At 61.1% G+C, this 40,535-nt stretch carries 34 protein-coding genes and 3 pseudogenes; 18 read left to right on the top strand and 19 right to left on the bottom strand.

All coding sequences use genetic code 11. The features are described 5' to 3' along the window. A partial coding sequence (locus tag B3F77_RS00285; protein ID WP_293603036.1) for an IclR family transcriptional regulator occupies positions 1-659 on the bottom strand: 659 nt, incomplete at its 3' end. 179 nt (positions 660-838) lie between these two features. Here B3F77_RS00285 and B3F77_RS00280 point away from each other — a divergent pair. After that, positions 839-1,822 carry a fumarylacetoacetate hydrolase family protein gene (locus tag B3F77_RS00280; protein WP_293603021.1) on the top strand — a complete coding sequence of 328 codons (984 nt, stop codon included), beginning with the start codon at positions 839-841 and terminating at the stop codon, positions 1,820-1,822. Between the two features lie 34 nt (positions 1,823-1,856). On the opposite strand, the gene B3F77_RS00275 is transcribed toward B3F77_RS00280, so the two are convergent. Both B3F77_RS00275 and B3F77_RS00270 read right to left on the bottom strand, forming a co-directional pair. Beyond that, complete coding sequence (locus tag B3F77_RS00275; RefSeq protein ID WP_293603020.1) at positions 1,857-2,462, bottom strand: MarC family protein; 606 nt, start codon at positions 2,460-2,462, stop codon at positions 1,857-1,859. Positions 2,463-2,503: 41 nt separating this feature from the next. Then, the gene (locus B3F77_RS00270) at positions 2,504-2,917 is read right to left on the bottom strand and encodes a VOC family protein (RefSeq protein WP_293603019.1); all 414 of its coding nucleotides are present in this window, start codon (positions 2,915-2,917) and stop codon (positions 2,504-2,506) included. A gap of 356 nt (positions 2,918-3,273) precedes the next feature. Here B3F77_RS00270 and B3F77_RS00265 point away from each other — a divergent pair, with 356 nt between their 5' ends. Next, positions 3,274-4,158, top strand: a complete 885-nt coding sequence (locus B3F77_RS00265) for a PhaM family polyhydroxyalkanoate granule multifunctional regulatory protein (RefSeq protein WP_293603018.1) — start codon at positions 3,274-3,276, stop codon at positions 4,156-4,158. 34 nt (positions 4,159-4,192) lie between these two features. Next, a complete protein-coding gene (locus B3F77_RS00260) occupies positions 4,193-5,485 on the top strand; it encodes an FIST signal transduction protein (protein WP_293603017.1) in 1,293 nt (430 codons plus the stop codon). Here the strand turns inward: B3F77_RS00260 and B3F77_RS00255 are convergent. Next, the gene (locus tag B3F77_RS00255) at positions 5,446-6,789 is read right to left on the bottom strand and encodes a D-amino acid dehydrogenase (protein ID WP_293603016.1); all 1,344 of its coding nucleotides are present in this window, start codon (positions 6,787-6,789) and stop codon (positions 5,446-5,448) included. The genes B3F77_RS00260 and B3F77_RS00255 overlap by 40 nt on opposite strands. Before the next feature lie 300 nt (positions 6,790-7,089). Between B3F77_RS00255 and B3F77_RS00250 the strand changes: the two are divergent. Further along, a pseudogene (locus B3F77_RS00250) lies at positions 7,090-8,460 on the top strand (MFS transporter); the annotation flags it as partial. A gap of 194 nt (positions 8,461-8,654) precedes the next feature. Here B3F77_RS00250 and B3F77_RS00245 read toward each other — a convergent pair. From B3F77_RS00245 to B3F77_RS00210, 8 genes and pseudogenes are all read right to left on the bottom strand, one after another. Continuing rightward, on the bottom strand, positions 8,655-9,656 hold the full coding sequence (locus B3F77_RS00245; RefSeq protein WP_293603015.1) for an aldo/keto reductase: 1,002 nt from the start codon (positions 9,654-9,656) through the stop codon (positions 8,655-8,657). A 40-nt stretch (positions 9,657-9,696) separates the two neighbouring features. Continuing rightward, positions 9,697-11,493: an ArnT family glycosyltransferase gene (locus B3F77_RS00240; RefSeq protein WP_293603014.1), complete on the bottom strand. Its 1,797-nt coding sequence runs from the start codon at positions 11,491-11,493 to the stop codon at positions 9,697-9,699. Beyond that, the gene (locus tag B3F77_RS00235; RefSeq protein WP_293603013.1) at positions 11,480-12,022 is read right to left on the bottom strand and encodes a GtrA family protein; all 543 of its coding nucleotides are present in this window, start codon (positions 12,020-12,022) and stop codon (positions 11,480-11,482) included. Before B3F77_RS00235 ends, B3F77_RS00240 begins: the two co-directional genes overlap by 14 nt. A gap of 13 nt (positions 12,023-12,035) precedes the next feature. Then, positions 12,036-13,265 (bottom strand): glycosyltransferase family 9 protein, encoded by a 1,230-nt coding sequence (locus B3F77_RS00230; protein WP_293603012.1) that lies wholly within the window; start codon positions 13,263-13,265, stop codon positions 12,036-12,038. Positions 13,266-13,268: 3 nt separating this feature from the next. After that, on the bottom strand, positions 13,269-14,420 hold the full coding sequence (gene tgt, locus B3F77_RS00225) for a tRNA guanosine(34) transglycosylase Tgt (protein ID WP_293603011.1): 1,152 nt from the start codon (positions 14,418-14,420) through the stop codon (positions 13,269-13,271). Between the two features lie 22 nt (positions 14,421-14,442). Beyond that, positions 14,443-15,525, bottom strand: a complete 1,083-nt coding sequence (queA, locus tag B3F77_RS00220; RefSeq protein WP_293603010.1) for a tRNA preQ1(34) S-adenosylmethionine ribosyltransferase-isomerase QueA — start codon at positions 15,523-15,525, stop codon at positions 14,443-14,445. A 114-nt stretch (positions 15,526-15,639) separates the two neighbouring features. Beyond that, positions 15,640-16,101 carry a 6-carboxytetrahydropterin synthase QueD gene (gene queD, locus B3F77_RS00215; protein ID WP_293603009.1) on the bottom strand — a complete coding sequence of 154 codons (462 nt, stop codon included), beginning with the start codon at positions 16,099-16,101 and terminating at the stop codon, positions 15,640-15,642. 26 nt (positions 16,102-16,127) lie between these two features. After that, positions 16,128-16,214, bottom strand: a pseudogene (locus B3F77_RS00210) (7-carboxy-7-deazaguanine synthase); the annotation flags it as partial. 122 nt (positions 16,215-16,336) lie between these two features. On the opposite strand from B3F77_RS00210, the gene B3F77_RS00205 reads away from it, so the two are divergent. Then, positions 16,337-16,576, top strand: coding sequence for a CopG family transcriptional regulator (locus B3F77_RS00205; protein WP_293603008.1), 240 nt, complete (start codon positions 16,337-16,339; stop codon positions 16,574-16,576). Continuing rightward, on the top strand, positions 16,573-17,001 hold the full coding sequence (locus B3F77_RS00200; RefSeq protein ID WP_293603007.1) for a putative toxin-antitoxin system toxin component, PIN family: 429 nt from the start codon (positions 16,573-16,575) through the stop codon (positions 16,999-17,001). Before B3F77_RS00205 ends, B3F77_RS00200 begins: the two co-directional genes overlap by 4 nt. A 323-nt stretch (positions 17,002-17,324) precedes the next feature. On the opposite strand, the gene B3F77_RS00195 is transcribed toward B3F77_RS00200, so the two are convergent. Together B3F77_RS00195 and B3F77_RS00190 are read right to left on the bottom strand one after the other, a co-directional pair. Next, positions 17,325-18,173, bottom strand: coding sequence for a hypothetical protein (locus tag B3F77_RS00195; RefSeq protein ID WP_293603006.1), 849 nt, complete (start codon positions 18,171-18,173; stop codon positions 17,325-17,327). Further along, positions 18,170-19,183 carry a hypothetical protein gene (locus tag B3F77_RS00190; protein ID WP_293603005.1) on the bottom strand — a complete coding sequence of 338 codons (1,014 nt, stop codon included), beginning with the start codon at positions 19,181-19,183 and terminating at the stop codon, positions 18,170-18,172. The genes B3F77_RS00195 and B3F77_RS00190 overlap by 4 nt, the downstream gene beginning before the upstream one ends. An 810-nt stretch (positions 19,184-19,993) precedes the next feature. Here B3F77_RS00190 and recG point away from each other — a divergent pair. Beyond that, a complete protein-coding gene (gene recG / locus B3F77_RS00185) occupies positions 19,994-22,075 on the top strand; it encodes an ATP-dependent DNA helicase RecG (RefSeq protein WP_293603004.1) in 2,082 nt (693 codons plus the stop codon). A gap of 109 nt (positions 22,076-22,184) precedes the next feature. Here recG and B3F77_RS00180 read toward each other — a convergent pair whose 3' ends face one another. The 5 genes from B3F77_RS00180 to B3F77_RS00160 all read right to left on the bottom strand — a co-directional run bounded on the left by B3F77_RS00180 (position 22,185) and on the right by B3F77_RS00160 (position 24,719). Further along, complete coding sequence (locus tag B3F77_RS00180; protein WP_293603003.1) at positions 22,185-22,493, bottom strand: addiction module antidote protein; 309 nt, start codon at positions 22,491-22,493, stop codon at positions 22,185-22,187. 3 nt (positions 22,494-22,496) lie between these two features. Next, complete coding sequence (locus tag B3F77_RS00175; protein WP_293603002.1) at positions 22,497-22,799, bottom strand: type II toxin-antitoxin system RelE/ParE family toxin; 303 nt, start codon at positions 22,797-22,799, stop codon at positions 22,497-22,499. Between the two features lie 191 nt (positions 22,800-22,990). Beyond that, the gene (locus tag B3F77_RS00170) at positions 22,991-23,485 is read right to left on the bottom strand and encodes an SHOCT domain-containing protein (RefSeq protein ID WP_293603001.1); all 495 of its coding nucleotides are present in this window, start codon (positions 23,483-23,485) and stop codon (positions 22,991-22,993) included. Between the two features lie 141 nt (positions 23,486-23,626). Beyond that, positions 23,627-23,902 (bottom strand): hypothetical protein, encoded by a 276-nt coding sequence (locus B3F77_RS00165; RefSeq protein WP_293603000.1) that lies wholly within the window; start codon positions 23,900-23,902, stop codon positions 23,627-23,629. Between the two features lie 121 nt (positions 23,903-24,023). Further along, positions 24,024-24,719, bottom strand: coding sequence for a hypothetical protein (locus tag B3F77_RS00160; protein ID WP_293602999.1), 696 nt, complete (start codon positions 24,717-24,719; stop codon positions 24,024-24,026). Positions 24,720-25,764: 1,045 nt separating this feature from the next. Here B3F77_RS00160 and B3F77_RS00155 point away from each other — a divergent pair. The 11 genes and pseudogenes from B3F77_RS00155 to B3F77_RS00105 form a co-directional block, all read left to right on the top strand. Further along, positions 25,765-26,139 (top strand): annotated as a pseudogene (locus tag B3F77_RS00155) (GMC oxidoreductase); the annotation flags it as partial. 27 nt (positions 26,140-26,166) lie between these two features. Next, positions 26,167-27,075, top strand: coding sequence for an esterase/lipase family protein (locus B3F77_RS00150; protein WP_293602998.1), 909 nt, complete (start codon positions 26,167-26,169; stop codon positions 27,073-27,075). 411 nt (positions 27,076-27,486) lie between these two features. Then, positions 27,487-28,599 carry a response regulator gene (locus B3F77_RS00145; RefSeq protein ID WP_293602997.1) on the top strand — a complete coding sequence of 371 codons (1,113 nt, stop codon included), beginning with the start codon at positions 27,487-27,489 and terminating at the stop codon, positions 28,597-28,599. Then, positions 28,599-32,243 (top strand): response regulator, encoded by a 3,645-nt coding sequence (locus tag B3F77_RS00140; RefSeq protein ID WP_293602996.1) that lies wholly within the window; start codon positions 28,599-28,601, stop codon positions 32,241-32,243. The genes B3F77_RS00145 and B3F77_RS00140 overlap by 1 nt, the downstream gene beginning before the upstream one ends. Before the next feature lie 182 nt (positions 32,244-32,425). Beyond that, entirely contained in the window at positions 32,426-32,899 is a 474-nt protein-coding gene (locus tag B3F77_RS00135; RefSeq protein WP_293602995.1) for an Lrp/AsnC family transcriptional regulator, read from the top strand. Positions 32,900-33,146: 247 nt separating this feature from the next. Continuing rightward, positions 33,147-33,863, top strand: coding sequence for a GNAT family N-acetyltransferase (locus B3F77_RS00130; RefSeq protein ID WP_293602994.1), 717 nt, complete (start codon positions 33,147-33,149; stop codon positions 33,861-33,863). A gap of 162 nt (positions 33,864-34,025) precedes the next feature. Beyond that, positions 34,026-34,880: an HlyC/CorC family transporter gene (locus B3F77_RS00125; protein WP_293602993.1), complete on the top strand. Its 855-nt coding sequence runs from the start codon at positions 34,026-34,028 to the stop codon at positions 34,878-34,880. A 6-nt stretch (positions 34,881-34,886) separates the two neighbouring features. After that, positions 34,887-36,551 (top strand): apolipoprotein N-acyltransferase, encoded by a 1,665-nt coding sequence (gene lnt, locus B3F77_RS00120; protein WP_414702928.1) that lies wholly within the window; start codon positions 34,887-34,889, stop codon positions 36,549-36,551. Positions 36,552-36,675: 124 nt separating this feature from the next. Further along, positions 36,676-37,590 (top strand): glycine--tRNA ligase subunit alpha, encoded by a 915-nt coding sequence (gene glyQ / locus B3F77_RS00115; protein ID WP_293602992.1) that lies wholly within the window; start codon positions 36,676-36,678, stop codon positions 37,588-37,590. 2 nt (positions 37,591-37,592) lie between these two features. After that, complete coding sequence (glyS, locus tag B3F77_RS00110) at positions 37,593-39,833, top strand: glycine--tRNA ligase subunit beta (RefSeq protein ID WP_293602991.1); 2,241 nt, start codon at positions 37,593-37,595, stop codon at positions 39,831-39,833. Positions 39,834-39,882: 49 nt separating this feature from the next. Then, positions 39,883-40,535 (top strand): hypothetical protein (locus tag B3F77_RS00105; RefSeq protein ID WP_293602990.1); only part of this gene is annotated, 653 nt, incomplete at its 3' end.

Here is a 40,535-nt window from a genome sequence, read left to right as displayed (position 1 = left end):
CCGCAAAACCCGGCCCCCCCCGGCAGCAGGGTGCCGACGACGCGCGCCAGGCCACGCTGGCGCACCTCTTCAAGCAGCGTGCTCACTTCGGCCATGCAGGTGGGTACATCCTTGCGTGCCAGCATCCGGGTGCGTGCCAGTTCGTCCTTGAGCAGCCGGGCCAGCCGATTTTGTGGCGCATGGTTCAGTGGCGCATGGCGCTGCGCCAGGAAGGCCGAAAAGCACAGGCCCGTGGCCGATGAGAGCAGCGGCATGACGTCGCCCAGGCGCAGGTTGACGGTGACGGACTGGGGAGGTTCCTCCCAGTGAACAAGGGTCGGGCCCTGGTTGCCCCACACGGCCAACGCCAGCGTCTGGCCGATTTTTTCCATCAGGGGCTGCAGGCGTTGCCGCGCCAGTTTCACGCTGTCAAGCCTTGACAGGGAAGCGAGCCCTAACTTGAGCGCTGCCGGCCCGAGGTCGTAGCGGGTCGTGGCAAGGTCCTGCATGACCAACGCCAGCCGTTGAAAGCTGACCAGGTAGCGGTGGGCCTTGGCGGCGCTCATGCCTGCCGCGGCGGCCAGGTCGCGCAACATCAGCGGACCGGCCGACGTGGCCAGCACTTCAAGCAGACTGAAGCCGACCTCCACCGACTGGATGCCTGCGCGCTGCGGCGGCAGGCCGGTGAGCACGGCTTTGGGCACGGTGGTGGGTAAGCCTGGAGCTACATTCATGGCATTGAATTAAAATTTGAAATTACATTTAGGTGAATTGATTTCACTTATCGTAACTCCTCACCCCTTGCGTTCCTTGGTGTGAAACCGAAGTAACACTGCTCAGCCACCCGATCAGGATACCGATGAAACTCGCCACTTACAAAGACGGCTCACGCGACGGCCAGCTCGTTGTGGTGTCGCGCGATCTCTCCATGGCGCATTATGCGACGGGCATCGCCAACAAACTGCAGCAGGTGCTGGACGACTGGAACTTCATGTCACCGCAATTGCAGGACCTGTACGAGACGCTGAACAACGGCAAGGCGCGCCATGCTTTCCCGTTTGAGCCAGCCCGGTGCATGGCCCCGCTGCCGCGCGCCTACCAGTGGGCTGATGGCTCGGCCTTCATCAACCACGTGGAACTGGTGCGCAAGGCGCGTCATGCGGAAGTGCCCGCTTCCTGTTACATCGACCCGCTGATGCACCAGGGCGGCAGTGACGCCTTCATCGGGCCGTGTGACGACGTGGTGGTCGCCAGCGAAGCGTTTGGCATCGACTTTGAGGCGGAAGTCGCCGTGATCACGGCTGACGTGCCCATGGGCGCCACGCCCGCGCAGGCGCTCGAAGGCATACGCTTGGCTTTGCTGGCCAACGACGTGTCCCTGCGCAACCTGATTCCTGATGAACTGGCCAAAGGGTTTGGCTTGGTCCAGAGCAAACCGGCCACGGCCTTCAGTCCGGTCGCCGTCACGCTCGATGAAGTCGGCGATGCCTGGGACAAGGGCCGCTTGCACCTGACGCTGCAAAGCACCTGGAACGGCCGCAAGGTCGGCATGTGCGAGGCCGGTCCCGAGATGACCTTTCATTTTGGCCAGCTGATTGCCCACCTCTGCAAAACCCGCAACGTACGCGCCGGCAGCATTGTCGGCTCAGGCACCGTGAGCAACAAGGACTGGAGTCATGGCTACAGCTGCATCGCCGAAAAACGCGCGATTGAAACCATTGAAGACGGCCAGCCCAAGACAGGGTTCATGAAGTTTGGCGACACCCTACGCATCGAAGCGAAGGGCAAGGACGGGCAGTCGGTGTTCGGTGCCATCGACCAGAAGGTCGTCGCCGCGGACTAGCCCAACCGGCAGCGCGGCCAGGCGCTGCGGCAGCTCAGGCGGCGCTTGCGATCTGGGTCACAAAAAGCCGTATGCCCCGCAGCAGCATCTCGACCGAGATGGCCACCAGAATCAGGCCCATCAGCCGTTCAAAGGCCATCATGACCCGGTCGCCCGCCACCCGCTGAATCCGCTCGGAGAGCACCAGCACCACCGCACAGACCGCCATGGTCACGCACAGCGCGGCGACCCATTCCAGCCGCCGGGCCGGGGCTTGCGAGACCAGCAGCATGACCGTGGCCAGGGCCGATGGGCCCGCCAGCGCCGGAATGGCCAGCGGCACCATCAGCGGCTCGCCCTGCAGGGGGGCGGCATCAGGTTGTAGCGACGGAAAAATCATGCGCAGCGCGATCAGGAACATGACCACTGCCCCGGCGATCTGAAGCGACAAGTCACTCAGGTTCATCAGGCGCATGAAGCCATCGCCTGCAAACATGAAAGCCAGCAGCAGCAAAAAGGCAATCAGCACCTCCCGCAGGATGACCCGCATGCGCCTTTCGGGCGCCACGCCGCGCAGGGCGCTTACAAAGATGGGGATGTTGCCAAACGGGTCCGTGATCAGCAGCAGCAAAACAGTGGCCGAAGCAAAGGTGTAAGCCATGGAATCAAGTGCTTGTTAAGGGGTGGCATCAGGCGGCTTCGTCAGCTTGTGTACAGCGTGTCGAGTGACCTGAAGCCCTTGATTTCGATGGGGTTGCCAAACGGATCGCAAAAAAACATCGTCCACTGCTCGCCGGGCTGGCCTTCAAAGCGCGCCTGCGGCTCCAGCACAAACTCGGTGTGGGCCGACTGCAGGCGCTGGGCCATGGCCTGCCAGTCCGGCAGACCCAAGACCAGCCCGAAGTGCGGCATGGGCACCAGCTTGTCACCCACATGGCCGGTGCGTTCCGTCTTGAACGGCTCACCCAGGTGCAGCGACAGCTGATGACCGAAGAAATCAAAATCGACCCAGGTCGCGGTAGACCGGCCCTCGGTGCAGCCCAGTACGCCGCCATAAAACCGGCGCGCAAGGTCCAGGTCCCGGACATTGAAGGCAAGGTGAAACAGGCTTTTCATCGCGCAAGCTTAGCAGTACCGCCCGGCCTTGAGAGGGTGCCGGTCTGCGCGAACCCCTGCGCTCACACACCCGCACAGCCCAAAGCACCCGGTGGCCTTTGAGTTGCTATTACATTAATAGCATACAGTGACCGCTGTATAAGGGCTATGTATATATTTTATTAATAAAAGAGGCAAAAATCATCTTTACCAGGAGCTCGACCCAGTCTGGACGGAACTGGATAAAAACCGGTTGACGTGCCGCCATGGCGTTGCACAATGAAGGCGCGTGCTGGGAGCTCCAATGTCCCATGCCAACATGGTGAAGCAGACCATCCGTTCCGATGCCATCGGGCACAACCCGCCAGGAGACTTTCATGAGTAACGCAGACCAGCCTACTTTTCCCGATTTCGGCAAGTTGGTGCCCGGCTTCGACTTTTTGCAAAACCTGGCCAAGCAGGCGGCAGGCAGCACGACGCAGAACACACCGCAGTTGCCCAACCTCGGAGGCTGGGTGGCGCCCACGCTCAATGTAGAAGAGCTGGACAAGCGCATCCAGGAGCTCAAGGCGGTCCAGTTCTGGCTCGACCAAAACGCCACCGCGCTCAAGGCCACTGTCCAGGCGCTGGAACTGCAGAAGATGACCCTGGCCACACTCAAAGGCATGAACTTCAACATGGCCGACGTCGCCAACGCCTTCAAGCTCAAGGTGCCCGACAGCGAGCCCGACAAAGCCAGGACTTTTTCCGGGCTGGAGATTCCGCCTTCGGCGTTTCAGGCCGCTAAAGCCAGCGCTGAACCGGTTGCCGAACCCAGTGCCAGCGCCACAGCCAGACCCGCCAAAGCCAAAACCAACAAGGCGCCCTCGGCTGCGGGCGGCATGGTGGACCCGATGCAATGGTGGGGCGCGCTGACCCAGCAGTTTCAGACGATTGCGGCGGACGCGATGAAAGACGCCGCCAAAAAAACCGCCATGGACACCCGCACCAGTGTTGCCAGCGGGATGGCCAAAGAGGCTGTGAAAACAGCCACCGACATGGCCACGGGTCTCGCCCAAGACATGGCTGAAACCGCCAGCAATACCGTGGCAGGCGGCGCGCGCGCGGCCATGAACACCGCGCTGCGCAGCAGCCAGGCCTGGCCCACGCCGGCCGCCGCAAAAACCTCATCGCGGGCAACGCCCAAGGCACCACCGAAGGCAGAACCCAAGTCAAAGCCAAAAGCGCCAGCGCGCAAGCTTGCCCGCAAAACCACGACTTAAATGGTCCACCGAGTAAATGGCCCACCGAGATCCCATGAAGCTTTTCCCCTACGGCCACGCCACCCATCCGCAATGGCAGATGGCGGCCGGTCTTGTGCTGGCGCAGCTGCGCGCCCACCTCGCTTCGCCCGGCTATGCCCATGCGCCTACGCTGGCGCTGCTCTACATCACGGATTACTACGCCGCCCATGCGCAGGACATCCTCGATCACCTGAGCGCCGAGCTGCCCGACATCACCGACTGGAGCGGCACGGTGGGCGTGGGCATTGCCTCCAACAACGTCGAGTATTTTGACGAGCCCGCAATGGCTGTGATGTTGTGCGAACTGCCGCACGACCAGTACCGCGTGTTTTCCGGCGTGTCGCCCCTGCCGCCCGCCAGCAGTGGCCGCTTCAAGGCGCATACCGCGCTGGTGCATGCGGATGCTTCAACGCCTGATGTGGCCGAGCTGATTGACGAAATGGCCCAGCGTACCGACAGCGGCTACGTCTTTGGCGGCCTGGCGTCAAGCCGCACCAGCACCGTGCAATTTGCGCTGAGCGGCCATGGCAATGTCAAGGGGCAGGGCGCGGCCGGGGGGGTCTTCAGCGGCGGCCTGAGCGGTGTGGCTTTTGCGCGTGATCCTTCTGGGGGCATGGCGCTGATGTCGCGTGTCACGCAAGGCTGCCGGCCGGTCTCCGTTGATCACGAAATTACGGCATGCGAAGCCAATGTGGTGACCGAGCTGGACGGCCAGCCCGCGCTGGACGTGATGCTGGCGGACTTGGGCGTATCGCTGGAGCAGTCGCGCGAGGCGCTGGTCAAAGTGCGCGCGACGCTGGTTGGCTTGAGCCACTCCGCAGACAGCCTGAATGATGCCCGCTCCCAGCGTGCCGGCCAGTTCGGCTCCGAGGTGGTGGTGCGCCACATCATCGGGCTGGACCCGGCGCGCAAGGGCATTGCCATTGCCGAAGTGCCCAGCGTGGGCATGAAGCTGGCTTTTTGCGAACGCAACGCCGAGGCGGCGCGTGCCGACCTGATCCGGATTTGCGCCGAAATCCGTGAAGAGCTGGAGCCGGAAGAGCTCACGCTGGAGGTCGCCAATGCCCTGAGCGCACCGGAAGCCGAATCAGCTCCGCATGCGGCCAGGCGCATCGCCGGTGCTATTTATGTCAGCTGCTCGGGGCGGGGCGGGCCGCACTTTGGCGCACCCAGCGCCGAGCTGCAGATTGTGCGGCGCGCCTTGGGCGACGTGCCGCTGGTAGGCTTTTTTGCAGGCGGTGAAATTGCGCGCCACCAGCTCTATGGCTATACCGGCGTCTTGACGGTGTTCACCGCGGGCGACTGACGGCGGGCAGGCGTTCCCGGCCCAGCGCCCAGGAACGCAAAGTCCACCTCGGGCAGGTGACCGCTCACAATGTCTGCCAGCGCCTTGCCCGAGCCACACGAGTGGGTCCAGCCCAGCGTGCCGTGGCCGGTGTTGAGGAACAGGTTGCTCACGCGGCTTCTGCCGATCAGCGGCACGTTGCTGGGCGTGGAGGGTCGCAGGCCGCTCCAGAATTGCCCGCGGCTCAGGTCCGCCGCCCCGGGAAAGAGCTCTTGCGTGCGGCGCAGCAAGCCCTGGCAGCGGGTTTCGTTGAGCTGGCGCTCGTAGCCGCCCAGTTCGGCCGTGCCGGCAATCCGCAGGCGGTCTTCCGTGGTGCCATTGCTGTCCTGGGTGGTGTAGCGGCTGAACACCAGCTTGTATTCGTCGTCGGTCAGCGACACCTCATAGGCGCGCGAAGGGTCGATCACCGGCGCCGTGAGCGAGTAACCCTTGGCCGGGTAGATGGGCAGCCTCAAGCCCAGCGGCGCGGCCAGGGCTGGGCTGAAGCTGCCGGCGGCCAGCACGTAGCTGTCGGCGCTCAGTTGCACATAGCGGCCCGAGGGGTCGGTCGCCTCCACATGGGTGATGCTGTCGCCCGCAGGCACCAGGCGCGTGATATGGTGGCTCATCAGGAAGCGCACGCCTCGCGCCTCGCACAGCCGTGCCAACTCAAGAGTGAACTTGTGCGCGTCGCCCGACTCATCTTCGGCCGTGTAGGTGGCGCCCGCCAGTTGCGGGCGGATGGCAGCCAGCGCAGGCTCGATCGTCACCGCCGCGTCGGGCGAGATCACGTGGCGCTCGCAGCCGAGCTCACGCATCTGGCGCGCCGGTTTCAGCGCGCCATCGAACTCCTTTTGCGACGTGTAAAAGTGCAGGATGCCCTGCATGCGCTGGTCGTACTGGATGCCCGTGTCGCGCCTCAGCTGCTGCAGCATGGTGCGGCTGTAGGTGCCTAGCCGCACGAGCTGCCCGATGTTGTGGCGCGCGCGCGCGGGCGTGCATTCGCGCAGGAACTGCAGGCCCCAGGCCCACTGGCGTGGATCGGCCTGCAGCCGGAACAGCAGTGGCGCATCTTCCTTGGCTAGCCACTTGAGCACCTTGAGCGGGGCGCTCGGGTTGGCCCAGGGCTCGGCGTGGCACACCGAAATCTGCCCGCCATTGGCGTGGCTGGTTTCAGCGGCTGGCGAGGCTTGCCGGTCAATCACAGTCACTTCATGACCGAGCTGGGAGAGGTACCAGGCCGAGGTGACGCCGAGCAGTCCGCTGCCGAGAACGAGAACGCGCATTTGTGTAACCTTTTCGATAGATAGACCATGCGGGACGGGCACAAGTAGCTATTATAAATATAGCAAACTGGGGCTTGATGCGGCTAAAAAAATAACCGAAACTGCGTTCCGCTGCTTGCCGCTGTGGTGGGACGGCTAGGCCATTCGCTCTCCAGTCTATCAAACCGTTGATGGCTTTCGTGGTGCTGCCTTGGGCATCTGGAAAATCAGGGCAGAATTCAGTACAGGCTTCAAAAACAGAGCAGCCCAAGCCGCCGCAAGAGCTTGCTGCGCAACAACTTGAAAAAAAAGGCGTCAGGCATGCGTGTTGATACAGCCACACCGGACACAGCCGCACCGGTGTATCCGGCGCCAGCCCACGAGCACCCGAATCAATTCGCGCTCCTGATGCAGCGTCGCTTTGCGCCATATTTCTGGACCCAGTTTTCGGGCGCGGCCAATGACAATCTTTTCAAGTTTGCCTTTACCGTGATGGTGACTTACCAGCTCAGCGTGAGCTGGCTCCCGCCTGCTCTGGCGGGGCTGGTGATTGGGGCCTTGTTCATCCTGCCCTTTCTGCTGTTCTCGGCGACCAGCGGGCAACTCACCGACAAGTTTGAAAAAACCCGCGTGATCCGCTTCGTCAAAAACCTCGAAGTGGCGATCATGCTGTTGGCCGCCGTGGGTTTTCTCGGCAGCGATGTCAGTGTCCGGGTGCCGGTGCTGCTGGGCTGTACCTTTTTGATGGGGCTTCACTCCACGCTGTTTGGTCCGGTCAAGTTTGCCTACCTGCCGCAGGCGCTGAACGAGCGTGAGCTGACTGGCGGCAACGGCATGGTCGAGATGGGTACTTTTGTGGCCATTCTGCTCGGCAACATGGTGGGCGGTCTCATGGTGGCGGTGCCCGGCGTGGGCCCGCTCTATGTGGCGATTTCCTGCGTGCTGCTGGCGCTCGCGGGCCGGGCTGTGGCGCAATTCATTCCGCTGGCACCGGCCACCGATCCCGGCCTCAAAATCAACTGGAACCCGCTCACCGAGACCTGGCGCAACCTCAAGCTGGCCAACGACAACCCGGTGGTTTTCCGCTCCCTGCTGGGCATCAGCTGGATGTGGTTTTTTGGCGCAGTGTTCCTGAGCCAGTTCCCGAGTTTTGCCAAAGAGGTGATGCACGGCAATGAGCAGGTGGCGTCCTTGCTGCTGGTGGTTTTTTCGCTAGGCATTGGCACCGGCTCGCTGCTGTGCGAGGTGCTGAGCCGCCGCCATGTCGAGATCGGTCTGGTGCCATTCGGCGCGATGGGAATGAGCGTGTTTGCGGTGGACCTTTACTTTGCCTCGCGCGGCTTGCCGTTTGCGCCTATCATGGGCGTGGCCAGCTTCGTGTCTCACCCCGCGCATTGGCGCGTGATGATCGACCTGGCGCTGCTCAGCCTGTTTGCCGGGGTGTACAGCGTGCCGATGTACGCACTGATCCAGTTGCGCAGCCAGCCCACGCACCGTGCCCGCATCATCGCAGCCAACAATATTCTCAATGCGCTGTTCATGATCGTCAGCGCGATTCTGGCGGGTGCTCTGCTGAAGGCGGGGTTCAGCATTCCGCAGATTTTTCTGTTTGTGGGTCTGGCCAATGCAGTGGTGGCGTTTTACATCTTTATGCGGGTGCCTGAGTACCTGCAGCGCTTTGTGGCGCTGGTGGCGCCACATTAAGCCCATGCCGATGGCTTTAGCGCTAAGGCTGTTTCAGCATAAGGCCGACCAGACGGCCGAGTCGAAGCCGGTGCTGTTCCAAAAACCGGGATAAGCGCCTGAATATTTGAAAAATAAGCCTGCAGCCATTATTCCACGTGCGCCAGGCGCTATTTATTCAATAGCAGCCTGAGGCGCAGGGATCAGACTGGGCGGCCAAAGAAGGGATAGGCCGGGTCGTTGTAGCCGGGGCTGGAGGCATGGCCCGGCACCACCAGCGCATTGATGAAGGCCTCGTCATCCTGGTCGAGCACCAGGTCCACTGCGCCATACACTTCTTCCAGATGCGACAGCAGGCGGGGTCCGACGATCACCGAGCTGACCAGCGGATTGGCGAGTACCCAGGCGGCGGCAAACTGCCCGGGCACCAGCCCTTTGGCGTCGCAGCGGGCCTTGATTTTTTGTGCAATCAGCAGCGACTCTTCGCGGAACTCGGTTTCCAGAATGCGCTTGTCGCCGCTACCGGCGCGCGAGCCCTCGGCCGGCGGCTGGCCGGGCGGGTATTTGCCCGTCAAGACACCGCGCGCCAGCGGGCTGTAGGGAACCACGCCCAGCCCGTAGTGAGCACAGGCTGGCAAAATTTCAATTTCCGGTCCGCGGTTGAGCAGGTTGTAATACGGCTGGCACACGACTGGCGGCGGCACGCCGGCCTTCTCGCACAGGCGATGCACCTCGGCGATGCGCCAGCCGCGAAAGTTGGACAGGCCAAAGCTGCGGATTTTTCCTAGACGGATCAGGTCGCCCAGCGCACGCACCGCTTCTTCAAGGTTTTCCTCGTGGTAGTCGAGGTGCAGATAAAGAATGTCGAGGTAGTCGGTTTGCAGCCGGGCCAACATGGTGTCGGTTTCCTGCATCAGCCAGCGGCGCGAGTAGTGGCTCTGGTTGGGGGCCTCGCTCACCGGGTTGCCCAGCTTGCTGGCCAGCACCCAGTGGTGGCGCTGGCCAACGAGCAGTTTCCCGACATCTATCTCCGATTGCCCATGGTTGTAAACGTCGGCGGTGTCGATGAAGTTGAGCCCATGCTCGCGTGCCGAAGCCACGATGCGTGCCGCCTCGTCGAAAGGGGTCTGCCGACCGAACATCATGGTGCCCAGGCACAGGGTTGAAACCTTCAGATTGCTGTTTCCGAGGCGACGGTATTGCATGGCGATTCCTTGTTGAAAAGAGGTTTTGGTTGGCTGGCGCTCAGGGTGTCAGCCGCTCGACCAGGTACTCTTTGGCGTACCAGAATGTCTCGGGTGTTTTGAAGGCAGCCAGGGTGCCTTCTTTTTCGTCCTGCCGCGACCGCAGGTCCCAGCGCACGTCGAGCACGCGGCATTGCGCGCAAGGCGGCTGCCCAACGCGCCGCTGCACCAGCGCATAGCGACTGGTCTTGAACAGCTCATTCACATCCGTGTAGTCCACCGGCTGTTCCGCAATGTAAGGAATAATTTTGGCACCCTTGATGATGAACTGGTAGCGTTCAAACTGGCCGTTGAAGTTGGTGGGGACTGAAACGGCCTGGCCTTGCAGTCTGGCGATGGTGTCTGCACGGAAGCGGCCCAGCTGCCCATTGAAGGGCGCCGTAACCCACGCGAGCGACAACAACACGGCGAAGCTGGCCACAGCGGTAATCGGGCGGGTAAGCTCTTTTTTGACCATGCCGATCACGCAGCAGACGGCAATAGCCACCAGGAAAAGCCAGAACATCGACGAATAAAGCCAGGTGTTTTGGGTGGCGCGAACAGCGCCGAATCCAATCAGGCCCATGGCGAGTGCACCGATCAGGCAAAGCGCCAGGGTAAGGCTGAACCAGATGCGCGGGATGCGGTGCCAGTACAGCGCAATCAAAATGGCGACGGCCGGCATGGCGGGAACCAGGTAGCGGGCAGACCGCTGGTTGGGCACCATGAACACCAGCGCCAACGCCAGCAGCCAGAGCCACAGTACTTTTTCTGCGTCACTCACCGACTGCCCGGAGGCTGCGCGCTGGCGAGAGCTGCGCCACGCGGCCCAGGCACAGCCGATCGAGACGGGCAGCAGCAAACCGGCATTTGAAAAGTAGCCCGTGACATTTGTCAAAAACCCGCTGCTCCCGCTGAAAGCGACCTTGAAGTAGCCCGCCGATGACTTGAATTTGCCGGCGTTTTCGCCGACCACAAACTCTCGCCACACCTCGCCTGGCTGCGGGTCGATGGCGAACCACAAGCCAAACACCGCCAGGGCGATGGCGCAGAGGGTGGCGACCTTGAGGCCGTCGATGACGATACCGCGCCTGAAAATGCGCCAGGGGGCCAGCCGGGCTCCGATCGCCTGGTAGCACAGCGCCAGGCCGAAGCCGACGGGCACCACCATGGCGAAGGATTTGTACAGGCAGCCGATGCCGAGGGCCAGGCCTGCGATGAGTGGAAACTTCCAGCGAGAAGCCAACAACGGCACGGGCGACCAGGCGATCGCAAAGAACACGCCAAACAGCCAGAAGGTCTCGGCCGCGCTGGTGAGGTAGGGCCGGCCATAACGGTAGCTGCTGAAGAACGAGAGGTAAATGATCGCTGCGATGGCCGCCATGGTGATGGCATGCCGATTCCGGCCCTCGGCTGTGCTTGCACCAGGTGCCAGGCCGACGGGCGTAGCTGCATCGCTGCGAACCATCTTCCAGGTCAGCAGGCCGACCATGAGCGCAACCGCCCAGGAATACACCACGCTGGGCAAGCGCAGATTTAGCAGCGTCCAATGCTCGCCCCAGCCGCCAGCCACCATGGCCTGCCAGAACAACAGCGGCGGCTTGGTGTTGCGCATGAAGTCATATGCGCTCACCAGCGGCAACCAGTGACCGCTCTCCGCGGTCAGGCGCGCGATGTTGGCATACACCAGTTCATCACCATTCCGGGGAATATGGTCACCGCCCAGTCCAAACAGATAGCCCAGGGCTACCGCGATGCTGAGGCCCAGCCAGAGGTAATGAGCGCGTATGCCGGGCTTCAGTTTTTCAGGGCTTGTCATGGACATCGCTGGGTGGAGTTGTTGTAGCGCTGGGGGCGCTGGGTGCCTGAATTATCGCGCGACGGCGGCGAAACGTCAGGCGGTCATTGGCGATGAAATTGGACAGGCTGGCCACGCCAATCGCCACCAGATTGGCCACGAGGTAGTGCAAGTACAGGGCCAGCCATTTGGTCAGCAAGGACTGAATCACAATCGACAAGCCCGCCGCCATCACATAGTTGAAGAACAGTAACAGCGCTGAATGATGGGCTTCGTGCTGGCGGTCGCGCCAGGTCAGGCGCCGGTTCCAGTAAAAGTTGCTGATCGTGGCAAGGGTAATCGCCAGCGCAATCGAGTAATTGAGCCGCGAATGGAAGTCTTCGATGCGGCGTAGCAGAAACTCCTGCGCTAGATAGAGCACGGCGATATTGATCACCGTGCCGCTGGCGCCGACCGCGCCAAACTTGATGAAGCGCCAGTGCGCCATGACCTGAAGTCGTGGTGGCAGGCGGCTGATCAGCCTCTCCGCAAGGGATCGAAGTGTTGACATCGGGCGTTTGATATCAGGCGCTTGCCAGGCATTCCCGCGCCTTGGCCAATACCCCGGCGGGTTCAATGACCTTGAGGCACTGGTTGTCGCCGTCGCAATACGATGACCGGTGGTTGTAAGCGGTCAGGCATGGCGAGCAGGGCCACTGGCTGTAAAACGAATGGCAGCGCGGCGTGAGCGGCGCGTACAGGCCGGGGGTTTCCGGACCAAACAGCATCAGCGTCCAGATCGGCGTCAGTGCGGCGAATTGCCCGGGCCCGCCATCGTTGGTCACCAGCAGGCGCGCCACATGAAACAGCGCCAGCAACTCGGAAATCGAGCGGGTGTAACCGGTCAGGTCAATCACCGGGCCGGCCGGCAACGCCAGCGTCACACTGGCGACCAGCTGCTGCGCCAGCGCCTGGTCGTCCTTCAGTCCAATCACGGCCACGGCGCAACCGTCCGCCACCAAGCCTTCGCACAGCCCGATGTACGACGCCAGGGGCCAGGCGCGGATCGGCAAAATACCGCCACCCGGATACACCAGTACCAGCGGTTTTCCGGCAATGCCGGGGAAGTCCTGCGCCAGTCGGCTCTGGATGACTTGTATCAGTGCGCTATCGAGCTGCACATGCGGCGGCGGTTTGCCGGCACCCATCACCGGCAATTTGGATTTAGGCACTGCTGTTGAATCAATCGCACGCGCCAATGTTAAAAACTGTGCGCTGATGTGGTGGTAAGGGTTGTAGGGCACGCGCCGGTTGATGTGCGAGCCGCGGTAAAGGCCTTCCTGCGTATGGCGGTGAAAACCGACGCGAACCGAGGCGCCACTGGCAAACGACAGCAGGCTGCTGATGCGCGAGAACAGTTCGCAGTCAATCGCCACGTCCACGTTGGCGCGGCGCAGTTCCCGGATGGCGCGCCACAGGCTGGCCAGCAGGGAGGACAAGGAGCGGTCATCGACCGTGTGCACATGGGCTGGGGTCATCACCTGCATCAGGTCGAGTATTTCGCGGTTCTTTTTGAACAGCAGGGCATGCAACTCAGCGCCGGGGTAACGTTGCTTCAGGCGCGCAAACATGTCGTGCGCCAGCACCAGGCTGCCCATTTCGGAAAGCAGAATCACCACGATGGCGCGCGGCGCTGTGTCGGCGCGGGAGGAGGGTGGCTTGAACCGGTTGATGACGGCATCCAGCCCCGACACCGCCGCACACAGCGGTATGCCGACCCAGCGGTCAATCCATCGTTGCAGCTTGATGTTCATGGCTCAGACTCCGCGCAACCGGTCGGTGCGGAACTGAACAGCGAATTCTCCAAATCGGCCTGAGTCCAGCGCATCGCGGATTTCCTGCATGAGGAACAGGTAGTAGTGCAGGTTATGGATGCTGGCCAGCATGGGGCCCAGCATTTCACCGCAGCGGTCCAGGTGGTGCAGGTAGGCACGGCTGAAGTTTTGGCAGGCGTAGCAGCTGCAGGTGGCATCCAGCGGCTGCTCCTCGGTCTTGTAGCGGGCGTTGCGGATTTTCAGGTCGCCAAAGCGCGTGAATAGATGGCCGTTGCGCGCATTGCGGGTCGGCATGACGCAGTCAAACATGTCCACGCCGGCAGCGACGCCCTCCACCAGATCTTCGGGCGTGCCCACGCCCATCAGGTAGCGCGGCTTGTGCTCCGGCAGGCGATGCGGCGTGTGCGCCATGATGCGCTGCATTTCTTCCTTGGGCTCACCCACGCTCACACCGCCCACGGCGTAGCCGGGAAGATCCAGTTCCACCAAGGCATCCAATGATTCCTGGCGCAGGTTCTCAAACATGCCGCCTTGCACAATGCCAAACAGGGCATTGGAGTTTTCAAGTTGTTCAAATTCGACCACGCAGCGGCGGGCCCAGCGCAGGCTGAGCTCCATGGAACTGCGCGCCTCACCTTCCGTGGTGATGTGGCCTTGGGTGTCGTAAGGCGTGCACTCGTCAAACTGCATCACGATGTCGCTGTTGAGCACCGTCTGGATTTGCATCGAAATTTCGGGCGTCAGAAACAGCTTGTCGCCATTCACGGGTGACGCAAACTTCACGCCTTCCTCGGAAATCTTGCGCATCTCTCCTAGCGACCAGACCTGAAAGCCGCCGCTGTCTGTGAGTATGGGTTTGTGCCAGCTCTCAAACTTGTGCAGCCCGCCAAACTGCTTGATCACGTCCAGCCCCGGTCGCATCCACAAGTGAAAGGTGTTGCCCAGAATGATCTGTGCGCCCATCTCAATCAGCGATTGCGGCATCACGCCCTTGACGGTGCCATAGGTGCCCACCGGCATGAAGATGGGCGTTTGCACCACGCCGTGGTTCAGCGTCATGCGGCCGCGCCGGGCATGCGAGCCGAGGCAGGAACCAGCCGCCCCGTCGGTTTTCAGAACTTCAAATTCGAGCATTTTGTGATTGTCGCAGGTGTATTCAGGGGGCCGGCTGAGGGGCCTGGCGGGCCAGCAACATGGCGTCGCCATAGCTGAAAAAGCGGTAGCGCTGCGCCATCGCGTGTTGGTACAGCGCCATGATGTGCGCATGACCCGAAAACGCGCTGACCAGCATCATCAAGGTGCTTTTGGGCAGGTGAAAGTTGGTCAGCAGCAGATCGACCACGGCAAATTCAAAGCCCGGCGTGATGAAGATGTTGGTGTCGCTGCAATCGGGGCCGAAACTGGCGGCTGATTCGAGCGCCCGCACGGTCGTGGTGCCGACGGCCACCACGCGCCCGCCGCGCGCCTTGCAGGCGGCAATCGCCTGGCTGGTAGCGAGGGGCACTTCAAAGCGCTCGAAATGCATGGTGTGCTCGGCGATCTTGTCGGTTTTTACAGGCTGAAACGTGCCTGCGCCTACATGCAGTGTCACGCTGGCGCGCTGGATGCCGCGCGCCTCCAGTTGCGCGAGCACGGCTTCGTCAAAATGCAGTGCGGCGGTGGGCGCGGCCACTGCGCCCGGATTTTTTGCGAACACCGTCTGGTAGCGCTGCTCGTCTTCCGCCGAGTCCTGGTGCGTGATGTAAGGCGGCAAGGGCACATGGCCATGCTGGGCCATCAGCGCATAGGGATCGCTGCTGAGCCTGAAGCGGTACAGTGGCCCGCTTTCCTCAGGCCAGCGGCCCAACAGCGTGGCGTTGAACCCGCCGTCCATCTGCAGCACCGCGCCCGGCAAGGGCTTTTTACTCACTTTCATGTGCGCGGCGACTTCATGGCCTGAGTCTGTGTGCGGTGAGAGCACCCGCTCAATCAGCAGCTCCAGCTTGCCGCCGCTGGATTTCTGGCCGAAGAGTCGCGCCTTGACCACTTTGGTGTCATTGAATACCAGCAGGTCGCCCTGGCGCAGCAGGGACGGCAGGTCGCGAAAAATGCGGTCAGTCGGTGTAGCGTCAGTGCCGTCCAGCAGCCGCGAGCCGCTGCGCTCAGGGGCGGGATGCTGGGCGATGAGCGCTTCGGGCAACACGAAGTCGAAGTCGCTCAGGGTGAATGCGCGCGTGGCGACAGGTAAAGAGGTAGGCATAGTGCTTGAGGGTTGGACAAACCCGTACCAAGAGTAGAGTAAAAGGCTGAGATTGTCGCAGCCCAAAAAAGAGGGTCCCGCTAACCCGCTAGCGCCAGACGCACGAAAAAAACGTCATCCGTGCCGGTTGCCGTTGGCGTCCACCTCCGCCCAGCAATTGGGCGTTTCATACAGGGTGATTTTGCTCAAGGACAAGCCGGTGCCATATCTGTCCTGATAGACATTTTTCAGAATATCGAAGGCGGCGCCGGCCAGATTCTCGACCGTGGGTATGCGGTCCAGCACGACGGTCTTGTGATCCGGCAGGCTGTCCAGGAATTGCCGGACCACGGTATCGTTGCGGTAGACCAGAAAAGCATGGTCCCAGAGATCGACCAAATGGGTTTTGGCCAGCGTCTTGATGTCGGAAAAATCCATGATCATGCCGTTATCCGATTGACCCTCTTTTTCAATCACCGCGCCGACCAGCGTGATGAGCAGGGTATAGCGGTGTCCGTGCAGGTTGCGGCACTGGCTGTTGTGGTCCGGGATGCGATGGCCGGCATCGAATTCCAGCTTGCGGGTAATCGTCAACATGGTGTGGATTTCATCTTCCGTTTCAATCAGGGAATCTGTAACAGTTTATGGGTCTGCAGGATGAGCTTCCACTGCGGATTGCGCTTGCAGGTTTCAATCGCCAGCCGGGTGTGCGCGCCCTCGCCTTGTAGGGTGATGCGGGTTGCTGGGCAAACAGGGCAAGGGCCAAGTCGCCGTCATTGTATCGCTGGCGTGCTAACATATTGGTGCTTTAACACCAATGAAAGACTTGCACATGAGCCGTCTGACCATCACCCTCTCCGAGCCGCGCTACCGGGCGCTGAAAGAAGCTGCGGCCCAGCGCAACAAAACCATTGGTCAATTGATCGACGAAAGTCTCGACTTTTACGGCATCAAGTCGCGCGAGCAGGCGCTCGACCTGGTGCGTCGGGCACGGGCGCGTAGCGTGTTGAGCGAAGAGCAGGCGCTCACCCTTGCGCAGGAAGAAGTGCGTGCAGTGCGCCACGCATCGTGAGTACCTTCTTCATCATTGATACCAACGTCATCGTTGCCGGCCTGCTCACGGCCCACGCCGATTCACCGGTGGCGCGCATCATTGACGGCATGCTGTCTGCCGCATTTCCGTTTGTGGTGTCTGAAGCGCTGCTGGCCGAATACCGCGCAGTGCTGGTGCGGCCCAGGCTGTGCAAACTCCATGGGCTGTCAGAACCAGAGATCGACGCCATCCTGACGGACCTTGCCCGTCACGCCATCGTGCTGACCGCTGTCAGCACCGCGGCACCCCGCGCCCCGGACGCGGGAGATCAGTTTTTGTGGGATTTGCTCGCCACCCGGACCGATTTGATGTTGGTCACCGGCGATAAATTATTGCTGCAAGACGAGACCATGCAGCAGCGGGTCATCTTGCCGCAAACTTTCATCGCCCAGGTACAGCACTGATCGGCGGCCAGCCCCCGAGGGTTAGTCGCCTCAAAACCCAAAATCAGTCTCGGGCGGCCACATTGAGGTGTTGATTGATAACCGGGATGCTATTACTGAATCGCTTGTCAGCAACGATCTGGCGTCCGTAGAAATAATTCCTGGTTGATTGTTTTATCAGCGGCACGTGCAGTGTTAAAGATGCTCTTAAAATAATAGCTTCTTGCGCATTCTGAACGGGGACTAGAGCCTGATTGGTTATAAATAAAGCGGCTCGGAGGCCGCTTTATTTGGTTCAGGGCTGGAGGTGTGGTGTCTGCATCCAGGCGAATATTTGCGAGTGCCTAAAGGCCAAGCTCGTCGAGCCAAGCCCTGACTTGGCGAAAGGCATCGAGCTCTACTTGGTCCGTTGTCATCTCGCCAAGGGCCGCAGATTCCGTCATGAACTCTCGCACCGTGACTGGTCCGAAGCCACCCTCCCTGGAAAATTTCTCCGCGATGCATTGGTAGCCTTGGAGCGCCACCGGGTCCCCCAGCAGCGGTCGACAGGCTTGTGCCAGCGCAAGCGGGCCGCCATCGAACTGACGAACCGAGAAATAGATATCGTAGGCGTCCTTGCGCTTGTCACGCCCACGCAGCGCATACCCCTTCATCACCAGAAACGCAGGAATGCTCGCCACGCGCAGATCGACGGTGTTTGGGCGGCCATCTGGCATACGGCCATCGAGTTTATGCACGATGAAGTCGCGCATCGCCACAGCGGCACCGTCAGCTTTTTGCACCGCAAAGTTCGCCAGCAGGGATGGCTTGTTTCGATCAAACTTGGCTTCTCGCGGCATCAGCAAGTCGATGATGACGGCGACAGGGTCCCCTGCGTCAATCTGCACGACCCGGCGCAGTTGAAACACCTTCATGTTTTCAGCCGCGCGTTGGTAGCCAGCGTCTTCCAGCATCTCTACCAAACCCTTGTATTCCCCGTCACCAAGCGCCTCGGCGTCAAGGCTCAAGTCGATGTCAAGCGTGCCAATATGGGGTGGCTGCGCCTGTGGAAAAAGGAGCCACGGTACTGATCCGCCGATGACGACGAAACGGTCCCGGTACGCACCGATCACCTGGCCGATTTCCAGCAAGACCGAATAGACCGCGCGTGCGCCCCGGTCATCGTAGTCATTGGCTGACTGGGGTTCCATCATGGCGCCTCCGTCAAAATTGGCGTGATTTTCTCGGCACGCCAATGCTCAGCCGCCTCCCGCCCGCGCTCACCGCTTGCCAACAAATCCAGGTAGGTCTGGATCAGCCCCGTGCCCTTGATTTCACTTTGCAGGTTGATGGGTTCCATCCACAGACCGTCGTCTTTTGCTCGGTAAATGGTGGCGTTTTCGCCCTTGTCGGTTGGTACGAGCTGCAGATGATTTTCAAGTAATTGCAGGCCTGCTGCGTCGGCGTAGAAGAACTCACCGGAGACGCGCGCAAACGGCGCAACCCGGCGCGCCACCGAATGGGACGCAAGGCGCAACTTTGCCCCCGAGGCCGCAGCGACCGCGAAGGCCTGATCAATGGCCGAATCAAGCCCCGCGCCATGTTGGAGGGTATAGGCCCGCTTCAAAAGGGTAGGGGCCTGCACGCCGTCGTCGCGCCAGGCATCGAGTAGCGCGTTCGGTTTCGTGAGGTGAAAGCCTTCTCCGGCTTCGGTCTGCGCCCACTCTCTGTCAATAAGGGCTTTACGCACATTGCTGACCTGACCGACGCTCACACCAGCTTCGGTGGCCAGGTCGACCACCTTCCACGCCTGTGGCCGCAGTAGCAGTAGTTGAAGAAGGCGGGCAGACTTCGGCGAAAAAAGAGACCGATGCGCTCGTTTCGTCGCGAACGGGTCTCGATTGGCCATGCTGATTTCCAAAAAAAAGCGCGGGAACACGATGCGGGCGTTGCCCGCCAGGTCCAGCCAACCCATGCCCGACTCGGCCAGCAGGGCACGTGAGGCCAGGGAGAGGAACGGCGCGACCACCAGGCCACGCGTCAGTTCGTGGGAGCGAGTAATCTCGCGGCCCAACTGGCTCATGGCATCGCGCACATGGCGCGGTTGGCCGGAAGACTTGCACTCGATCACGAGGCGATGGCTCTCGTCAGCAATACGGAAGTGGACTTCACCGTCGGCACGGAACCCACCGGGTTCGCCCGCTGGTTCGGTGGCGATAACCACGTCCTGCACAATAGGCGATGCCGCCAGCAGTTCGCGCAGTCGGTTGGGCCACTGGGTCTCTATGTCTGGCGGGGTTGGCATGATTTCACTTGAAATGAGAGTTTCAACAGATGCTGAATATGCCATTTCAAGTGAAATAATGCAAGAGTTTCATTGCATACATTGATTTCAGCGACTGTTGAAACACCTGCATTGACTGAATTTGAGCGTTTAAGCTGGGTGCGATTCGATGTGCGGAGATCGTCACCCGTGACGCAGATTTCCAGGAGTTGTCGCTGGTTTGGGGTAGCCGCCGAAGGTCATTCGCCTCAAGACACTGAATCGCTTGTGGGCAACGATCTGGCATCGGTGGAAATTGTTCCTGCTTGATCCGTTGCTAACGGCATCTCATATGGCAAGAACGCTATAAAAATAATAGCTGTATGCGCATGCTGATCGGGGGCTATAGCCTGATTTGTTATAAATAAAGCGGCTCGGAGGCCGCTTTATTTGATTCACAACTGGGCTTCTAGATTCAGACTCAGAGCAATTGGAATCTGACCCTAATTCCTCTGCCGCAAACTTTCATCGCCCAGTTACAGCACTGATTTGCTATATTTTTAATAGCTGCTTACGCATACTGCACAGGGGATATAGCCTCGGGTCGCTTGACCTGCTGATTGCTACGCACGCTCACGGCATAGGCGCGGTACTGGTGACAAACGACCGTGCATTTGCGCAGTTAAGCGACCTGCAGGTCGAAGACTGGACAGTTTGATCGCCTCTCTCGCAATGGCTTGGCAAGTCTGAAGTAGCGGGCAAAATCGGCGTATGACCCCGTCGCCTGCCAAATCACCGAACAAATCACCGGCACAAAAAGCCCTCGAAAAACTGGGGCTGCGTCGCGACATTGACCTGGCACTGCATTTGCCCCTGCGTTACGAGGACGAAACCCGCATCGTGCGGCTCAGCGATGCGCAGGGCGGCGATGTGGTGCAGATTGAAGGGCAGGTGACCCACAGCGAAATAACGCTCGGGCCGCGCCGCCAGTTGCGGGTGACGCTGGACGACGGCAGCGACACCTGTGTGCTGCGTTTCCTCAATTTTTACCCCTCGCACCAGAAAACCCTCAGCGTGGGCGCCCAGGTCCGGGTGCGTGGCGAGATTCGCGGCGGTTTTATGGGCCGCGAGATGGTGCATCCCAGCTTCAAACTGGCCGGCGGCGAATTGCCCGGTGCGCTGACGCCTGTCTACCCCACAGCAGCCAGCTTGCCCCAGGTCTACCTGCGCAAGGCGGTGTTGAGCGGCCTTGCCCGTGCCGACCTCAGAGAAACGATTCCTGCGAATTTTTTAAGCGAAAACATGCCACAGCCCTTGTGGAGCCTACGCGAAGCGCTACAGTTTTTGCATCACCCGACGCCCGACGTGGCGCTGGCCACCCTGGAAGACCGCAGCCATCCGGCCTGGCAGCGCCTCAAAGCCGAGGAGTTGCTGGCCCAGCAGCTGTCGCAGTTGCAGGCCCGGCGCGTGCGTGCCGCGATGCGCGCGCCCGCGCTAAGCGGCCCGGCGATGGACGGCGTCCATTGCACCTTGCACGAGCAACTCTTGGAGCGCCTGCCGTTCCGGCTGACGGCAGCGCAGCAGCGCGTCTGCGCGGAAATTGAAGCCGACCTGAAAAAACGCATTCCCATGCACCGCCTGCTGCAGGGCGATGTCGGCGCTGGCAAGACCGTGGTGGCGGCGCTGGCTGCGGCGCGCTGCATTGACGCGGGCTGGCAGTGCGCCTTGATGGCGCCCACCGAAATTCTGGCCGAGCAGCATTTTCGCAAACTGATCAGCTGGCTGGAGCCTTTGGGCATCACGACCGCCTGGCTCACCGGCAGCCAGAAGGCCAAGGAGCGGCGCGAGATGCTGGCACTGATCGAAAGCGGCCAGGCGGGTCTGGTCATCGGCACGCACGCGGTGATTCAGGACAAGGTGAAATTCAATAATCTGGCGCTCGCCATCATTGATGAGCAGCACCGCTTTGGCGTGGCCCAGCGCCTGGCGCTGCGCAGCAAAATGACCGATGACGGCCAGGAGCCGCATTTGCTGATGATGACCGCCACGCCGATTCCGCGGACGCTGGCCATGAGTTACTACGCCGACCTCGATGTTTCCACCATCGACGAGTTGCCGCCCGGGCGCACGCCCATCGTCACCAAAGTGGTGAACGAAGCGCGGCGAGACGAAGTGATTGAGCGCATACGCGGGCAAATTGACGAAGGCCGGCAGATTTACTGGGTCTGTCCACTGATTGAAGAAAGCGAGTCGATCGACCTCGTCAACGCCACCCAGACGCATGAGGCCTTGAGTGCCGCCTTGCCCGGCGTGATGGTCGGCCTGCTGCACTCGCGCATGCCGGTGGCCGAGAAAAGGGCCGTGATGAGCCTCTTTACCAGCGGGCAGATGGGCGTGCTGGTAAGTACCACCGTGATTGAAGTGGGCGTGGATGTGCCCAATGCCTCGCTGATGGTGATTGAACATGCCGAGCGTTTCGGCTTGAGCCAGCTGCACCAGCTGCGCGGCCGGGTGGGGCGCGGCGCGGCGGCTTCGGCTTGCGTGCTGCTGTATTCCACGGGCGACGCGCCGCGTCTGGGTGAAACGGCACGGGCGCGCCTCAAAGCGATGGTGGAAACCAATGACGGTTTTGAAATTGCCCAGCGCGACCTGGAGATACGCGGGCCGGGCGAGTTTTTGGGGGCGCGGCAGTCCGGTGCGCCGCTGTTGCGCTTTGCGGATCTGGCGACCGATAGGGAGCTGCTGGCCTGGGCACGGGAGCTGGCGCCGGTGATGCTCGATCAGCATGCGGAGCTGGCGCAGCGGCATGTTTTGCGGTGGTTGGGGGGGAAGGCGGAGTTTTTGAAGGCTTGAGTTGTGGCGAGTAACGTAGAAATCAGCGGCGCGCGCAGCGCATCCGATGCAGTGCGCAGCTAGGTTTTACGCATGAACACCAGCCAAATTCCAATCTTTGAGGGCTGCATCAAGCATGAACTTTCACCTGCGTGGTGAGCTTCAGCCCCAAGGCGCGGCAGACACGGGCAATGGTGTCAAAACGCGGTTGGGAGTTGGGACGCAGCGCCTTGTAAAGCGCCTCGCGCGTCAGGCCCGCCGCACGGGCCACATCCGCCATGCCGCGTGCTCGGGCCACCACGCCCAAGGCGTGCAGCAGCTCGGACGGATCGTCGTCCTCAAGCACCACGCTCAGATACGTGGCAATATCCTCGTCGGTTTTAAGGTGCTCGGCCAAATCGAACTCGGGCAGGTCTTCGACATTGATTTTTTTACTCATGGTTTACTCCTTGAAAACGAGGCTGGCAGCGAGTTTTTTGGCCGCTGCAATGTCGCTGGTTTGGCTGGACTTGTCGCCGCCGCCCAGCATGACGATCAACATCGCGCCGTGCTGCACGTAGTACATGCGCCAGCCGGGGCCAAAGAACTCGCGCATCTCAAACACGCCATCGCCCACGGGCGTGACATCGTCCAAGATGCCGCGCTGCACCTTGTCCAGGCGCACCCCAAGGCGAATGCTTGTCGTGCGGTCGCGCAGCCCTTCAAACCATGCGTCGAATTCGGGCAGGCGTTTGATGGTGAACATGGTTTATTGTAATCACTTGTTCACGTATTGGCAAGCACGTTACAAGCCCATGGTTGACGACAACGAAGAGGGGTTGCAGGAGGGTCACAAAGTGAAATATGGGAAATGGGAGACCTGACCCCTCACCCGCCTCACCCGCGGCTACCCGATCAGGCGTCTTCGTCACGGGAGCGAACTTCTGTCTTGACACTTCAGTTTCCACTCAGGAGTTTCTTCTTCTGCGTTTCAAACTCGGCATCGGTCAGGATACCTTTCTTCCGCAGATAGTCCAACTTGATCAACTCTGTGTAGACATCTTTTGGCTTGGCAGATTCGTCCTTGGTTCGAACGTCGGCAGAAATATTCTCTGTCTTTTCGATCACTATGTCGGCCCGTGGAACGAGGGCTGTCCGACGCACTTCTGGATCGTTTTTGTCGACCACCCGAAACTGGTATTCAAACTTCGCCCACTTTCCCATGACGCCCACTGGTGTTTCATGTGCGGAGATGGGAATCGCAACTTTCCCTTGATCGGCAGCGAACGCGTTTGCGTCGGCAATTACGCCAGCCTTCAATGAACTCGCACTCCCAAATATGCCGCCATGATCCTCTCTGGACAACAGGTAGGTCTCTGGCGAAATCTGGACGATGCCAGGATTGGCGCAGCCAGCCAAGACGATACTCAGTGCTGCAAGTGCTCGTTTCATAGAAGTTTCCTTATGGTGATTGTGACCGCCGCGATGGGTCAGAGAGGTCTAACGTTTTACTTGAGCGGAGGACGTCCGCTCGATGGAAAGGGTTTGCCCCGCCGATGAAAGGCATGAATTGCTCGCTCGAATGACTGCGCGCTACTTTGACACGCAACGAAACTGAAGCGAAGCGCTTGCTGGTTTGGCGAAGCCAGAGTCTGTCATGTTGAGTGTTACCGTTTCAACCGTCTTGTTGTCCTTTGCGCAGAACGCATTGGCTTCGACATAAACATCAGCTTTTGCACCATCCGCCGGTCCGAAGCCAACCTGTGCGCTTCGTTTGGAGACCATATATGTGCCCTTGTCCATCGGGACGACGCCAGTGGTCGAGCACGCGGTCAGTACGAGAAGAAGAAGCGCGATACGAGGGTTCATTGGTACTCCGATAATGGGCTAACGAATGAAAGGGACTTCCCCGTCCCAGGCGAGCCGCGATCCGTCAGGATTGACCTCTCCATCTTGGCACTCAGTTGCCGTAAACCGCAAGGGTTGGGCGTCATCGCTCAGACGCAGCGCGCTTCAAGCTGCGAACCTCACCCAAGAGCTTGCCGAGGCCGCGTGGCCCAAAGGCCTGCATTCTCTCAATTTCGGCATCCGTGAAGGCCGGTTCTTCGCCGAGCGGATCGCGGACCGTTTCGGGCCAACGGATAAAGCGATACAGAAATGCCACCGACTTCTCGGACAGCGGATCGCGAACTCTGCCGGAGTAGGCGATCATGTGCTCTGGCTTCTCGGCGTAGAACGAACTGGGCAAACCGTCAGGAGGCGACGGGAAGATTAGCTCGTACAAGCGGGTTCTCCAATATTCCTTCTTCTCTCTATATACGAGTAGATGGCTGTTCTCGGTTATGGCCTTCTCAAGCCTCTCAGCCGTGGCGATAAGCCTGGCGGCAGAAAGCCACGAGAGACGCCGATTCGTCGGTTCGCTGGAGTCATCCTTCGGCATCAACGTTTCATACGCCTTCTCGAGCAAGTCTGTTGCGGTTTTCAGAATATCGTCTGAACGGGCACGACGCAAATTGACGAGGAACGCTATGAGCGCTGTCAAGACACCAGCAGCTACGAGCAATGGACCAATATCAAGGACCGATGCTGCCGTGAACGGCATTCCAAGGTGCCTCGTCAGAAGCGCGGCGATCAGCCCAGCGTCAAGCGCCAACAGTGTGACTACGAACCAGAGTGCTGCATTCATGTGAACCTATGACGCCCAACGAATAGCGTTTATCTGCCGCGCTGCGATGTTTGCAAAAAGCGAAGGACTCATACGCGGCAGATAAATCTTGTTGGATTGAATCGCCATCCGGTGTTGGCGAGGGTGATTGCATAGGGGTTTGCAAGCTTATGCCCCGTCTGCTTGATCAAATTATGACCTGACTTTTGGCCCTGGTTCCCGCAGCCCAGACCCAATGCACGCAAATTGACGCCGCCCAAGATGGCGAACTGATGTCGTCACCTGTGCGAGCAGGCCGGGAGTCGCCCCGGCAGGCGAGTTACTTTTCTTTGCTTCGCCAAAGAAACCTAACGAAAAGAAAGGCGACCCGCAGTCTGGGTCCCTGCGCTGCGCTTCGGGCAACTTGCGGTGCTCGGAGGGGACGGAAATTTTAGAAACTTGTCGGCTTCGCCGCCTTCGGACATCTAAAATTTTTATCCGTCCCCTCCTGCGCTCCTCAGCCCAGCCAGGACGGGTTTAGGAGAAAAACCAAATTCGGGTATCAATACAAACAAGTACGCGCCGTTGACGCGTACTTGTTGCGTTTGGCTGTTGGTGTCGCTCTCTTCCCCGCCCCACCCCCCCTTCTGTATGCGCTGAGGAGCGGAGGGTCAGACGGATCAGGGCTCGTGCTTGTTTGAGCCGCAGGCGAGTTTGCACGAGACCCCGGCTGGACCGAGCACCGCAGGGTAGGTTATTGGGGTCAGACACCAATTTCGCTGCATTGCGTCGCAACGCGCCCTTCGGGCGAGCCAAAGGCTCGGCGAATTTGGGCTCTGACCCCAATAACCCGCAGACAGTAGGGTCGCCTTTTCTTTGCTTACTTTCTTTTGGCGAAGCAAAAGCAAAGTGAGTAGCCGCCGGGCTACCCCCGGCCTCGTAGTAAGGGGCAATACCGCCAATTCAGAAACGACCTCAACAAACGTGGCCTGCATCACTTGAAGTGAAAAGCATCACAATCACACCATGACGCTGATCGAACTCAAATACATCGTCGCCGTGGCCCGCGAAAAGCACTTTGGCAGGAGCGCTGCTGTCGATAATGGAAATCCAGTTCGCTGCGGGGGCTAGGCAGGTGCTGCCCTTGCATGAGATGGTCGAGCCCTATACCTCGTGGGCGCAGGCGCGTGTTGCGGTGAATGCGCTGCCCATGAAGCCGAGGCTGGTCAAGGTGGTCAGCTCCCACGTCATGGGTGGTTGCGGCCTTGCCGGCGCCGAGCGGCTGGGCGTGACCCGCCCCGACGGCGTCCACTGGCAAGTGGAAAACCTCTCGATTCATGACGGCTCGCTCTTTCCGACCAGCATTGGAGCCAATCCGCAACTGTCCGTCTACGGCGTGGCCAACTTTCTGGCGCAAGGGCTGGTTAAAAGGCTGGCGGGCCGGGATGCCACACTGGCCTGACCTCCTGCAGGCTTGGCGCTTCGTTCCATGCTGGCACATCTACAAAAACTCATCACCGCGCTGGTGGTCGCTGCGGCCTGTGGGTGGCTGCTCTACTTCGGCAGCAGCGCCCCCATGCTGGCCGTTGCGGGTTTTCTGTTGATTGCGCTGGGCTACTCGGGTTTCCTTGCTATCGAATTCATGCTCCTGAGGGTTGTCAACAAGGGAGATCCAGCGCCGCAGCCGACCTGGAAGGAATTGCTCGGCGCCTGGATGGGTGAAACATATGCAGCGCCGCAGGTGTTTTGCTGGCGCCAACCCTTCCGCGCGAATGCCATCCCGGATCATCTTTCACCGCAGGCCGCAGTTCAGGGGCGCCGCGGCGTGGTGTTTGTGCATGGTTTCTTTTGCAACCGGGGCTTCTGGGCCCCATGGCTGAATCGTTTGCAGGGCAGTGGGCACGCCTTCATCGCCCTCAATCTTGAGCCACTGTTCGGCTCCATTGACAACTACGCGCCGCAAATCGATGACGCGGTTCAGCAGATCACACTCACCACCGGGCTGCCGCCGCTGCTGGTGTGTCACAGCATGGGCGGGCTGGCCGCCAGGGCCTGGCTCAAGCGCATGAAAGCCGAGGCGCGTGTGCACCATGTGGTGACGATAGCAACGCCGCACCGCGGCACCTGGCTGGCGCGCTTTGGCCACGGTCACAACAGCCGCCAGATGCGTTGGCTGTCCGATTGGCAGGCACAACTGGACCATGAAATGCCCGTGGATCGCCACGCGATGTTCACCTGCTGGTATTCCAACTGCGACAACATCGTGTTTCCGACCTCCACCGCGACCTTGCCTGGCGCCGACAACCGGCTGGTTCGTGGCGCGGCCCATGTGCAGCTGGCGTTCCTGCCACCCGTCATGAATGCCACGCTGGCATTGCTGGACGGCACATTGCCTTGAGCGCTGCCGACGGGTCGAACCCAAAGTGTTTCAGCCCTGATAGTGGTCGCGGTGATGACCGTGCACCTTTGCAGCGCCGTGCACGGTGGTATCAATGCTAAATTACCGCGTCATCGGGTAAAACTGTTGCGGCAGAGGGTCGGACTGGTCGCGAAACAGCTTGGGCTCGACGAGGCCTGCGGCAAAAAGAGATAACAGCGCGTCAAATGACGTGGTCCCTCGGCAATGGTGACAATAGCGGTCCGCCGCTTTCTTCTGCAACGCCGGATAGCGTGGATAGCTGCCGTGCGGCCGGTCGTGCCGGTGTCGATAGGGTTTTGAACCCGCAGTGCAGACAGCGTGATGGAACGAGCCGCAGCGGTTGCCGACGGAATAAGAACTTCAAAACTTCAGAAATGGTGAGAGTTTGTTATGCCCTTGATCGTGGTAATTGATGATGACGCAGGCACCCGCATGCTGGTCGGTCAGGTGCTCAAAAAAGAAGGCCATGAGGTCATGGTCGCAGAAGACGGCGCCAAAGGCCTGGCGCTTGTTCGTCAACACAAGCCCGACCTGGTGGTCAGCGACGTTCAGATGCCGCTGCTTGATGGTTTTGAGGTGCTGGACCGGGTGCGTAACGATGAGGCCCTGGCGACCACGCCCGTGATTTTGCTGACATCGCTGCAAGACCGCAGCCATATGCGCCAGGGCATGACCACCGGTGCTGATGACTATTTGACCAAACCCTTTGCCCCGCAGGAGCTGCGTGAGGCCGTCAGTGCGCAGCTCAACAAGCGCATCCGCGCAGACGCCATGCGGGTACAGGTGGTGGACAAAGCCGTGCAGCTCGCATTGGAGGATCAACGCCAAAAAGTCGGCGATCTCTACGAAATGCGCATGGCCCGGTCGCTGAGCGAGCAGTGGCCTGACAGCGGCCCGGTGCAGGACAACGAAAAGTTCACCAGCGCGACGGTGCTGTTTGCCGACATGCGCGACTATGGGCTGTGGACGCAACACCTGACCAGCGCCGAACTCAGCGACATCGTGCAGCAGTTCTACAGCAGTGTGGGCGATACCGTGTATCTGTTTGGCGCGCACACCATGCAGTTTGTGGGCGACGGCATGCTGTGTGTGTTTGTGGACGCCAGCGATACCCTTTCAGTCAACCACGGTCTGCGCGCGGTACGTGCCGCACTGGGGCTGGCCGATGCCACCAAACGCATTGATGCCTATGTGCGGCAACGCTTTGCTGAGCGCGGCTTGCCCAGATTCTCCATGGGCGTGGCATTGCACAGCGGCCCGGTGGCCTTTGCCAGTCTGGATGGCCTGATAGGCCGCGCCGGCCAAACCACGCCCGTGGGCGAGACCGTCGCCGTCGCCTTGAAGCTGTTCCAGGGCCAGCCCCCACTGGACTGGACCATCGCCGCCAGCGTGCAGGCCGTGCGCTTGGTGACGGGCGCGGTGCGCACGGGCCGACGCGCCCTGGTGCAGGTGGCGGGGCGTAACCAGCCGATGGATACGGTAGAAATTGTGGGGCTGGCATGATGCTGCGCTGGGTAATGCCTGCGATAAGGCGACTTCACCGGCGTGCATGGTCGCTGCGCGTTGTGCTGGTGACCAGTCTGCTGCTGTTCTCCATTGTTCCTGCCGCCACGGTGGCTTGGCTTTTGTACCGCAGCAATCTGCAAAGCGTGGAAACACTGTCCGACAAAATTGTCGACGACCTGGTCAAGCGCGTGCAGAGCAGCACGGAAGAGCACCTCTCGCAGGCGCATACCGTGCTCAACGGGCTGACCGAGGAGCAAACGACTGAGTCGGGCGTGGCGCGGGCACGCCAGCTCATGCAAGAGCCGGCGCTGTTTGAGCAAACCGCGTTTGCCATGACACGCATGACGCCCAGCGTGCCGCATATGGTTCTGGCAAGCTATCGGGGCGAGTATTTGGGGGTGGAGACCGTCTCTGAAAACGCCAACAGCCTCATGCGCGTGGGACTGCGCCAACAAGGCGACGCGGGTCGGCGTTATTTTTCAGCCGGCTACCCGGGCGACCGCAGCAAAATAGAGGCGACCGAGGCGCAAAATTATGAGCCCCGCAACCGACCCTGGTACCAGGCGGCCATGGAACACAAAGGGCGTGTCTTCACGCCCGTGGTTCCGTCAGCGGCACAAAACCAATTGCTGCTCACGCTGGCGCAGCCCGTTTACGGCGCAGATGGCGGCGCTTTGGGCGTGTTCGCGGTGGATTTGCACCTGAAGCGTCTGAGCGAGTTGTTGCAGACCATGATACTCAGCGCACACGGCACCGCCATTTTGGTCGATGAGCAGGGGTTGTTGGTGGCCAGCTCGACCAGCGATCCACTTTTTTCCGATATTGACGGCAAGCTGGAGCGCCGCAGGCCCCTGCAAAGCCGTAACGCTATTATTCGCAGCGCCTACAACGAGGCCGCGTCAAGCATCGGCAAAACACGGGAGTCCAGCGTGCAGCGGGTGGCTTTTTTGCGCCGGGTGGCCATGGGCGACGACACGCTGGTGGTGGCGCTCCAGCCTTTCGGCGAAAACCTGGGCTTGCGCTGGAGCCTTGTGGTTGCCGCCCCGGAGAGTGACTTTACGGCCACCACTCAAGCCGCCTTGCGAAAGACCTGGGCCGCTATGGGCCTGGCCTTGCTGCTCGGAGCTCTGCTGGCTACCTGGCTGGCCTACCGGCTGAGCCGTCGCTTCAAGCACTTGAGCGCCGCCGCCGCGCAACTGGCGCGCGTCGAGGTGCCGCCGCTGGAGCAAGACGCCCGTATTGCCGAAGTTCGCCAGCTTTCGCAAGCCATGCACGACAGCGCTGAAGAAATTGTGCGCAACCGCGCGGCCATTGATGCGCAGACCATTGCCCTGCGTGAAGCCAACGAAACACTGGAAGCGCGGGTCGCCAGCCGCACGGCCGAGCTGGCCGCTTCGCGTGAAGAGGCGCTGGGGGCAGCGCGCGCCAAGGCAGCGTTTCTGGCCACCATGAGCCACGAAATCCGCACCCCGCTCAACGGCGTGGTGGGCATGACCACACTGCTGGCCGACACGCCGCTCGACCCGGAGCAGCGCGACTATGTGCACACCATGCGCGTCTCAAGCGACCAGCTGCTGGGTGTGATCAACGACATCCTGGATTTTTCCAAGATCGAATCGGGCAAGCTCGCCCTCGAAGACGAGCCGCTGAACCTGCTGGCCACAATTGAGGAGGCCTGCGATATTGGCGCACCGCGTGCGCGCGAGAAAGGCCTGGAGCTGCTGGTGGACTTGGGCGACGAGCTGCCCATCTGGGTGCGCGGTGATGTGACGCGCCTGCGCCAGGTGCTGCTCAATTTTGTCAATAATGCCGTCAAGTTCACTGAACAAGGCACCGTCATTGTGTCGGCCCATGTACTGGAGGACTTTACGCCGCAGCAGGGGGCGCTGATTGAGTTCCGCGTCAAGGACTCCGGTATTGGCATACCCCAAGACCGGCAAGCCGCGCTGTTCCAGTCGTTCACCCAGGTGGACGCCGGCACCACCCGCAAATACGGCGGCACCGGGCTGGGCCTGGCCATCAGCAAGCGTCTGGCCACGCTGATGGGCGGCAGTGTGGGGCTGGAATCCGGCCCGGGCGAGGGCTCCACGTTCTGGTTCACCGCGCGGCTGGGCCATATGGATGCGCCAGAGGTCTCGCAGCTGGCTTCTTTATACCTGGTCAGTTTGTCCGGCAAGCAGGTCGCGGTGGTGGACGACACCCCCGTCAATTTGAGCATTCTCGACAAGCAGCTCAGGCGCTGGGGCATGCACCCCACCCTGTTTGAGCGCGCCGCCGAGGCACTGGCGTGGTTGCAAAGCCATCCTGTGGATGTGGTCGTGACCGACATGCACATGCCCGAGATGGACGGCCAGACCTTGGCGCAGACGCTGCGCGAGCGCAGCCCGGAGACGCCTATCGTGCTGCTGACATCGGGCACCATGCCGACCGGCGAGCCCGCCCGGGTGTTTGATGCGCGTCTGCTCAAGCCCTATCGCCAGTCACAGCTTTTTGAGGCCATAGCGCGCGTCACCTCTGCGCAGCAGGCTATTAAAACAGTAGCGAAAGTCGAGCGGCCGGAGGCTAAAAATCAATTCATTCTGGTGGCCGACGACAACGCGGTCAACCTGAAGGTAGCGCTGGCCATGCTGACCAAGCTGGGCTACGAGGCCGCCACCTGCATCAACGGGCGCGAAGCGGTGGACCTGGTGGCCGCATCGCTGCGCAGCGGCACGGGCGCCACTACCCGCGAAGGACCGCGCCAGTATGCCGCCGTGCTGATGGATGCCAACATGCCGGTGATGGACGGCTTTGCCGCCTCGCGCCAGATCATCAGCACCCATGGCACCGCAGCGCCCCCTGTCATCGCGCTGACCGCCTCGGTATTTGAAGAGGACCGCCAGCGCTGTCTGGAGGCCGGGATGGTGGGCTTTTTACCCAAGCCACTGCATATTGATGAATTGTCAGAGGCGCTGGCGCGCTACGCCAGAAAACCGGGCAGTGAAAACGCCATCAAAATAATAGCTGGTAACGGAGTGTCCACGGGGGAGAAACCGCAAATTGGCACTGAAGCATCGCTGGCGCGAATGGACAGGAGTCGCCTGGAGCAGTTCAAGGCATTTGACGACGACGAACGCGCCATGACGCGCGAAGTGAAGACGCTGTTTGCCAGTGATGCGCCCAACCGTATGGACGATATCCGCGCTGCGCTGGCGCGCTACGCCAGACTGCCTGGCAGTGAAAATGCTATCAAAGTAATAGCTGGTTACGCAGTGCTAACGGGGGGAAATAAGAAAAATAGCGCTGAAGCATCGCTGGTGCTGATGGACTGGAATCGCCTGGAGCAGTTCAAGGAGTTTGACGACGACGAACGCAGCATGACGCGCGAGGTGATTGCGCTGTTTGCCAGCGATGCGCCCCACCGCATGGACGACATCCGCGCTGCACTGGCGACTTTTGACAGCGGAGCGCTCTCGCGCGCCGCGCATGCACTCAAGGGCGCGGCCTCCAACGTCGGGGCGCAAGCGCTGAGTGACGCCTGCTTCACCCTGGAGCAGTCCTGCCTGCAAGGCCAGTGGCCCGCGGATGCCGCGCCGCAGGTGACCCTGGTTGCCGAGCTGACCGACCAGACTTGCCGCGCGCTTCACGATTGGGCGGTCTAAGCGAATTAAGCGGGGCAGGAGGCGTGGGTGGCGTTCCTGTGGCGTTTACCGGCCCGCCGCGCGCATGGTCGCCACATGGTGGGCGCTCAGACTGGCCCTGCACCGCGGGAGTGACGGCCATTTAGTGCTGCCTTGGGGCGTTGAAATTGCCGATGGCGCAATAGACCTGCAAAATAGAGCCCATGGAAACACTTGACAAGCTCGACCGGCAGATTTTGCGCAGCCTGCAGCTTGAGGGCCGCTCCACCTACGAGCAACTGGCCGAGCAGATCGGTCTGTCGCCCAGCGCGGTGCTGCGGCGCGTGAAAAGGCTGGAGGAAAGCGGCGTGATTGACCGTTATGTCGCCCTGGTCAAGCCAGAGGCGGTCGGGCTGGGGCTCACCGCCTACATCAATGTCCGGCTGGAAAAGAACACCGAAAGTCACAAACGCAACCCCATGGATTTGTTTCGCGCCAGTGTGCAGACTTGGCCTGAGGTGGCTGAGTGCGCGGCTTTAACCGGCGAGATGGACTACCTGCTGCGGGTGGTGGTGCAGGACATGGCGCATTACCGCCGCTTCATCATGGACACCCTGCTCAAGCACCCGAGCGTGCAGGATTGCAAAACCAGTTTTGTGCTGGATCGGGTCAAGGCGACGACGGCGGTGCCTCTGTGAATGACTCCCCATGCAGCCCAGTTTCGGGCTGCTTGAGTCGTGAACAGCTAAAAATGACCCGCCCAGATGTTGCTGCACCGCAACAATTTACCTGAAAATATTCCATATGCTCTTTAAATAAGAGCGCGGTATTCCCGTATTTATTGGGCTTCAGGCTACTTTGTTAAATTTTTGACAAACCTCTCTATTCAAGCCATTTCCAGAAGTTCAGGTGGGAATTCTAGGTGAAAACCCTTATATTGGAGTCATGGTTACACCCGGCACACTATTAATAGCATCCTTCAACGCGGGCAGGGAGTTCCTTCGCGCGCCCACGGAGGACTACGCGCAGCGCGGCCCCGCAATGCCTTACGTCACACCCGTCTTGGTGCCCATCCGCTCCATCGGCCCCAGGCACGGCGAGCGCATCGCCAGGCACCTGCTGGCGCTCGATGAGAATGACCGTTATCTGCGCTTTGGCTATGCGGCCAACGACGAGCAGATTCGCCGTTATGTGGACGGGCTCAATTTTGAGCGTGACGAGATTTTCGGCATCTACAACCGCAAGCTTGAGTTGATTGCGATGGCGCACTTGGCGTTTTCAACCGACCCTGAACTCAAGAGCTGCGCCGAATTTGGCGTCTCGGTGCTGGCCAAAGCGCGCGGCCGGGGCTATGGCACACGCCTGTATGACCGCGCTGTGACGCATGCCCGTAACGACGGCGTCGACATGATGTTCATCCATGCGCTGAGCGAAAACACCGCCATGCTCAAGATTGCCCGCAAAGCCGGTGCCAGGATTGAGCGCGACGGCTCCGAGAGCGAGGCCTACCTCAAGCTGCCACCGGCAGACCTGGATTCGCGCATGACCGAAATGGTCGAAGAGCAGCTCGCCCAGACCGACTACCGCCTCAAAGTCCAGGCCAAGAAATTCTGGGACTTTTTGACCGCCCTGCAGAAAGCGCGCCATGGCGTGCGCGAATAACATAGCCCCCACGTTCGCCCACTGCGTGGTGCTCCCTGCCCCCCGAGGGGGCTGAACTTGCTTGGGGCGGCCCGGCGGAAAATTGCTTGGGTCGCCTCCCGGTTGGCCGGGTTCTGGGAAATTACGTTATCCTAGTCGGCTTACTCACTACCGACCGCACCCGTGTCCGACGTTCCTCCCAGTCGATCTTCCAAGGCAGAAGACAAACGCGGCTTTTTGCAAAAGCTCGCTGAAATGCTCCACCCCGGTCCCGACTCCAAAGACGAGTTGATTGAAACCCTGGTGGACGCCCAGGACAACGACGTCATTGGCGCCCAGAGCCGCGAAATGCTCGAGGGTGTGATCCGCATGGCCGACATGACGGCCGGTGACGTGATGGTGGCCGCCCCGCGCATGGATGAGATCAACATCGATGCGCCGTTTGACGAGCTGCTGCATCTGGTGATCGACACCGCCCACTCGCGCTTCCCGGTTTACGAAGGCAAAAAGGAAAACATACTGGGCATCCTGATGGCCAAGGATTTGCTCAAGCTGCAGCGCGCACCCGAGCTCAACATCAGGGCCCTGCTGCGTCCCGCTGTGTTTGTGCCCGAAAGCAAGGGGCTCAATGAGTTGCTGCGCGACTTCCGCGACAACCACAGTCATCTGGCTATCGTTATCGACGAGTTCGGCCGCGTGGCGGGCCTCGTGACCATTGAAGACGTGCTCGAACAGATCGTCGGCGAAATTGAAGACGAGTTCGACATCGCCGAGGACGAAGGCGACATCTTCGGCCTGACCGACCACACCTACCGGGTCAGCGGCGATACCTCCATCGAGCGCGTCAACGGCGCGTTTTCCGTGACGCTGCCCGAAACCGACTTTGAAACCATAGGTGGCCTGGTGGCCCACGAGATGGGCCATGTGCCCAAGCGCGGCGAACACTACGCGCTGGCCGGCCTGCAGTTCACCGTGCTGCACACCAAAGGCGGTGCCGTGCGCTGGTTCAAGGTCTCGCCTGTCGCGACCAGCGACTGAACCGTCATGAAAGAGGGGGAGCAGATGATCCACAGCATGGTGTCTTCGATGCTCACCCTGCCGGCCTTGCTGGAGCGTGCCGGTCACCCGCGGCGCAATCGCCTCTCGCTGCTTCAGATAGCTATTGTTTTTATAGCTGGTGGCGCCCATGCTGCCAGCATGGCATGGCCTTTTCCCTTTGGTTCCGGGCTGGGTATGGTGCAGGGTCAGCCTGTGTGGTGGTTGCAGGTACTGGCGCTGGTTTTGCTGGTCGCGCAACTCGACGGGTGTCGGTCCTGGAAGCGCGCCGCCTGGCTGGGTGGGCTGTTTGCCACGGCGATGCTGTGTGCCACCTTCTGGTGGCTGTATATTTCCATGCATGTCTACGGCGGCCTGGCCGCGCCGCTCACGGTACTGGCCATCGTCTTGCTCGCGGCCTTTCTGGCGCTGTACTACGCCGCTGCAAGTGGCCTGTTTGTGGTGCTGGCCCCCGTCCAGCGGGCGCCGCGTGTACTTGTTTTTGCGGCGCTCTGGCTGCTGGCCGAGCTGGCCCGGGTCAAGCTGTTCACCGGTTTTCCCTGGGGCGAGGGCGGCTACGCCCATGTGGACGGCTGGGCCAGGCCGCTGGCGGCATGGGTGGGCGTGCATGGGCTGAGCTTTGTGGCGGCGCTGGTCGCCGCCTGGCTGGCCATGTCCTTGCGACCGCCCAGGACGCGCTGGCTGACGGTGCTGAGCCTTGTCCTGTTGAGTGTGGCGGTGGCCTGGCTGCCGGTGCTGAACACCGTTCACATCGAAGACACTCCGGCACCGTCCGAGGCCCTGTCGGTCACCCTGCTGCAAGGCAACATTCCCCAAGACGAAAAATTCCAGAGTGGCACGGGTGTGGCTACGGCGCTGCGCTGGTATGGTGAACAACTGCGTGACGCTAAAACCCAGTTGGTGGTCGCGCCCGAAACCGCCATTCCCCTGCTGCCGCAGCAATTGCCCAAGGACTACTGGCAGGCGCTGCAGTCCCGCTTTGCCACCGGGCAGCAGGCCGCACTGATTGGCCTGCCGCTGGGCAGTTTCCAGGCGGGTTACACCAACTCGGTGATCGGTTTAAAACCCAATGAGCCCAACCTGCTTGAGCCGCCCAGACCCTACGGCTATGACAAAAATCATCTGGTGCCGTTTGGCGAGTTCATTCCGACTGGTTTCAGATGGTTTACCGAGCGGATGCAGATACCGCTGGGAGACTTCAACCGCGGCGCGGTGGGGCAAGCGTCATTTGACTGGAAGGGCCAGCGGCTGGCGCCCAACATCTGCTACGAAGACCTGTTTGGCGAAGAACTGGGTGCCCGCTTTACGGATGCAGCGCTGGCGCCAACGATCTTTGTCAACCTCAGCAACATTGCCTGGTTTGGCAACACCATCGCGATTGACCAGCATCTGCAGATCTCGCGCATGCGGGCGCTGGAATTTGACCGACCCATGATTCGCGCCACCAACACAGGCGCCACCGTCATCATTGACCACCGCGGCCAGGTGACGCACTCCTTGCCGCGCTACACGCGCGGTGCGCTGGTCGGTGAGGTAGAGGGCCGCAGCGGCATCACGCCCTACGCCTGGTGGGTGTCGCGCTATGGGCTGTGGCCGCTATGGGCGCTGGGCCTGGCCGTGGCGGGGCTGGCGCTGGTTTTTCGGCGCCGCTAAAGAGCCTGGGCCTGCAGTTATCGCCGCGTAAAATGAATGCTTAGCGATGTCGCCCGAGGTGTCGCTGCCCCCCGGCGCTGAAACCCCGCAAATCAGCATTGCGCTTTTGTTACAACCCATTCCTATGCTTACTTTCCAGCAAATTATCCTGAAGCTGCAGTCCTATTGGGCCGAGCAAGGCTGCGCCCTGCTGCAGCCCTATGACATGGAAGTCGGTGCCGGTACATCGCACACTGCTACGTTTTTAAGAGCGCTCGGCCCCGAGCCCTGGAAGGCCGCCTACGTGCAGCCGAGCCGCCGCCCGAAAGACGGCCGCTATGGCGAGAACCCCAACCGGCTGCAGCACTACTACCAGTACCAGGTCGTGCTCAAGCCGGCACCGGCCAATATTCTGGAGCTCTACCTCGGCTCGCTCGAAGCGCTGGGTTTTGATCTGAAGAAAAACGACATCCGCTTTGTCGAGGACGACTGGGAGAATCCCACCCTCGGCGCCTGGGGGCTGGGCTGGGAAGTCTGGCTCAACGGCATGGAAGTGACGCAGTTCACCTATTTCCAGCAGGTTGGCGGCATCGACTGCAAGCCTGCCACCGGCGAAATCACCTACGGCCTGGAGCGCCTGGCCATGTATCTGCAGGGCGTGGACAACGTCTACAACCTGACGTGGACCGAAGGCCTGAGCTATGGCGACGTCTATCTGCAAAATGAAAAAGAGCAATCAAGTTACAACTTTGAGCACAGCGACGCCGACTTCCTGTTCACGGCTTTCACCGCGCATGAAAAGCAGGCCAGCCACCTGATTGAGCAGCAGCTCGCGCTGCCGGCTTACGAGCAGGTGCTGAAAGCCGCGCACAGCTTCAATTTGCTGGACGCGCGCGGCGCCATCAGCGTGACCGAGCGCGCCGCCTACATTGGCCGCATCCGCAACCTGGCGCGTGCCGTGGCACAAAGCTATTACGAGAGTCGCGAGCGCCTGGGCTTTCCCCTGGCGCCACGCGAGTGGGTCGAGCAAATGACGAAGATCACGAAGAAGGGCGCCTGAACATGACGACGAAAAACCTTCTGGTTGAACTGTTTGTGGAAGAGCTGCCGCCCAAGGCGCTCAAGAAGCTCGGCGACGCGTTCGCCGGTGTGCTGGCCGAGCAGCTCAAGGCCCAGGGCCTGGCCACCGCCGAATCGGTGGTGACGGCCTATGCCTCGCCGCGCCGCCTGGCCGCGCACATCAGCCACGTCTGGCTCAAGGCCGCCGACAAGGCCGTGCAGCAAAAGCTCATGCCGGTGTCCGTGGGGCTAGACGCTTCGGGCAAGGCCACGCCTGCACTGATCAAGAAGCTGCAGGCGCTGGGCGCCGACGTATCCGACCCGGCAGCCGCCGTGGCCGCGCTCAAGCGTGCGCCCGATGGCAAGGCTGAAGCGCTGTTCTACGACAGCCTGGCCACGGGTGCCACGCTCGACACCGGGCTGCAAAAGGCGCTGGAAGAAGCCATTGCCAAGCTGCCCATCCCCAAGGTCATGAGCTACCAGCTTGAGACCGATTGCGCGCTGCCCGGCTGGAGCAGCGTGAACTTCGTGCGCCCCGCGCACGGCCTGGTGGCGCTGCACGGCAGCACCGTGGTGCCAGTCAAAGTGCTGGGGCTCACGGCCGGGAACACGACACAAGGTCACCGTTTTGAAGCGAAGGTTTCGCCCGTGGTGATTGCGGATGCCGACAGCTATGCCGCCACGCTCATGCGGGATGGCGCGGTGATTGCCGGGTTCGACCAGCGCCGCGTCGAGATCGTTTTGCAACTAGCCCGGGCCGCCGAGAAGCTTGGGCCAAGTTATCAGGTGTTGATGGACGAAGACCTGCTGAGTGAAGTGACTGGCCTGGTCGAACGCCCGAACGTGCTGGTCTGCGAGTTCGAGGCGCAGTTCCTCGACGTGCCGCAGGAATGCCTCATCCTCACGATGAAGGCCAACCAGAAATATTTCCCGCTGCTGGATGCGGCGGGAAAGCTCTCCAACAAGTTCCTCGTGGTCAGCAACATCAGCCCTGCCGATGCCAGCGCGGTGATTGGCGGCAACGAACGCGTGGTGCGCCCACGCCTGGCTGATGCCAAGTTTTTCTTCGACCAGGATCGGAAGAAGACGCTGGCATCGCGCGTGGACGGCCTGGATAAAGTGGTTTATCACAACAAGCTGGGTACCCAGGGCGAGCGCGTGGAGCGTGTGCGTGCCATTGCCATTGCCATCGGCCAGCAATTGGGTGGCGACACGCTCGCCAAGGCGGCCGATACGGCGGCGCGTCTGGCCAAGGCCGACTTGCTGACCGACATGGTGGGCGAGTTCCCGGAGCTCCAAGGCATCATGGGCGGCTATTACGCCCGTCACGACGGTTTAGGTGAAGACCGAGCCGTCGCCATTGAAGACCACTACAAGCCACGCTTTGCCGGCGATGAGCTGCCGCGCAACACGACCGGCTTGGTGGTCGCGCTGGCCGACAAGTTGGAAACGTTGGTCGGCATGTTCGGCATCGGCAATTTGCCTACTGGCGACAAGGATCCGTTCGCGTTGCGCCGCCATGCGCTGGGCGTCATTCGAATGTTGACCGAAAAGGACCTGCCGCTCAACCTTGAGCAGCTATTGACCATTGCGTTTGATGTGTTGAATGACGAGCAGATACAGCGAAACTATTGGGATCGTCAGCAGGACAAGGAGATTGCAGAGAAACAGCGAGCAGGCGGGATTTCTGTCCACGCATCTGGGTTCTTGCGACGTGTTTTCGACGATGCAACGGTCGTGAATTTATCTGGTTTCATCTACGACCGCCTCGCTGGCAGCCTGCGCGAGCAGGGCTACAGCGCCCAGGAAGTCGACGCCGTGCTGGCCTTGCGTCCGCAGCGTTTGGGTGATGTCACCAAGCGCCTGGCCGCCGTGCGCGTTTTCGCAGCGCTGCCCGAAGCACCGGCACTGGCCGCCGCCAACAAACGCATCGCCAACATCCTCAAGAAAGCGCAGGATGTCGACCCCCATGTCAGCGAAGTGCTGCTCCAGGAGCCCGCTGAAATCGCCTTGTATGCCGCGATGAAAGAACTCGCCCCGAAGGCTGACGCGCAGTTCGACGCTGGTGACTACACCGCCTCGCTGCAAACCCTGGCGGCCTTGCGCGCACCGGTCGATGCCTTCTTCGATGGCGTCATGGTCAATGCCGAAGAGCTGGATTTGCGCCTGAACCGCCAGGGGCTGCTGAAAAGCCTGCACCACGCGATGAACCGCGTGGCCGACCTGTCGCGTCTGGCGGCCTGAGCTGCCAGCGCAGCCACGTCGCCTTCGGCCCGCTTACCTTGAACTCCCCATGACCAGCCCGGCCGTCCGCATCGCCCCGCCGACCGGCTTGCTGGCCTGTTGGACATCGCTGCAGACGGCTTGGCTGCTGTTTGCGCCGCCCGCCGTCCTGGTGGGCCTGCGCTGGGTGCTCGAACGGCTGAATGATCGCCAGCCCGGAACGCCAGCCCTGCCGCTGTTGCCGGTATCCACACCGGATGGCCCGCTGGACCTGCTCTGGCCTGTGGCCGCGGCGCTGGTGCTGCTGGTCCTGTCTGGCCTGCTGCTGCGCCGTCTGGGCTGGCGCCGCGCCATGCCCTTGGTCGGCGTGGTCTGGGTGCTGCTCTGGCTGGCCGGCAGTGCTGCGCTGCTGCAGCGGCACCTGAATGAGCGGGGTTTGTTTCTGCACGCCGCCGCAGCGCCGGGGGCAGTGTCAAATCCGGCGTCTGTCACGGCGCGGGTGCTGGCCAGCCAGTTCAAGCCGCCCAGTCTGCGTGGCGTGGGTGGCACCGAGCTGGTCCTGCAGGTGCCTGGTCTGGACGCGCCGCACCGTCTGCTGATCGACGATCCGCAGGCCGCGCAAATCAGGCCCGGCGACACGCTGGCGCTGCAGTTTTCGCGTGGCCGTTTTTCCGGCCAGTTTGTTACCGACTGGCAGGTGGTATCGGCCAACGTGTCTGCCCC

The organism is Polaromonas sp. UBA4122 (assembly GCA_002381615.1).
In the GTDB taxonomy this organism is placed as follows: Bacteria; Pseudomonadota; Gammaproteobacteria; order Burkholderiales; family Burkholderiaceae_C; genus Polaromonas.
Note: the sequence above shows the minus strand (reverse complement) of the source record. Positions and strands in the feature narration are given on the sequence as shown.

What these genes read in the sequence shown, in the direction of transcription:
- B3F77_RS00280 (WP_293603021.1), top strand. Translation starts at nt 839, where the DNA reads ATGAAACTCGCCACTTACAAAGACGGCTCACGCGACGGCCAGCTCGTT.
- B3F77_RS00275 (WP_293603020.1), bottom strand. Translation starts at nt 2,462, where the DNA reads ATGGCTTACACCTTTGCTTCGGCCACTGTTTTGCTGCTGCTGATCACG.
- B3F77_RS00270 (WP_293603019.1), bottom strand. Translation starts at nt 2,917, where the DNA reads ATGAAAAGCCTGTTTCACCTTGCCTTCAATGTCCGGGACCTGGACCTT.
- B3F77_RS00265 (WP_293603018.1), top strand. Translation starts at nt 3,274, where the DNA reads ATGAGTAACGCAGACCAGCCTACTTTTCCCGATTTCGGCAAGTTGGTG.
- B3F77_RS00260 (WP_293603017.1), top strand. Translation starts at nt 4,193, where the DNA reads ATGAAGCTTTTCCCCTACGGCCACGCCACCCATCCGCAATGGCAGATG.
- B3F77_RS00255 (WP_293603016.1), bottom strand. Translation starts at nt 6,789, where the DNA reads ATGCGCGTTCTCGTTCTCGGCAGCGGACTGCTCGGCGTCACCTCGGCC.
- B3F77_RS00245 (WP_293603015.1), bottom strand. Translation starts at nt 9,656, where the DNA reads ATGCAATACCGTCGCCTCGGAAACAGCAATCTGAAGGTTTCAACCCTG.
- B3F77_RS00240 (WP_293603014.1), bottom strand. Translation starts at nt 11,493, where the DNA reads ATGACAAGCCCTGAAAAACTGAAGCCCGGCATACGCGCTCATTACCTC.
- B3F77_RS00235 (WP_293603013.1), bottom strand. Translation starts at nt 12,022, where the DNA reads ATGTCAACACTTCGATCCCTTGCGGAGAGGCTGATCAGCCGCCTGCCA.
- B3F77_RS00230 (WP_293603012.1), bottom strand. Translation starts at nt 13,265, where the DNA reads ATGAACATCAAGCTGCAACGATGGATTGACCGCTGGGTCGGCATACCG.
- tgt (WP_293603011.1), bottom strand. Translation starts at nt 14,420, where the DNA reads ATGCTCGAATTTGAAGTTCTGAAAACCGACGGGGCGGCTGGTTCCTGC.
- queA (WP_293603010.1), bottom strand. Translation starts at nt 15,525, where the DNA reads ATGCCTACCTCTTTACCTGTCGCCACGCGCGCATTCACCCTGAGCGAC.
- queD (WP_293603009.1), bottom strand. Translation starts at nt 16,101, where the DNA reads ATGTTGACGATTACCCGCAAGCTGGAATTCGATGCCGGCCATCGCATC.
- B3F77_RS00205 (WP_293603008.1), top strand. Translation starts at nt 16,337, where the DNA reads ATGAGCCGTCTGACCATCACCCTCTCCGAGCCGCGCTACCGGGCGCTG.
- B3F77_RS00195 (WP_293603006.1), bottom strand. Translation starts at nt 18,173, where the DNA reads ATGATGGAACCCCAGTCAGCCAATGACTACGATGACCGGGGCGCACGC.
- recG (WP_293603004.1), top strand. Translation starts at nt 19,994, where the DNA reads ATGACCCCGTCGCCTGCCAAATCACCGAACAAATCACCGGCACAAAAA.
- B3F77_RS00180 (WP_293603003.1), bottom strand. Translation starts at nt 22,493, where the DNA reads ATGAGTAAAAAAATCAATGTCGAAGACCTGCCCGAGTTCGATTTGGCC.
- B3F77_RS00175 (WP_293603002.1), bottom strand. Translation starts at nt 22,799, where the DNA reads ATGTTCACCATCAAACGCCTGCCCGAATTCGACGCATGGTTTGAAGGG.
- B3F77_RS00170 (WP_293603001.1), bottom strand. Translation starts at nt 23,485, where the DNA reads ATGAAACGAGCACTTGCAGCACTGAGTATCGTCTTGGCTGGCTGCGCC.
- B3F77_RS00165 (WP_293603000.1), bottom strand. Translation starts at nt 23,902, where the DNA reads ATGAACCCTCGTATCGCGCTTCTTCTTCTCGTACTGACCGCGTGCTCG.
- B3F77_RS00160 (WP_293602999.1), bottom strand. Translation starts at nt 24,719, where the DNA reads ATGAATGCAGCACTCTGGTTCGTAGTCACACTGTTGGCGCTTGACGCT.
- B3F77_RS00150 (WP_293602998.1), top strand. Translation starts at nt 26,167, where the DNA reads ATGCTGGCACATCTACAAAAACTCATCACCGCGCTGGTGGTCGCTGCG.
- B3F77_RS00145 (WP_293602997.1), top strand. Translation starts at nt 27,487, where the DNA reads ATGCCCTTGATCGTGGTAATTGATGATGACGCAGGCACCCGCATGCTG.
- B3F77_RS00140 (WP_293602996.1), top strand. Translation starts at nt 28,599, where the DNA reads ATGCTGCGCTGGGTAATGCCTGCGATAAGGCGACTTCACCGGCGTGCA.
- B3F77_RS00135 (WP_293602995.1), top strand. Translation starts at nt 32,426, where the DNA reads ATGGAAACACTTGACAAGCTCGACCGGCAGATTTTGCGCAGCCTGCAG.
- B3F77_RS00130 (WP_293602994.1), top strand. Translation starts at nt 33,147, where the DNA reads ATGGTTACACCCGGCACACTATTAATAGCATCCTTCAACGCGGGCAGG.
- lnt (WP_414702928.1), top strand. Translation starts at nt 34,887, where the DNA reads ATGAAAGAGGGGGAGCAGATGATCCACAGCATGGTGTCTTCGATGCTC.
- glyQ (WP_293602992.1), top strand. Translation starts at nt 36,676, where the DNA reads ATGCTTACTTTCCAGCAAATTATCCTGAAGCTGCAGTCCTATTGGGCC.
- glyS (WP_293602991.1), top strand. Translation starts at nt 37,593, where the DNA reads ATGACGACGAAAAACCTTCTGGTTGAACTGTTTGTGGAAGAGCTGCCG.